Below are 56898 nucleotides of genomic sequence, written 5' to 3'. Positions count from 1 at the left end.
AACCGGGCCAGCCGGTCATGCCAAGCAGCCGGTTGAAGATCGCCTCGCCGTCGTCGGAGATTCCGTCATGGTGGAAATCGGCGGTCTCCCATGCCTGCAAGCCTTTGACGGCGCGGGCAGTTTCCATTGACAGGTCGTGGTCCACGTAGATGTCGTCCTGATAGACGGCAGCAGCGGTGGGCACGGTGTTGCGGGCGAGCTGGGCGGTGTCGTAGAGGCTGCCCCAGTCGGCCTTCGCAGCCAGGAGTTGCGCCACCTCCCGCAACGGGACCAGCGCCGGATCCTGGTCGAAGTACCACCGATATACCATCTCGCCGGTCAGCAGCGGCTCCCCGGCGGTCGGGAGAAATTGCGGGTAGTCGGTCAGGACCCGGTCGGCGGACCAGGCGGACGCCGCCGCCTGGCAGTAGATGGACTCGTGCAGCAGGGCGTAAAGCGGGTTCGATGACCGGTTGACCTGTGCCCAGACGGCATCGAGGAACGCGGCGGAGAGACGCGGTCCATCAACGGTGCTGACAAACGCGTCTTCCAGGAGGTAGTGCAGCGCGTCGATGCGCGTGTTGCCGCCGAGGAAGGAGCCGATCATCTGCAGTCGCTCCACGGTGAGGCGTTCACCGGTGGGAAGCCGCTCGTCAACGGCTTCAACGTGCCGGGCAATGCGGGTCAGCAGGGTTCGGTCTTCGGGATACCTCGCGAAGTATTCGCGGTTTCTCGCTTCCACCCGGCGGTAGGTGGCCGTATAGACGCGGTCTGGGGAGCCACTGAGCGGGGCCAGACCACCGGTGATCAGCGCACGGTCTATCCCCCCGGGTGCGAAGGAGAGGTAGGTCAGCGTGCAGAACCCTCCGAAACTCTGCCCGAACACCGTCCACGGCGCCCCCACCAGGTGGCGGCGAATCAGTTCGGCATCGGCCACAATCGAATCGGCACGGAAGTGGGTGAGGTAGTCGGCCTGCCCGGCGGCGTCGCCGCGCAGGGGGAGTGTTGCGGCATCGGCCGGGGTGGAAAGCCCGGAGCCGCGTTGGTCCAGCATCAGGATCCTGAAATGCCTGGCCGCTGCCTTCATCCAGCCGCCGAGTTGCGTGACCCGGCTGCCACGACCGCCGGGGCCGCCCTGCAGGAACAGGAGCCAGGGCAGGGCGGCCGTGGCGTCGTCGTCGTAATCTGGCGAGCTGTACTCGCGGGCGAAGACGGTGATGGTCTCGCCGCCGGGTTCGGCATGGTTGAGCGGCACCGTGAAATGGTGGCCCGTGGTGCGCGCCCCATGCATCAGGTGGGTTGACTCACGGCGATGGGGGACGACGTCGGCCGCTGGTTGACCGGTCAAGCCGACGGCCCGGCGGCGATGGTGGCGAGAGCGTGGCCGGTGAGGCGGTAGGTGGTCCACCCGTCCTGCGGGAAGGCACCGAGGCTGTCGTAGAAGCTGATTGAGGGAGCGTTCCAGTTCAGGACCGACCATTCGACCCGGGCGTAGCCGCGCTCCGCGGCGATGCGGGCGAGGTTCTGCAGGAGCGCTTTGCCGTGGCCTTCGCCCCGGGCTTCGGGCCGGACGTACAGGTCCTCCAGGTAGATTCCGCTTACGCCCTCCCACGTCGAATAGTTGAGGAACCAGAGGGCGAAGCCCTGGATGGCGCCGTCGGACTCGGCGACGTGGGCGAAGATGCTCGGTGAGGCGCCGAAGAGGGCCTGGTGGAGCTGCTCTGGAGTGTTTCTGACGGCGTCAGGTTCCTTCTCGTAAGTGGCGAGGTCGTGGATGAGCTGGAGGATGGTGGCTACATCGTCCGGGCGTGCGTCGCGGATAGTCATGCACTCAACCCTAGCGACTCCACCCCCGCGGGGCGGGGGCAAGACTTCACGTTAGGGCGCGCCGACGCCGGTCACCGTGACCACGGCCGTGCCGGCCTCGTCGGAGGCGGTCAGGTCGATGACCGCGTTGATGCCCCAGTCGTGGTTGCCGGACGGGTCCTTGAAGATCTGCCGGACCTTCCAGTTGCCGGGCAGCTTGTCGATGATCAGCAGCGCCGGACCGCGGGCCTCGGGCCCGTCGTCGATGTCCTCGTAGTCGCCGAAATAGCCGTCGAGGGCTTCCGTCCAGCGGTCGGCATCCCAGCCGGACGCGCCGTCCAGGGCGCCAAGCGCTACATCGTCCTCGTCGGCGAACAGTTTGACCCGCTGGAACATCTCGTTGCGAACCATCACGCGGAACGCCCGCTCGTTGGAGGTCACCGAGTCGGGTTCTGGGGGCAGCTCAAGGGCGGTCCCGCTGTCGGCGCGGCCCCCCGCGGCCAGCAGCTCCCATTCCTCGAGGAGGCTCGAATCGACCTGGCGGATCAGTTCGCCGAGCCACTCGATGATGTCGGTCAGGTCCTCCCGCAGCGCCTCGGTGGGGACGGTCTGGCGCAACGCCTTGTAACAGTCGGCGAGATAGCGCAGCAGGATGCCCTCGGACCGGGTGAGCGAGTAGTAGGCAACGTACTCGCCGAAGTTCATGGCCCGCTCGTACATGTCCCGGACCACCGACTTGGGGGTCAGCTCGAAGTCGCCCAGCCAGGGGGCGCCGCTGCGGTAGACGTCGAACGCCTGGAACAGCAGTTCCGCCATCGGCTGCGGATAGGTGACTTCCTCGAGGAGGGCCATCCGCTGGTCGTACTCGACGCCGTCGGCCTTCATCGCGCCGATCGCCTCGCCGCGCGCCTTCTTCTCCTGGGCGTTGAGCACCTGGCGGGGTTTCTCGAGGGTCGCTTCGATCACCGAGACGACGTCGAGCGCGTAGGTGGGGCTTTCCGGGTCCAGCAGTTCGAGGCTGGCCAGCGCGAACGGGGAGAGCGGCTGGTTGAGGGCGAAGTTGGCTTGCAGGTGGACCTTCAGCCGGATGCTTCGGCCGTCGGCGTCGGGTTCGGGGAGCCGCTCGACGATCCCCGCGGTGACCAGCGACCGGTAGATGCCGATGGCCTTGCGGGTCAGTTGCAACTGGGAGGCCCGGGTCTCGTGGTTTTCGTTCAGCAGCCGCTGCGCCGCGGAGAACGGGTTGCCCGGCCGTTCCAGCAGGTTGAGGAGCATCGAGTGGCTGACGGCGAAACTGGAGGTAAGCGGTTCGGGTGTTCCGGCGGCCAGCCGCTCGTACGTTGGCTTACCCCACGACACAAACCCGGTGGGCGGCTTCTTCCTGACCACCTGGCGAAGCTTCTTCTGGTCATCGCCGAACTTCCCCACAGCCTTCGCCATGGCCCTGGTGTTCTCGACCACGTGATCGGGCGCCTGCACGACGACGGTCCCCGCCGTGTCATACCCGGCCCGGCCGGCCCGGCCCGCGATCTGGTGGAATTCCCGGGCGTTGAGCAGCCGGGTGCGGACACCGTCGTACTTGCTGAGCGCAGTCAGGAGTACCGTGCGGATGGGGACGTTGATGCCGACGCCGAGGGTGTCGGTGCCGCAGATGACCTTGAGCAGCCCCGCCTGGGCGAGCTGCTCCACCAGCCGGCGGTACTTGGGGAGCATCCCCGCGTGGTGGACGCCGATCCCGTGTCGCACCAGCCGGTTCAGCGTCTTGCCGAACCCCGACGAGAACCGGAAGGTCGCGATGAGGTCGGCGATCTTATCCTTCTCCTCGCGGGAGCAGACGTTCACGCTCATCAGGTTCTGGGCGCGTTCGATCGCTTCGGCCTGGCTGAAATGCACCACGTACACGGGTGCCTGCCGGGTGCTGAGGAGTTCCTCGAGCGATTCCTGAACCGTGGTTTCCACATAGTAGAAGTGCAACGGGATGGGCCGTTCCGCGCTGCTGATCGTGGTGCTTTGCCGTCCGGTGCGCTCGGTCAGTTCGTCTTCGAAGCGGGTCATGTCGCCGAGGGTTGCTGACATCAGGAGGAATTGGACCTGGGGGAGTTCGAGCAGGGGTACCTGCCACGCCCAGCCGCGCTGCGGGTCGGAGTAAAAGTGGAACTCGTCCATGATGACGGTGCCGACGTCGGCCTGCGCACCCTCACGAAGGGCGATGTTCGCCAGAATTTCGGCCGTGCAGCAGATGATGGGGGCATCCTGGTTGACGCCCGAATCGCCGGTGATCATGCCGACGTTTTCGGCGCCGAACGTCTCGCAGAGTGCGAAAAACTTCTCGGAGACCAGGGCTTTGATGGGTGCCGTGTAATAGCTGCGCTTACCGCGGGCGATTGCGTCGAAGTGGGCCGCCACGGCCACCAGCGATTTTCCCGACCCGGTGGGCGTTGCGAGGATCACGTTGTTGCCCGAGACCAGTTCCAGCACCGCTTCGTCCTGCGCCGGATACAGGTTCATGCCCTCGCTGGTTGTCCACTCGAGGAACGCGCTGTAGACGTCGTCGGGCCGGTCGGTGCCTGCGGGGAGGTATTCCTGAATTCTCATAGGGCTCCAGCCTATCCGTAGCAGCCCCGGCGCCCGATACGCTGGGGTGATGCGATGGGATCCCACACTGTACTCACTGTTCGCCGATCACCGGGGCCGCCCCTTCCTCGACCTGGTCGGCCGGATCAATCACCCAGCGCCGCGCATCGTCGTCGACCTTGGCTGCGGTCCAGGGGACCAGACGCGGCTGCTGGCCGACCGCTGGCCCGATGCCCAGGTGCTGGGCATCGATTCCTCGCCCGCCATGGTGCACAGTGCCAATGAATCGCCGGACCTGCCGCCCAACCTCCGGTTCGAGGTCGGCGATGTCCGGGACTGGGTGCCGGGGTCCGACGTCGACGTCGTCACCACCAACGCCGTCCTGCAGTGGGTGCCGGGTCAGGCCGAACTGGTCGAGTCGTGGGCGCGGGCACTGCGGCCGGGTGCGTGGCTGGCACTGCAGGTGCCAGGAAATTTCGGCTCGCCCGCGCACACCCTGATGCGGGAGCTCGCCGGATCAGGGGCCTGGCGGGACAAACTCCAGGGTGTCCTCCGGCACACCGACGTCGTCTCCGAACCGACCGACTACCTCCGGTCGCTCAGCGGGGCTGGCATGAGCGCCGATGTCTGGGAGACCTCCTACCAGCACGTGCTGTCCGGGCCGGATCCGGTGTTGCAGTGGCTGAAGGGCACAGGTTTACGCCCGGTACTGCATGCCCTTTCCGACGACGACGGCGCCGCCTTCGTCGACCAGTACGCGGCCCTGCTTCGCGGTGCCTACCCGGAGGAGCCATGGGGGACAGTCTTCGGGTTCCGTCGGATCTTCGCCGTCGGCGTCAAGAACCGCGCGGAGTAGGCGCAAGAACCCTTCGCTCGCCCCGGGCTGTGCACAGCCGGTCGAAAGCGGGCCCTTATCTCGTCGGCGGGATTTGCGCAGCTATGGCGGGTCGCGCGAATCATTTGTGCAGTTGTGGCGGGTAACAGCGCCTCTAACCCGCCACAACTGCGCAAAGTTTCGCGACTACGGCCAGCCTCGACACTGCCACCCGCCACACGTGCGCATAAGTTTCCGGAGCGTACATCCCTACGACGGTGTGCCCGCCGGGATGACGTCCGCGCGGCAGGGTTACCAGCCGCGGGCGCGCCACTCCTCAAGATGGGGGCGCTCGGCTCCGAGCGTGGTGCCCCTGCCGTGGCCGGGATGCACCAGGGTGTCGTCCGGAAGATAGTCGAAAATCCGTTCCGACACGTCGTTCAGCAGCGACTCGAACCGGTCCGCATCTCCCTGCGTATTCCCAATGCCCCCCGGAAACAAGGAGTCGCCGGTGAACAGGTGCGCCGGCCCGTGCGGATCGCGGTACAGCAGCGCCACGCTGCCGGGCGTATGCCCGCGGAGCTTGATGGCTTCGAGGTCAAAACCCTCAAAAGTGCTGATGTCCCCGTGGTTGAGCGCCACGTCGGTGGGCACGACAATGTCCTGGACGTCTTCGGTTCCGGCGGCGGTGCGCGCGCTTGTCTGCCCGACGACGTCGGCCAGCGCCCGCACATGGTCCCAGTGCGAGTGGGTGGTGATAATCAGCGCCAGCGTCGGCTCGACAGTGGTGTCAGCTGCGCCCTCCGCGAGTAGCTGCAGGATGGCGGGAGCGTCGTCGGCCGCGTCGATCAGCACCTGAGCGCCGGTGGACCTCGAGGTAAGGAGGTAGACGTTATTGTCCATTTCACTGACGGATAATGAACGGATGGTCAGGTCCTGAAGATTAGGCATGGCCCAAGTCTAGGCACGCCGGGATGTGGCGGGAACTATCGGGCCCCGGGGACGCATGGAACAATGTGAAGCAGTGGTTCGGCCGCGGGATGGCCGGACAGACACGACGGACAGACAACGACCGAAAGGCCACCGTGAATCCTGGCGCGACGGGCAGCACCGATGTCACCAGCTGGTTACACATCGACCAGGCAAGCTCGGTCCCGCCCTACGAACAGCTCCGGGTCCAGATTCTCGACGCCGCCAACAACGGCTCCCTGCCCGTCGGCACCCGTCTGCCGCCGGTGCGCACCTTGGCCAGCCATCTGGGCGTCGCAGTCAACACCGTGGCCCGGGCCTACCGGGAACTCGAACAGGCGAACATTGTGGTCACCCGGTCGCGGGCCGGAACGGTGGTCGCAGCGGCCGGGGACGAAGCCAGGCAAAAAGCCGCGGAAGCCGCCGACGGCTACGCCGATGTGATCAAGGCCAACGGCCTGACCGAGGACGAAGCAGTGGCCTATTTGAGGGCCGCGCTGCGCCGTCGGTGAACATCGGTGCCCAACGCGCCGACGACACGCTGAAAAGACACCTATCGAACATGTATTCGAACAGCGTTTCAATTAGAGTGGATGAGTGTCTATTGCAACTTCGCTCGAATCCGAGTTTTCCGACCCGCACCTGCCGCAGGATCTGTCGCGCCTGATCGTCAAGGGTGCACGCGAGCACAACCTGCGCAACGTCGACCTGGACCTGCCGCGGGACGCCATGATCGTCTTCACCGGGCTCTCCGGGTCGGGCAAATCCTCCCTTGCGTTCGACACCATTTTCGCCGAGGGCCAGCGACGCTACGTGGAGTCACTGTCGGCCTACGCCAGGCAATTCCTTGGCCAGGTGGACAAGCCGGATGTTGATTTCATCGAGGGCCTTTCGCCGGCGGTGTCCATCGACCAGAAGTCGACCAACAAGAATCCCCGGTCGACGGTTGGCACCATCACCGAGATCTATGACTACATGCGCCTCCTGTGGGCTCGTGTCGGCCGCCCGCATTGCCCCACCTGCGGCGAGCCGGTAGCCAAGCAGACGCCCCAACAGATCGTTGACCAGCTGCTGGAGCTGGAGGAGGGCACCCGCTTCCAGATCCTCGCCCCGGTGGTCCGGGGCCGTAAAGGCGAGTTCGTCGACCTGTTTCAGGAGTTGACAGCCAAGGGGTACGCACGCGCCCGGGTCGACGGCGACGTCGTCCAGCTCTCCGATCCGCCCAAACTCGGCAAGCAATATAAGCACACCATCGAAGTGATCGTTGACCGCCTGGTGGTCAAGGACGGTATCAGCCAACGGTTGACCGACTCGGTGGAGACGGCCCTGAAGTTGGCCGATGGTCGGGTGCTCGCGGATTTCGTTGACCTTCCGGAAAAGGATAGCAAGCGGGTCAGAGCGTTCTCCGAACACCTGGCCTGCCCCAACGAGCACCCCCTGGCGATCGACGAGATCGAGCCCCGCTCGTTCTCCTTCAACAATCCCTTCGGCGCGTGCCCGGCATGTACCGGCATCGGCACGAAGCTCGAGGTTGATGAGGAACTGGTGGTCCCCAACCCGGACCTGACCCTCGCCGAGGGGGCCATTGCCCCCTGGTCGCTGGGCACTGCAACCCTCGAATACTGGACCCGACTCCTCGAGGGGCTTTCCAAGGAACTCAACTTCAAGATGGACTTGCCGTGGCGCAAGCTGCCGGACCGTGCCCGCGAGGCTGCCCTGTACGGCAAGGACCACAAAGTGGTGGTGCAGTACAAGAACCGGTTCGGGCGGGAGCGTAAGTACAGTACCGGCTTTGAGGGTGCAGTGCAGTACATCCACCGCAAGCACCTCGAAACCGAATCGGATCACGCCCGCGACCGGTACGAAGAGTACATGCGGCAAATCCCCTGCCCGGAGTGCGGGGGAGCGCGGCTGAATCCAGCCTCACTGTCGGTGCTGATCAACGGCAAATCCATTGCCTCGGTCGCCGCCATGCCGATGCGCGACTGCAGCGACTTCCTCAACAACCTCGTGCTGACCGGCCGCGAGGCCCACATTGCGGCCCAGGTCCTCAAGGAGATTCAGGCCCGCCTCCAGTTCCTGCTCGACGTGGGGCTGGAGTACCTCAACCTCGAACGCGCCTCCGGCACACTGTCCGGCGGCGAGGCACAGCGCATCCGCCTGGCGACCCAGATCGGTTCGGGCCTGGTTGGTGTGCTCTACGTTCTCGATGAGCCGTCGATTGGCCTGCACCAGCGCGACAACCGCCGACTGATAGAAACCCTGGTCCGGTTGCGTAACCTCGGGAACACGCTGATCGTCGTCGAGCATGACGAGGACACCATCCAGGAAGCCGACTGGATCGTCGACATTGGACCCGGCGCTGGCGAGCACGGGGGCGAGGTGGTGCACTCGGGCCTCCTTGAAGACCTGCTCACCAACGAGCGCTCCATCACCGGGGATTACCTATCGGGTCGCCGGAAGATCGAGATTCCAAAGAAGCGTCGGAAGATCGACAAGTCCCGGCAACTGAAGGTGATCGGTGCCCGCGAGCACAACCTGACCTCCTTCGATATTGCCTTCCCGCTCGGCGTCCTGACCGCCGTCACGGGGGTCAGCGGATCAGGCAAGTCGACGCTGGTCAACGAGATCCTGTATAAGGTCCTGGCCAACAAGCTCAACGGAGCCAAGCAGGTGGCCGGGCGGCACAAGCGGATCGACGGCCTTGAGCACCTTGACAAGGTGGTACACGTCGATCAGAGCCCAATTGGCAGGACACCACGGTCCAACCCCGCGACCTACACCGGCGTCTTCGACAACATCAGGAAGCTCTTTGCCGAGACGACGGAGGCGAAGGTCCGCGGGTACCTCCCGGGCCGGTTCTCCTTCAACGTGAAGGGCGGACGCTGCGAGGCGTGTTCCGGCGATGGCACCCTGAAGATCGAAATGAACTTCCTGCCCGATGTTTACGTCCCGTGTGAGGTTTGCCACGGGCAGCGCTACAACCGCGAGACGCTCGAGGTTCATTACAAAGGCAAGACCATCGCCGATGTGTTGAACATGCCGATCGAGGAAGGCGCCGAGTTCTTCGCCGCGTTCAGCCCGATCGCCCGGCATCTCACGACCCTTGTGGATGTTGGTCTTGGCTATGTCCGGCTGGGCCAGCCAGCCACCACTCTCTCGGGCGGTGAAGCGCAACGCGTGAAGCTGGCCAGCGAGCTGCAGAAGCGGTCCAATGGGCGCAGCATCTACGTGCTCGACGAGCCGACCACCGGGCTGCACTTCGAGGACATCCGCAAACTGCTGCTCGTCCTGCAGGGTTTGGTGGACAAGGGCAACACGGTGATCACCATCGAACATAACCTCGACGTGATCAAGAGCGCGGACTGGGTCATTGACCTTGGGCCCGACGGCGGATCCGGCGGCGGGCAGATCATCGCCACCGGCACCCCCGAGCAGGTTGCCAAGTCCACCACCAGCTACACCGGTACGTTCCTCGCCGAGAGTCTCGGCCGATAGGCAGCCTCGAATATATTCCCTTGAGGGAATGCAGTTTTCGACCGGGCACCGGCTGTGGGAAACTTGGCCGGTGATAAATTACCGCCTGCTCGTGCTTTTTGACCTGGATGGAACCCTCGTCGACCCCGCAGGCGCCATCACTGGGGGAATTGTCGGGTCGTTGAGGGCGCACGGGTTGCCGCGCCCCACTGAGGACCAGTTGCGGGCCATGGTCGGGCCGCCGCTGGTGACCTCGTTGCGAAGCATCGGGGGCGTTCCTGAGCACCAGTTGGCCTCGGTTATCGCCCATTATCGGGATGGGTACCGCAGCCAGGGAATGGCCAGCAGCAAACCCTATCCGGGCGTCGTCGGCGTCGTTGAGGCGCTGAGAGCCGAAGGGCACCTGGTAGCCGTTGCCACCCAGAAGCCGCAGGGCCTCGCCCGGGAGCTGCTCCGCGTGCAGCAGATGGACACCCTCTTCGGCTCCATCCACGGCTCGCCCGATCAGGAGCAGACGCCCGGGCCCGAGGGGAAAACCCCAATCATCGGCGCCGCCCTGGCTGAGTATGAGGGCAGGTACGAGGGTGCCGTCATGGTCGGCGACAGGTCGCACGACATTTCCGGTGCGGCGGCGAACGGGTTGGCCTGCATTCCAGTCACCTGGGGATTCGGGTCAGCCGAGGAATTCAGTGAGGCAGGGGCCACCGAACCGGCGGACTCGGCCGAACGGCTGATGCAGCTGATCCTGGCGATGGTGCCGCGTGAGGTGGTCCATGGGAATCTATGATCTCACCCGCAGCAGCACCCGGGGCCTGATTGCGGGACTGTGCCGACCGACCGTTGAGGGCCTCGCCAACGTTCCCGCCGAGGGACCGCTGATCGTTGCGGCCAACCACCTGTCATTCCTTGACAGTGTCTTGATCCAGGCACTCATGCCACGGCCGGTTGCCTTCTTCGCCAAGGCCGAATATTTCACCGGCCGCGGCATTAAGGGAAAGGCCATGCGTTCCTTCTTCGAGGGCGTCGGGTCGATCCCCGTCGAACGGGGGCAGCAGGCAGCGAGCGTCCAGGCTCTCAAAACCCTTCACGAGCTGCTGGAGGGCGGCAACGGCATCGGCATCTACCCCGAGGGCACCCGGTCCCGGGACGGACTGCTCTACCGGGGGCGGACCGGCGTCGGGTGGCTCGCCCTGACCACCGGCGCACCAGTTCTCCCCGTCGGGTTGATCGGCACCGAGAACCTGCAGCCGGCCGGACAAAAACGCATCAAACCCCAGCACTTCACCATGAAGATCGGCGCGCCCCTGCACTTCGAGAAAACCGGGCCGGGGCATTCACTTCCCGCCCGCCGGCACGCCACCGACACCATCATGGACTCCATCGCAGCGTTGAGCGGTCAACAGCGTTCCACCAGCTACAACCAGAGTCCGGTGCTCGAGTAATGGCCGACCCCCGCAATTACCGCCCCAAGACCGGTGAAATTCCACTCGACCCTGGCGTCTACCGGTTCAGGGACGAACACTCGCGTGTGGTCTACGTCGGTAAAGCCAAGAACCTGCGGTCCAGGCTGAATTCCTACTTCGCCAACCCGCAGGGCTTGCTGCCGCGCACCCGGGCGATGGTGTTCACTGCAGCGAGCGTCGAGTGGACGGTGGTGGGGAGCGAGCTTGAGGCCCTGCAGCTTGAATACACCTGGATCAAAGAATTCAACCCCCGGTTCAACGTCATGTTCCGCGACGACAAGTCCTACCCTTACCTGGCCGTCACGATGGGGGAGAAGTACCCCAGGGTCCAGGTGATGCGGGGCGACCGCCGGAAGGACACCCGCTATTTCGGGCCCTTCTACCCGGCCAAGGCAATCCGTGAAACTGTCGACACCCTGCTCCGGGTTTTCCCCGTGCGAACCTGCAGCAGCGGAGTTTTCAAACGGGCCGAGCGCACCGGCCGGCCCTGCCTCCTCGGCTATATCGATAAGTGCTCAGCCCCCTGCGTTGGACGGATCACCCCCGAAGACCACCGTGACCTCGCGGCACAGTTCTGCGATTTCATGGGCGGCCAGGCGACCCGATTCATCGTCGACCTCGAGAAAAAAATGACCGCCGCCGTCGCCGAGCTCGACTATGAGTCGGCAGCGAGAATCCGGGACGATATCGCCGCCCTGAAACGGGTGTTTGAACGCAACACCGTGGTGCTTTCCGAAGACACCGACGCCGACATTTTCGCCCTCAAGGAAGACGACCTTGAGGCCGCGGTCCAGGTGTTCCACGTCCGCGGCGGCCGAATCCGCGGCCAGCGCGGCTGGATGGTGGAGAAGGTCGAGGACATGAGCACCGCCGACCTGGTGGAGCACCTTCTGCAGCAGGTGTACGGCGACGGCAGCAGCAGCAACAACCAGATTCCGCGCGAAGTCCTTGTACCGGAGCTCCCCAGCAACGCGGAGGAGATGTCAATCTGGCTAGCCGGTCTCCGCGGCGCACGGGTAGATCTGCGCGTGCCCCGCCGCGGCGATAAGGCAACCCTGCTGGGAACGGTGGAGCAGAACGCCGCCGATGCCCTCCGGCTCCACAAGAGCCGCCGCGCCGGTGACCTCACCACGCGGTCCGCAGCCCTCCAGGAGCTCCAGGAAGCCCTCGACCTGCCGCAGCCCCTGATGCGCATCGAGTGCTTTGACATCTCCCACGTCCAGGGCACCAACGTGGTGGCCTCCATGGTGGTGGTCGAGGACGGTTTGCCCCGCAAGGCCGACTACCGCAGGTTTTCCATCACGGGGGACGCCGCCCGCGACGACACCGCCTCGATGTACGACGTGATTCAGCGCCGCTTCCGCAACTACCTCGCTGAGAAGACTGGTCCGGTGCCCCGGGAGGCGGCTGAGGGGACCAACGACGACGGCGGCACGGCGGTCCCGCTGGCCGACACCACCACCACAGCGCCCCGCCAAAAGTTCGCCTACCCGCCCAACCTGGTGGTGGTGGACGGCGGCCAGCCGCAGGTGCACGCCGCAGCCCGTGCTCTGAAGGACCTCGGCATCGATGACGTCTTTGTGATCGGGCTCGCCAAGCGGCTCGAGGAAGTGTGGCTACCCGACAGCGACTTCCCGGTCATCCTGCCCCGCGCCTCCGAAGGACTCTTCCTCCTGCAACGGATTAGGGACGAGGCGCACCGGTTCGCCATCGCCTTTCATCGGCAGAAGCGCGGCAAATCGATGACGGCGTCGGCGCTCGACTCGGTTCCCGGTCTCGGTCCGGCCAAGAAGAAAGCAATCCTGAGCCACTTCGGATCGGTGAAAAAGATCCGCGCGGCAACCGTCGAGGAGCTGCAGGCGGTGCCCGGAGTAGGTCCCGCCCTCGCCGCCGCACTGCAGCGCACCCTCGCGATAGCGGGAGCCGACGGGGCGGCGGAAACACCGGCACCAGCGGTGAATATGGCCACCGGCGAAATTCTTGAGACTTAGTTAGGGTAGAGGTGGGGAAGACCCGTTCGAGCCACCACCAACCGCCAGGATGGAACACACACATGACTGAGGGCGACGACAGCCTTACCCCGATCAAGCCTGCCGAATCGGAACTACTGGTGGTGACTGGCATGTCCGGCGCGGGTAGAAGCACAGCCGCCAACGCGTTGGAAGACCACGGCTGGTATGTGGTGGAAAACCTTCCGCCCCAGATGCTGGGAACCCTCACCGAGCTGGTCGCGCGGATGCCTCAGTCCATTCCCAAGCTCGCAGTCGTTGTTGACGTGCGCAGCCAGGAATTGTTCCACGACATCCGGGGATCCCTGCAGGCGCTCCGCACCTCGGGTGTGAACTACCGTGTGCTCTTCCTCGACGCGGCTGATGACACCCTCGTGCGGCGGTTCGAGCAGGGTCGCCGGCCCCACCCGCTCCAGGATGAGGGACGGATCCTCGACGGGATCGCCGCCGAACGGGAGGTGCTCAAGGAACTGAGAGCGGCGTCTGACCTGGTGGTCGACACGTCGGAGCTGAATGTCCACGCCCTCGCAACCACCATCACCGAACTGTTCTCCGAGTCCGGCCCGATCGTCCTGCGCATCAACGTCATGAGCTTCGGCTTCAAATACGGTCTGCCGGTAGACGCCAACTACGTGGCCGATGTGAGGTTCATCCCCAACCCGCACTGGGTGCCAGCGCTCAGGCCGCACACCGGACTCGACCAGCCGGTCCGCGACTACGTGCTGGGTGCCACCGGCGCAGCGGACTTCGTAGACCGGTATGTCCACGCCCTTGAACCTGTGCTTGAAGGGTATCGTCGTGAAAACAAGCATTACGCAACCATCGCCATTGGGTGCACCGGTGGAAAACACCGGTCGGTGGCAGTAACCGAGGAGATTGCCAGACGACTGGCGCAGCAGCCGCGCCTGCAGGTCACCGCGCACCACCGCGACCTGGGCAGGGAATAGTGGCTATTCTCACGGGGTCCCTGCCGATGCTGCCAGCCGCGGCAGCAAACCGGCGCGGGTCCGGCCCCCAGGAAAACGCCCCCTCGGTGGTGGCCCTGGGCGGCGGCCACGGGTTGTCCTCGTCGCTCTCCGCCCTGCGGCTGCTCACCTCCGAGCTGACGGCCGTGGTGACGGTTGCCGACGACGGCGGGTCGTCCGGAAAGCTTCGTAAGGAACTCGGTGTGCTTCCTCCCGGCGACCTACGGATGGCTCTCGCGGCCCTGTGCGATGACACGGACTGGGGCCGTACCTGGCGCGACGTGATGCAGCACCGGTTCACCTCCCGGCACGGGGAGGAAGGGTCGCTGGACAATCATGCACTGGGCAACCTGCTGATCGTCACCTTATGGGAGCTGCTGGGTGACCCCGTCGCCGGTCTGCAGTGGGCCGGGGCACTCTTGGGTGCCCGGGGTCGGGTTCTCCCGATGGCCAGCGTGCCGCTGACTATCGAAGGCGACGTACTCTCGGAGGTGGACGGCACCCTGCGGGTGCGGACCGTCCGGGGACAATCGCAGCTCGCCGTTGCCGGAAGTGCCGGGAACGTCAACAACGTCCGGTTGCTCCCAGCTGGCGCCCCCGCCTGCGTGGACGCCCTCACCGCTGTGGAACTTGCCGACTGGGTGATCCTCGGCCCCGGCTCCTGGTACACGTCGGTACTCCCGCACCTGCTCCTCCCGGAGCTGCGGGACGCCCTGTGCAGCACGACCGCCAAGCGGTGCCTGACCATGAATCTCAGCAACGAGACCAAGGAAACCGTCGGGATGTCCGCGGTGGACCACCTCGAGGTGATCAGGCGGTACGCCCCGGAATTCACGGTGGACGTGGTGATCGCCGACCCCGCAGTGATTGGCGACCGTGCCGAGTTCGTCGCCGTCGTCGCCGAGATGGGGGGCCGTGCCGTGTTGGGTAAAGTAGGCTCTTCAACGGGCAAACCTGTTCATGATCCGCTGCGCCTCGCAACCGCGTTTCATGACATGTTTGGTGAAGACTAATCGATCTGAGGGTGTATTTGTGGCGCTGACCGCGGACGTAAAAGAGGAGCTGTCGCACCTCTCTGTCAAGAAGTCATCGGTTCGCAAAGCCGAAGTCTCCGCCCTGCTGCGATTCGCGGGCGGACTGCACATCATCTCCGGCCGGATTGTCATCGAAGCCGAGGTTGACCTCGCTTCAACCGCCCGACGGCTGCGCACCACCATCGCCGAGGTCTACGGGCACAATAGCGAGATCATCGTCGTCTCCGGCGGCGGGCTGCGCCGCGGCAACCGGTACGTGGTGCGGGTGGTGCGCGACGGCGAATCCCTCGCCCGCCAGACGGGGCTGCTCGACAACCGGGGCCGTCCGGTACGCGGTCTACCCTCCGCCGTTGTCAACGGATCGACTGCTGACGCCGAAGCGGTGTGGCGTGGTGCGTTCCTCGCGCACGGTTCACTAACCGAACCGGGCCGGTCCTCCTCCCTTGAGGTCACCTGCCCGGGACCGGAGTCAGCGCTGGCCCTGGTCGGCGCGGCACGCCGCCTGGGCATCGCCGCCAAAGCCCGCGAGGTGAGGGGAGTGGACCGGGTGGTGATCCGCGACGGCGACACCATCGCCGCCCTGCTCACCCGGATGGGTGCCCATGATGCACTCATGGTCTGGGAGGAACGCCGGATGCGCAAAGAGGTGCGGGCCACGGCTAACCGACTGGCCAATTTCGATGATGCCAACCTGCGGCGGTCGGCTCAGGCTGCGGTCGCCGCCGGCGCCCGGGTGGAACGTGCCCTGGAGATCCTGGGTGAGGGCGTCCCCGATCACCTCAAGTACGCCGGCGAGCTCAGGGTGGCGCACAAGCAGGCGAGCCTCGACGAGCTGGGCGGGCTGGCCAACCCTCCCATGACCAAGGACGCCATCGCAGGGCGCATTCGCCGCCTGCTCGCCATGGCCGACAAGCGGGCCATCGAGATTGGCATCCCCGGAACCGAAGCCAATGTGACTGCCGACATGTTGGACGAGTGAATCTCTGCATAGGATGGAAGAGGTATGACAACACCACCGACACCGGTGGTGACCCATGCGGTATTGAACCAACTACGGTGTCTGACCGAGTGCGGTGCCAAATCACCCACGGTGGCGGACCAACCTGGAGGAATTCGTGAGCGAGTACGTACTGCCCGAACTGAACTACGATTACGCTGCCCTGGAGCCGCACATCTCCGCGCGCATCATGGAGCTCCACCACAGCAAGCACCACGCTGCCTACGTCAAGGGCGCCAACGACGCCATGGCCCAGCTTGCCGAGGCGCGTGAAAAGGGCGACTTCGGTAACATTTCAAAGCTCTCCAAGGACCTCGCCTTCCACACCGGTGGCCACATCAACCACTCAGTCTTCTGGAACAACCTGTCACCGGACGGCGGCGACTCTCCCGAGGGCGAACTCGCTGCAGCCATCGACGACGCTTTTGGTTCGTTCGACAAGTTCCGCGCCCAGTTCAGCGCGGCCGCCCTCGCCCTGCAGGGATCCGGCTGGGCCTTCCTCGCTTACGAGCCCATCGGCGGCAACCTCGTCATTGAACAGCTCTACGATCAGCAGGGCAACGTCGCAGTAGGCACCACCCCGCTGCTGATGCTGGACATGTGGGAGCACGCCTTCTACCTGGACTACGTCAACGTCAAGGCCGACTACGTCAAGGCTTTCTGGAACATCGTGAACTGGGCCGACGTTGCCAAGCGTTTCGCTGCGGCCCGCACCTCGGCCACGTCCCTGATCGTCGTCGGCTAGAACAACAGGCACAGCGCCCTCAGGGGCGCACCCGGGACGCCGCCCCACGGCGGCGTCCCGGCCCATAACCTCACTACAGTTCAAGGAGATAAGACACGTGACTACTCGTGTAGGAATCAACGGCTTCGGTCGAATCGGGCGTAATTACTTCCGCGCCGCACTGGAACGGGGTGCGGACCTGGAGATTGTTGCAGTCAACGATCTCACCAGCCCCGAGGCGCTGGCCCACCTGCTGAAGTACGACTCCGTCACCGGTCGGCTTGGCGCATCAGTGGAAGTCAAGGACGGAAACATCGTGGTGGACGGCAAGTCCATCCGCGTGCTCGCCGAGCGCGACCCCGCAAACCTGCCCTGGAAGGAACTGGGAGTGGACATCGTCATTGAGTCCACTGGGTTCTTCACCAAGGCAGCCGCTGCGCAGAAACACATCGATGCCGGCGCGAAGAAGGTCATTATCTCGGCACCCGCCACCGATGAGGACTTCACCGTTGTGCTGGGCGTTAACGACGACTTGTATGATCCCGAGAACCACCACATCATTTCCAACGCCTCGTGCACCACTAACTGCCTTGGACCGTTGGCGAAGGTGCTCAACGACAACTTCGGTATCGAGCGTGGCCTGATGACCACCATCCACGCCTACACAGCCGACCAGAACCTGCAGGACGGCCCCCACAACGACCTTCGTCGTGCCCGCGCCGCAGCCATCAACATGGTTCCCACTTCAACTGGTGCAGCAAAGGCCATTGGCCTGGTCCTCCCCGAGTTGAAGGGAAAGCTGGACGGCTACGCCATCCGCGTACCGGTACCCACCGGTTCGGCCACCGACCTGACCGTGACCGTGTCGCGCGAAGTGACCGTCGACGAGGTCAACGCCGCCTTCAAGGCTGCCGCAGCCGAAGGGAAGCTCAAGGGTTACCTCGTCTACACCGAAGCGCCCCTGGTGTCCTCGGACATTGTTGGAGACCCCGCCTCGTCGATTTACGACTCAGGGCTGACGAAGGTGCTTGGCAACCAGGTGAAGGTGGTTGGCTGGTACGACAACGAGTGGGGCTACTCCAGCCGCCTCGTTGACCTGACCGCAATCGTCGCGTCCAAGCTCTCCTAGCACCGAAGGATCGACGTGGCCTCCTCCCTTGATGACCTCCTGAGCACCGGAGTCCGTGGCCGCACCATACTGGTGCGGTCAGACCTGAATGTCCCGCTCGACACCTCGGGCGTGGCGCCCCGGGTGAGCGACGACGGCCGACTTCGGGCCTCCCTGCCAGTCCTGCGGAAGTTGACCGGGGAGGGGGCCTCAGTGATTGTGCTGGCTCACCTCGGGCGCCCGAAAGGCGCCCCTGAGGAGCGGTATTCGCTGAAGCCCGCCGTCGACCGGCTCGCCGAACTGGCGGACTTCCCGATCACGCTGGCAGCGGACACCACGGGGGAGGATGCCAAAGCGGGTGCCGCCGCGCTGGCTGGCGGTAATGTGCTCGTGTTGGAGAATGTGCGCTTCGACGGGCGGGAAACCAGCAAGGACGACGGCGAACGTCAGGCCTTCGCCGCCGAGCTGGCAGCGCTGACGGGCGACAACGGCGCCTACGTGGACGATGCCTTCGGCGCCGTCCACCGGAAACACGCGAGCGTCTATGACATCGCATCGCTCCTGCCGTCCTACCAGGGCGATCTGGTGAAGGCCGAGGTCGAGGTGTTGCAACGCCTCACGGGGGAGCCAGTCGCCCCGTTCGTGGTGGTCCTCGGCGGTTCCAAGGTCTCCGACAAGCTCGCCGTGATCGAGAACCTGCTCGGGACGGCAGACCGGATCCTCGTCGGCGGCGGCATGGTCTTCACCTTCCTCGCGGCTCAGGGCCATGCGGTCGGCGCGAGCCTGCTAGAGAACGACCAGCTCGACGTCGTCAAGGGGTACCTGAAGCGCGCAGAGCAGGCAGGTACCGAGTTCGTCTTGCCTACCGACATTGTGGTGGCTGAACGCTTCGCGGCCGACGCCGCCCACGAGACGGTGGCGGCCGACGCCATCGAGGGAAGCTCCTTCGGTGCCGCCGGTCTGGGCCTGGACATTGGACCGGCGTCGGGAACTGCGTTTGCCGAGTCGATTGCCACTGCCGGAACGGTTTTCTGGAACGGCCCGATGGGCGTTTTCGAGTTCGACGCCTTCGCGGGTGGCACCAAAGCTGTGGCGCAAGCGCTGACCGACGCCACAGCGCGCGGAGCGCTGACCGTGGTGGGAGGCGGCGACTCGGCAGCAGCTGTGCGGTCCCTCGGCTTCACCGATGACCAGTTTGGCCACATCTCGACCGGCGGAGGTGCCAGCCTCGAGTACCTCGAAGGCAAGGAACTCCCCGGACTGACAGCCCTCGGGCAGTAGGAGCACCACATGACTTCCTCAACCAACGGCGCGTACGACCGCCGACCACTGATTGCCGGCAACTGGAAGATGAACCTGGACCATGTGCAGGGCATCACCCTGCTGCAGAAGCTTGCCTGGACCCTCGACGACGCCGGTCACGATTACCAGCGCGTCGAGGTAGCGGTATTCCCGCCGTTCACCGACCTGCGCGGAGTGCAGACCCTGGTCCGCGGCGACGACCTGAAGACCGTGTACGGGGGCCAGGACCTTTCACCCCATGATTCCGGCGCCTACACCGGCGACATCTCGGGTCAGTTCCTCAGGAAACTTGACTGCAGCTACGTTCTGGTCGGCCACTCCGAGCGCCGCGCCATCCATCAGGAGAGCGACGAGCTCCTGAACAGTAAAGTGCAGGCTGCGTTCAGGCACGCCCTGATCCCCATCCTTTGTGTCGGGGAAGGCCTGGATGTTCGTCAGGCCAACGACCATGTTGAGCACACCCTGCGCCAGTTGCGCGGTGGTATCGCCGGCTTGAGTGCCGAGCAGGTCGCAGACCTGGTGATCGCCTACGAGCCGGTCTGGGCCATTGGCACCGGTGAGGTCGCCGGGCCGGGGGATGCCCAGGAGATGTGCGCAGCCCTGCGCGCCGAGCTCACCTCACTGTATGACTCGGAGACGGCAGGCAAGGTCAGGATGCTCTACGGCGGATCGGTCAAGGCCGCCAACGCTGGCTCTATCCTGAAGGGCCGCGACGTCGACGGCTTGCTGGTCGGCGGTGCCAGCCTGGACGCTGCCGAGTTTGCTAGTATTGTCAGGTTCGAACATCTCCTGGTCACCGACTAAGCTCTGATCCGACTCCGGTCGATCACGCACGCCGGTTACCCCTGAAAGGCCACTGTGGACATTCTCCGAATCATCTTGCTGGTGCTCCTTGGCGTCACCAGCTTGCTGCTTACCCTTCTTATCCTGCTGCATAAGGGCCGCGGCGGTGGCATGTCCGACATGTTCGGCGGCGGCATGACCACCAGCATGGGTTCATCGGGCGTTGCTGAACGGAACCTCAACCGGTTCACCGTTGCCCTCGGCCTCGCCTGGGGCGTCGTTATCGTGTCGTTGGGCTTGATCCAGCGGTTCGCCGAGTAACCTTCCCGCAAAATTTCCCGCGTTGACCACCATGTTCTGGGTACTGCATTGGGCGTAGACTGACCCTGTTGTCGGAGCCTAGTCCAGGAGCAATCCATGGTTAACGCGGGAAACGCATTTAAGGGCACACGGGTTGGAACTGATTCCTACGGGGGGATGGCCGGTTGGCAGGCCGAGTCCGGGCGAAGACCCGCTGTAGTGGACCGAACCGTAGTGAGCTACTGGTGCATCGAAAACCACGAAACAAAACCGACGTTCGCCAAGCTCCACGATGACGAAATCCCCGAGGTGTGGGAATGCGGGCGGTGCGGACGTGCGGCCGGAAGGCTACCCGGGGTGGAACCGCTGGTGGACGGCGTCGAACCGTTTAAAAGCCATCTTCAGTACGCCAAGGAACGGCGCACCGAGGAAGAAGCAGCCAAGGTGCTGGAGCAGGCACTCCGCAACCTGCGGGAGCGGCGGTCCGGGCTCAGGGGCGGGCTAGCCTCCTAAGCCGTTCGGCCATCGTCCCCGTCATTGTCCCCGCCGTTATAGTCACTGCCGTTATAGTCACTGCCGTCATCGTCCCTGTCATCGCTGGCGATGAGGCGTCCGGGCAGCTGGGCTGCTGCCTCCTGGTCGATCAGCCACAGGGTCTTGAGGCGGCCGCGTGCTCCTGCGGCGGGCACTTGGACGGGGCCGGCGCCGGCCAGGGCAAGACCGACGGCTCCAGCCTTATCCTGGCCGCCGGCGGCGATCCAGATTTCTGCTGCCGAGTTCAGTGCTTCGAGGGTGAGCGAGATCCTGAGAGCGGGCGGCTTCGGGGCGCCTGATACGCCCACCACTGTCTGGTCCCTGGTCCGGATTCCTTGCATCTCGGGAAACAGGGAGGCAATGTGGGCGTCCGGGCCAACGCCCAGCAACAACACATCGAACCGGGGGAGACGGGGGTCCTGGCCGTCGTCGTCGTCCAACTGCGCCCGCTCCGCCACGGCGGCATCCTGGAGCCGTGCCGCGTAGTCGGCTGCGGCCGCGTCCTGATCGGGGAAGTCGTCGCTGGAACCAAACTCATGGATCTGGGCGTCGGCCAGGCCGAGCTTGCCAAGGAGGGCTTCCCGCGCCTGGACAGCGTTCCGTCCGGGGTCGTTCGAGCTGAGGAAGCGTTCGTCGCCCCACCAAAAATCTACCCGGCTCCAATCCACCGCCGAGCGGGCCGGGGAATCAGCGACGGCAGCGAGGGCGGCGGTGCCAAGTAACCCGCCGGTGAGGACCACGGTGGCTGACCCGCGTTCGTTCTGGATATCAACCAGCTGGGTGATCAACCGTGCAGCGACTGTTGCTGCGAGCAAGGCTGAATCGGGGTGGATGCTAACTTTGGGGTCAGCGTTCACTGGGGCGCACACTCCTTAGGTTGGTCCGGGCGAGCCCCTCCAGCATGACCTCGCCAAATACCTCATCCGGGTCGAGACGGCGGAGCTCTTCTGCGAGACAGTCTTGCAGGCTGCGCCGCGGCAAGGAAATCCGCTGCACGGGTTGCCCAGGCTGGTACAGCTCGGCGACGGCCAGCTGGGGCCGGTTCAGTTCCACATCGCCGGCCGGACGGGACAGCCGCACCCGGCGCAGGCCGGTTCCGGCCGGTCCCGCCGCGATAGTGACCGGGGCGTCGAGGGCCAGGGTGAGCCACGCGGCGAGCAGCACAGTGCTGGGCGAATCCTCGGCACCCTCGACGGTGACGGATGTAATGGGGGAGTCGTCGATCTGATCGAGGATCGCCGCCAACTGGATCCGCCAGTTCGTCAGGCGGGTCCAGGCCAGGTCGGTGTCGCCGGCGGCGTATGTGTCCCTGATAGTGAAGAGCGCAGCCACCGGGTCGGGTTCGTTGGCAGTGTCGGTGATCCGGCGGTGCGCAATGCTTCCGATGGAGGTTCTGGCCGCATTCGCCGGTGCGCCGTGTGGCCACCAGGCCACAATGGGCGCGTCGGGGAGCAGGAGCGCCGAAACGAGAGACTCATTCTCCTCGGCGAGCTGGCCAAACCCTTTGAGGACAATCACTTCCGAGGCGCCCGCGTCACCGCCGACGCGGATCTGGGCGTCCAGCCGGGTGTCCTCGTCCTCCGAGCAGAGGGCGAGGACGATGATCCGGCAGGGGTGTTCCCGGCTCGCCAAGTTGGCCGCGAGGATGGCTTCCTCCTCGTTGCCCGAGCTAGTCACCACCACGAGGGTGAGGACGCGGCCGAGCGCGACGACGCCGCCCTTGTCCCGCAGCGTCATGATTTCCTTGGACACCTTCGACGTGGTGGTGTCGGGCAGTTCAACGATCATGGCCTGCGCCACGTCCTTCCATCACGGGCGAGGAGCTCATCAGCTGAGGCGGGGCCCCAACTTCCCGGCACATACTTGTCCGGCTGGTCGCCGAGGCTGGCCCAGTACTCCTCAAACGGGTCGAGAATCTTCCAGGACAGCTCGACCTCCTCGTGCCGGGGGAACAGCGGCGGTTCACCGAGGAGCACATCGAGAATCAACCGCTCGTAGGCCTCGGGGCTGGATTCGGTGAACGAATGCCCATAACCGAAGTCCATGGTCACGTCCCTGACTTCCATCTGGGTGCCGGGGACCTTGGATCCGAACCGGATGGTGGCCCCCTCATCGGGCTGCACCCTGATGACCACGGCGTTCTGGCCGAAGTCGTCTTCGCCGTGGTCCCGGAACAGCAGGTTAGGGGCGCGCTTGAAGACGACGGCGATCTCGGTCACCCGCCGTCCCAACCGCTTTCCCGCCCGCAGGTAGAACGGCACTCCGCTCCACCGGCGGGTATGGATGTCGAGGCGAAGGGCGGCGAAGCTTTCCGAGGTGGAGTGGGCGGGGATGCCCTCCTCCTCCAGGAAACCCTTCACCAGCTCGCCGCCCTGCCAGCCGGCGTCGTACTGACCGCGGGCCGAGGAACGCGACAGGTCATCGGGTAGCTTCACCGCGGCGAGGACCTTCTCCTTTTCCGCCCGCAGGTCATTGGCGTTGAAGGAGATCGGTTCCTCCATGGCCGTCAGCGCCAGGAGTTGCAGGAGGTGGTTCTGGATCACGTCCCGGGCAGCGCCGACGCCGTCGTAATAACCGGCCCGGCTCCCAATGCCAATGTCCTCGGCCATGGTGATCTGGACGTGGTCAACGTAGTTGGCGTTCCACAGGGGCTCGAAGAGTTGATTCGCGAAACGGAGGGCCAGGATGTTCTGGACGGTTTCCTTGCCGAGGTAGTGGTCAATCCTGAAAACCGCGTCCGGCGGGAAGACCTGTTCGACGATGGCGTTGAGCTCCCGGGCCGATTGCAGGTTGTGGCCAAACGGCTTCTCAATGACCACTCGGCGCCACTGGCCCTCGCCGGGTTGGGCCAGGGAATGCTCGGAGAGCTTCTGGCAGACCAGTTCGAAGTCCTTCGGCGGAATGGACAGGTAAAACGCATGGTTGCCGCGGGTCCCCCGGCTGGAATCAAGCTCTTCCAGAGTGCCACCGAGCCGGGCGAAGGCATCGTCGTCGTCGAAATTACCCTGGACGAACCGGATCCCGGCGGAAAACTGTTCCCACACCGTCTCGTCGAAGGGGGTGCGCGAGTATTGGGTGACAGAGTCGCGCACCTCCTTGACGAACCGGTCGTCATCCCACTCGCGGCGGCCGAACCCGATCAGCGCGAAGCTGGGAGGCAGCAGTCCCCGGTTGGCAAGGTCGTAGATCGCCGGCATGAGTTTCTTGCGGGCGAGGTCCCCGGTGACACCGAAGAGCACCAGGGAGGACGGTCCGGCGATCCGGCTGAGTCGCCGGTCGCGGGGGTCCCTCAGCGGATTGGGTGACCGTCCCGGTGCGGAATCCTGCACTATGCGGTACCGCTTTCATCGATTGCCCGCTGGCCGGCTGCCCCGCCCAGCAGGTGGGCGACCACCTGGGTGAGCTGCGCGATCCCGGCGGCGCGGTCGGCGAGGTGCAGGCGCAGGACCGGACGTCCCTTGCCTGCCAGGACCTGGGCATCACCGGCTGCTTGGGCCGTGATGAGCTCGCCGAAGGTGAATGGCCGCTCAGGAATGGCCAGGTCGTCGGATGCTGCCCCGGTGATCGACAGGAACACTCCCTGGGCTGGCCCGCCCTTGTGGAACTGGCCGGTGGAGTGGAGGAAGCGTGGTCCCCAGCCAAAGGTGACGGGCCGGCCGGTGAGGGAGGCGAGCGGCGACCGGATGTCTTCAAGCGACGCCTGCACCGACCGGTCCAGGTAGGCCTGGACCGAGAGGTAGCCGTTCGGGTCGAGGGTTGCGAAGAGGTTCCGCAGGGCATCGCCGAGCGTGCTGGCGTCGCTGAGGAGATTACTGTCGCCTCGGATCTCCACCGCTCCATCAACGAAGTTCGCCGGAGCGGTTTCTGGCTGTGCGTCGAGCAGTCCCCGCGCTGCAACCTTGGCTGCCTCGACGTCGGGCTGGTCAAAGGGGTTGATGCCCAGCAGGCGTCCGGCTACCGCGGTGGCAAACTCCCACACCAGAAGCTGGCTGCCGAGGCTACCGCTGACGGTGACCTGGTTTCCGGCGGGTTCGATGTCGGCGTCCTGTGCGGTGAGGCGGACGGCGAGGACGTCGTCGGCGGCGGTAAGGATTTCCGGTGCGCCCTCTTCGGCGACTACCGGGAGGACCCCGGTGCCCAGCTTGCCCGTGGACTCGGCGATGAGCTGCTCAGCCCAGTCGGCGAGCCCGGGAATCCCCGACGCTTCGTCGGCGAACACGATTTTGTCCCGCAGGGGAGCGGTGGCGCCCAGCACAGCGCCGAGCCGCAGCCCGATGTTGGTGGGGTCGTCCTCCCCGAGGAATTCTGCTGTCTCCTCGGCGTCGTCAAGCAGGGCATCAAGGTCGACCCCGGCAAGCCCCGAGGGGACCAGGCCGAAGGCGGTGAGCGCCGAGTACCTGCCGCCAACGTTGGGGTCGGCGTTGAACACGGCACGGTAGCCTGCCTCGCGAGCCGAGGTGTCCAGTGGTGAACCGGGATCGGTGACGATGATCACGCGGGTGAGAGGGTCGATGCCCGCGGCGGTGAACGCTGCCTCGAAGATCCGTCGCTGCGAGTCGGTCTCCACCGTCGAGCCCGACTTCGATGACACCACAACGGCCGTCTCGGCCAGCCGGTCCTCAACCGTCCGGCGCACCTGGTCAGGATCGGTTGAGTCGAGCACCGTCAGGTCGACGCCGGCTGTCCGGGTGATCACCTCGGGTGCCAGGGAGGAGCCGCCCATCCCGCACAGGACAATCCGGCTGACGCCGTCGGCCTGCAGGACGTCCCGCAGGTCCATAATCCTCGGGACGAGGCTACGTGAGACATCGATGAGGTCAACCCAGCCCAGGCGGACCGCCGCTTCCGCCTCGGCATCGTGACCCCACAGGGTGGGATCCTTGGCCATCAGACGGGAGGCCACCTGGTCCTCGACGAGGGCGCCGGTCACGCGGTCGATGGCTTCCAGGGCGGCGCCGGCCGCCGCGAGCGTCATTGAACTCATGGGCTAGCCCTTTGCCGTATCCAGTGCGGTCTGAACTGTTTCGAGGAGCTCTTCCCAGCTCACCACGAACTTGTCCAGGCCTTCCACCTCCAACTGCTCGACCACCTCGACGTAGGAGACGCCAATGTTCTCGAGGTTGTTGAGCACCGTGTTGGCGTCGTCGTAGGATCCAGAGATCGTGTCGCCGGCGATGACTCCGTGGTCCGCGGTGGCTTCGAGGGTCTTCTCGGGCATGGTGTTGACCACACCGGGCGCCACCAGTTCGGTGACGTACAGGGTGTCCGGCAGGTTGGGATCCTTGACGCCGGTCGAGGCCCAGAGCGGTCGTTGACGCCGGGCGCCGGCGGCGGCGAGGACTTCCCACCGTTCGGTGTCGAAGAGCTCCTCATACACCTGGTAAGCGAGCCGGGCGTTGGCGAGCCCGGCCTTGCCCTTCAGCGCGGCGGCCTCGTCGGTGCCGATCGCGTCCAGGCGCTTGTCGATTTCGCTGTCCACCCGGGACACGAAGAAGGAGGCCACCGAGTGGATGGTGGAGAGGTCGAACCCGTTCTCCTTCGCCTGCTCGATGCCCAGCATGAAGGCGTTGATGACGGCCCGGTAGCGTTCCAGCGAGAAGATCAGCGTGACGTTGACGCTGATTCCCGCGGCGATGGTCGCGGCGATTGCCTCGAGCCCCTCAACTGTCGCAGGGATCTTGATCAGGACGTTGGACCGCTGCACCTTGGCGTGGAGCCGCTTCGCTTCGGCGATGGTGCCCTCGGTGTCCTTCGACAGGCGCGGATCAACCTCGATCGAGACGCGGCCGTCGACGCCGCCGGTACTTTTCGCTGCGGCGGCGAAAATGTCGCAGGCCTGGGCCACATCGTGGGTGGTGATATCAAAAACCGCATCGTTGACCGGGACATTGGCGGCAGCCAACGCCTCGACCTGCGTGGCGTAGGACTCGCCCTGCTGCAGGGCGGCGGCGAAGATGCTCGGGTTGGTGGTGACACCCACCACGTTGCGCTCTTCGATCAGGTGCTTGAAAGCCCCCGAATTGATGCGCTCCCGTGAGAGGTCGTCGAGCCAGATCGATACGCCTGCGGCTGAGAGGTCTGCCGTGGGGGTGGAAGTCATAACTAGTCTCCTTGAATTGTCGACGATTACTGCTGGTCGCCGGTTTCTGCTGATGAGGGACCGGACCAGGCCGGTGTGCCGTTCGGTGCGCGGTGGTTTCCTGCAACGGCGAGGGAGTCCCGGGCTGCCTGAACCACGGCGTCGGCGGTGATACCGAACTCGGTGAACAGCCGCTTGTAGTCGGCTGAGGCTCCGAAGTGTTCCAGGGAGACTGACCTGCCGGCATCGCCAAGAAGTTCGCGCCAGCCCAACGCCACACCGGCCTCCACTGAGACCCTCGCCTTGACGTCCCCGGGGAGGACAGATTCGCGGTACGCCTCGTCCTGCCGGTTGAACCACTCTAGGCTGGGCATGGAGACCACGCGGGCGTTGATGCCCTCGGCCTGAAGGGTGGCGCGAGCCTCGACGGCCAGCTGAACCTCGGACCCGGTGCCGATCAGGATGACATCGGGGTTTCCGCCCTGGGCTTCGGCCAGCACATAGGCGCCCCTGGCGGTACCCTCGGCTGAGCCGAAGGTGTCGCCATCGGCGGCTCCCGTTCCACGCTCATAGGTAGGGATGTTCTGCCGGGTGAGCACAATTCCTGCTGGGTTCCCGGTGTTCTCCAGGATGGTGCGCCAGGCGATTGCCACCTCGTTCGCGTCGCCGGGGCGGACGACGTCGAGCCCCGGGATCGCGCGCAGTGCCGCCAACTGCTCGACCGGCTGGTGGGTGGGCCCGTCTTCGCCGAGACCGATGGAGTCGTGGGTCCAGACGTAGATGGAGGGGACGCCCATCAGGGCACCGAGCCGGACGGCTGGCCGCTGGTAGTCGCTGAAGATCAGGAAGGTGCCGGAGAACGCCCGGGTGCTGCTGTGCATGACGATGCCGTTGACGATTGCCGCCGCCGCGTGCTCGCGGATACCGAAGTGCAGGACTCGGCCGTAAGGGTTGCCCTGCCAGGCGTCGGTCTGCTTGCCTGACGGAATGAACGACGGCGACCCTTCGATCGTCGTGTTGTTGGATTCCGCCAGGTCAGCGGAGCCGCCCCACAGTTCGGGGAGAACCGGGCCGATGGCCGCAAGTACCTTGCCCGATGCCGCCCGGGTGGACATGTCCTTACCTGCCTCGAACGTGGGTAGGGCGTCATCCCAGTTGTCAGGGAGGGTCCGCGACGCGATCCGGTCCAGGAGTGTGGCGTTGCCAGGGTGTGCCTGCTGCCAGGCACCGAAGGACTCTTCCCATTCGGCGCGGAGGGCCTGCCCGCGGTCGGTGACCTGCCGGGCGTGCTCGAGCACCTCGGGGGCGACGTCGAAATGCTTGGCCGGATCGAGGCTGAGCGCCTCCTTCAGGGCGGCCACCTCGTCGGCGCCCAACGCCGAACCGTGAATCTTCCCGGTGTTCTGCTTGGTCGGTGCCGGCCAGCCAATGATGGTCCGCAAGGACACGATGGAGGGCTTGCCGGTCTCATCCCGCGCGGCAGTCAGAGCCCGGTAGAGTTCCTCAATGTCTTCGACGTAGTCACCGGTTTTGGTCCAGTCGACACGCTGGACGTGCCAGCCGTACGCCTCGTAACGGCCCAGCACGTTCTCGGTGAACGCGATATCAGTGTCGTCTTCGATGGAAATGTGGTTTTCGTCGTAGAGCACCACGAGGTTGCCGAGTTCCTGATGCCCGGCCAGGGACGAAGCCTCAGCCGTAACGCCCTCCTGAAGGTCGCCGTCGGACGCGATGACCCAGACGGTGTGGTCAAACGGGCTTTCGCCGGGTGCCGTGTCGGGGTCCATCATGCCGCGCATGCGGCGCTGGGCGAAGGCGAAGCCAACCGCCGAGGCCAGGCCCTGGCCGAGGGGGCCGGTGGTGATTTCCACGCCCGGGGTGTGGCGGTACTCCGGGTGCCCGGGAGTCTTTGAGCCCCAGGTGCGCAAGGACTTCAGGTCCTCAAGTTCAAGCCCATACCCGGAGAGGAAGAGCTGGATGTAAAGGGTCAGCGAGGTGTGGCCCGGTGACAGAACAAAGCGGTCGCGTCCCGTCCATTCAGGCTGGGAGGGGTCATGCCTGATCAGTTTCTGGAACAGGAGGTAGGCCGCGGGGGCCAGACTCATCGCCGTCCCGGGGTGACCGTTACCCACCTTCTCCACAGCGTCGGCGGCCAGCACCCGGACAGTGTCCACCGCACGGTCATCCAGATCGGTCCAGGTCAGTTCTTGCGTATCAAGCTGCGGCACGAAACCTCAGCCCCTCTCTGTGCTCCACGACCAGCGCCGCGGCGCCCTGTAGGACTGGCGATTGCCGTCTTTGCGCACCGGACCAGCTGGCCGTTCACCGTTGGAAATTCTGCATTCTGGCTACCCACGCCCCGCTGCCGCCGGCATTGACCGGAGGATACGGGTTGGGCATTAACATCACCCTATCGCTTTGGGCTGTTTTTCAAATTCAGAATCCACATCGTGACGCGGGGAGTCGACCGCCGCGCGGGGTGGCCGGAACTTCTACACGCCGTAAAACCCTGAGGGGAGGGGACGGTATGATGAGAGAGGACTTTCCCCCCAGCAGAAACGGCAGTGTTACCTCGTGAAGACCGAGCAGGATCCGCGCCTTGCCAGCACTACGGGCACCAGTACGGGCTTGAAACGCAAGGCCAAGGCCTATCTCGCTCTGACCAAGCCTCGAGTCATCGAGCTGCTGCTGGTCACCACCCTGCCCACGATGATCTTCGCCCAGGGCGGATTGCCAGGGGTATGGCTGATCATCGCCACCATGGTTGGCGGAGCCCTGGCTGCCGGGAGTGCCGGTTCGTTCAACTGTTACATCGACCGGGACATCGACAAGGTGATGCACCGGACCGAAAAGCGGCCATTGGTTACCGGTGAGGTGACCCCGCGTGAGGCGTTGATTTTCTCCTGGATCCTCGGGATCGCTGCCATCATCGTCCTCTGGTTTGGCGCCAATCCGTTAGCTGCCGGTCTCGGGGTTGCTGCAATTTTCTTCTACGTGGTGGTGTACTCGCTGATCCTCAAGCGTCGTACCCCACAGAACATCGTCTGGGGTGGCGTCGCAGGGTGCATGCCCGTGCTGATTGCCTGGGCGGCGGTAACCAACACGGTCGAGTGGCCCGCCGTCGTCCTCTTCCTCATCATTTTCCTGTGGACGCCGCCACACTACTGGCCGCTGTCCATGAAATACAGCGATGACTACAACGCGGCGAAGGTCCCCATGCTGGGAGCGATCGCCGGAGCCCGCGTCGTCTCCGTCCAGGTGGTCCTCTACGCCTACGCCACCGTCGCCTGCTCGCTGCTTCTGATCCCGGTGGGTGGAGCGGGTTGGGTATTCACCGTGGCAGCGGTGGCGGCTGGGATCTGGTTCCTGGCCGAAACGCACAAGCTCCATAACTCGGCAGTCCGTGGCACCGTTACCGACAAGGGTTCCATGAAGGTCTTCCACGGTTCGATCAGCTACCTCACCGTCATATTTCTGGCGCTGGCCATCGACCCGTTCATCGGCGGGCCGGTCGTCTAACCGGCGAGTAGGGCTAGCATGAGCACATGGTGTTCAACGGTCTTATCGCGTACCCGGTCACTCCCTTTCATGAGAACGGTGACATCAACTTTCCCGAACTGACCTCGCTGGTGTCCTCCCTGGCGTCTTCGGGGGTGGACACCATTGCAGTCCTGGGCTCGTCAGGCAGTTTCGCCTATTTGAGCGCTGCTGAACGTTCGAAGGTCGCGGCAACAGCCGTCGACGCCGCCCGGCAGGCCGGCACGGGAGTCCCCGTGGTGGTGGGCATCAGTTCGGTTGGCACCCGGGAGGTGCTCGACGCCGCCCGCGACGCTGAACGTGCGGGCGCGGCCGGCGTGGTGCTGTCGCCCGTCTCCTACGTGCCGTTGAACAACGATGAGGTCGCCGCGCAGACGGCTGCCGTGTGCGACGTGACTTCTCTCCCCATTTGCCTTTACAACAACCCCGGCACCACCCAGTTCCACTACGACCTCGAACTGGTTGCCGAACTTCTAGCCCTCCCCAATGTGCAGGCCTTCAAGGACACCGCTACGGACGTCGCCGGGTTCCAACAACGCTACGCCCGGCTGCGGTCACTGACCGACCAGCCCGTTAGCCACGGGCTAAGTGGTGACCTGCTGATTGCTTCGGGAGAACTGGCAGCCGACGCCTGGCATACTGGCGCCGCCGCGCTGCTCCCGCTGGCCTACTCGGAGTTCCGGACGGCAGTGCTCCACGCGGATGGGGCCCGGATCGACGAGTCGCGGCGACTCCTGCTACCGCTGGTGCAGGCAGTTCTGCGCCTCCGGAAGCTCAGCGGGCTCCACTCCCTGGCGAAGGCCTGCGGTGTAGATGCCGGCGAGCCACGGTTGCCGGTACTGCCCGTCTCCGGCAGCGAACAACGAGACCTCGGCCGCCTGGTTGACGCGCTTGAGGTTACCGGCCGTCTTTGAGGTAAGCCTGCTCAGCGGTGGTCCCACGCTCGTCCAGGTCCGGTGACACCCGGTCCTGGCGGTTGGATGCCAGGTACAGGGCGTTCGCCATCGCCGCGGTCAACGCCGAGGCGCCGAGCATGTGCAGCGCCACCAAGGCGACCGGCAGGTGCAGGAAGTGCTGGAGGTAACCAACGGCGCCCTGGGCCAGGACCACTGCGGCGAGGAGGAGAATCGATTTTTTCAGCCGGGGCGCGACCGACCCACGGTGCGCCAGTACCAGCGCGACGACGACGGTCAGGACCAGCAGGTAGACGGGCGCCGCATGGATCCGGGTCATCAGGTCCGGGTCGAGGTTGTTCCGGGCAGCACCGGCGTCGCCTGCGTGCGGGCCCGAACCGGTGACGATGACGCCCAGCAGGACGGCGACGGCGGTCAACACCGCAGCGGCCGTCAGGATCTGGCGCAGCAGCCGGGACCCTGACGGGGCAGCGGAACCCGCCGCCTGCGCGGTGGTGAGCCTGACCCGGTTGACCAGTACGGTGGCCAGCACAATCAGGACCATCGACACGACGAAGTGCCAGCCAACCACCCACGGATTGAGCTGGGTGAGGACGGTGATGCCGCCAAGGATGGCCTGGGCCGGAATTCCCGCGGCGAGGGCGATGGCGAGCCGGAACAGATCCTTGCGTTCCTTACGCAGGTTCCAGAGGGAAACCACCATGGCAATGGCAATGGCCGTCAGCACGAAGGTCAACAATCGGTTGCCGAACTCGATCACCCCGTGAATGCCCATTTCCGGGGTGTTGACGATCGAGGTGGAAGTGCACCGCGGCCATTCCGGGCAGCCCAGTCCGGAAGCCGTCAGCCGCACGGCTCCACCGGTCACCACAATCATGATCTGGGAAACCAGCGATGCGACCGCCAGCCCGCGGACCAGCCGGGAGGTGGTGTGCGGCAAATTCGCCGTGAAGCGGCGCCAGCCGGTGGGTGCAGTCTGTGTCATGTGTGCTAACTCCATTTGAACCAGCGAATGGCGGCGAGGCTGGACAGGACAGCCCACCCCGCCAAAATGAGGATTGCCGGTAGGTTGAATGCTCCGTCGATGAGCGCCGACCGCAAGCCGTCGCCCAGCGCCGATGACGGCAGGATGCCGACGAACGGACGAATCGACTCGGGCAGCAGGGTTCCCGGCAGGACAATCCCGCCGGCGACCGCCAGCAGAATCCACACCAGGTTGGTCACAGCCAGGGTGGCCTCTGGCCGCAGCGTCCCGGCCACGAGAAGGCCGAGGCTGGTAAACGCGGCGGCACCGATGACGAGCTGCGCGAGCCCCAGAAGGATCCCGGTGGGGTCAGGACGCCAGCCCAACAGGGCGGCCGCGGTTCCGATCACCACCAGCTGGACCGCGAGGACGACGACGACGCCGAGCGCCTTGCCGAAGATCAGGCCGGGTTTACCCAGGGGAGTGGTGGACAGGAAACGCAGCACCCCGTAGCGGCGGTCGAAGCCGGTGGCAATGCCCTGGCCGGTGAACGCAGTGGACATGGCGCAGAGCGCGATGATCCCGGGGGTGGCCGCATCGATCCGGCTTCCCGCCATCCCGTCGAGGAACGGCGTCAGGACCAGCACCACCAAACCCAGCAGCGGCAGGGCGATCGCCAGCACAAGCTGCTCGCCGTTGCGCAGCATGGATAGCGCCTCGTACCGGCCCTGCAGCAGGATCCGTTTGGCCAAAGGGGCAGGAGTACTCACCGGATCTCCCGACCGGAGATGTCGAGGAACACGTCTTCGAGGGACCGCGGTTCCATGGTGATCGAGACCGGAAGGATTCCTGCCTCCTCCCACCAACGTGCCACTGCTGACAGATCGCCCGGGGTGAAGCAGCCTGCCACCGAGTAGCGCCCCGGTTCGGTCTCGCGGAAGGTCAGGCCGGGAAACGTTTCGGGCGGCAAGGTAAGGCTGGGGACGGCCTGGAAACGCAGGTCGCGGTAGGTGTCACCGGCGTCGTTTGCTGTCAGGTCGGCAACCGTGCCGTGCGTCACCGTGCGTCCGCCGTCGAGAATGTAGACGTAGTCGGCAAGTTTTTGGGCGTCGTCGAGCAGGTGGGTGGTGAGAATGATCGCCAGCCCCTCGGCACGCAACTCACGGATCAGTTCGAAGACGATGGTTCGCGACTGGGGATCCAGTCCGGCGCTGGGTTCGTCAAGGAAGAGGACTTCAGGGTTGCCGATCAGGGCGCAGGCCAGGGCGAGCCGCTGCTTCTGACCACCCGACAGCCGCCGGATGCCAGTCGTGGCGAAGGAGTTGATTCCCAGCCGGACGGCGAGTTCGGCAACCGGTCGTGGTGAGCCATACATCGCTGCAACATGGTTGAGGAGTGCCAGCGGCCGGGCCGACGGCGGTAGCCCGCCTTCCTGCAACATCACGCCCACCCTGCTGCGCAGCGCAGCGCCCGCGTTGAAGGGGTCCTCCCCGAGCAGGCGGACGGTCCCGCTATTGGGACGTTGCAGCCCCTGGGCGCACTCAAGAGTAGTTGTCTTGCCCGCACCGTTGGCGCCGAGGAGTGCCGTCACCTGCCCGGGGTAGGCTCGAAGGTGGACGCCGTCGAGCGCCCTGACCATCTTGCCGTCGCGCGAAAATACGGGTCCAAAGTCCTTGACGAGCGCAGTGACTTCCAGCGCGGGAGAGGGGTTTGGCACCCAATTACTCTACGGCATGTAGTAGCCGGGGCCGCCTGCTGGATAGCCTCACCTTACTGGCAGAGGGGAACAGATTACGACATGATTGTGTTGTCTATTGTGTGGGCGCAGAATGCCTGTGGGCTCACAACTATGGCGCGGAAGCCGGAGGAGGCGACATGAGCCAGTCATACCCAATCAGCACGGTTCCGGCTGTTGCACGGCCCGCCGACGCCGTCCGCCCCCACGAAGCCGAGGACCGGACCCGCAGCAAGGTGCTCGCCGCTGTCCTGGAGCATGGCCCCGTCAGCGCGGCCGAGCTCGGCGAACGGCTGGGATTCACCCCCGCAGCCGTCCGGCGGCACCTCGACGCTCTGTCCCGCAAGCAGCTCATTGAGGTCAAACTGGTCGGCAACCCGTCATCGGGTGCTGGCCGGCCCGCACGTCGTTATGTACTCAGCCAGCGGGGGCAGACCGAGCTGGGAACCGACTACCTCTCCATCGCCAAAGCCGCGCTGGCCCAGCTCCAGGAAGTGGCGGGCCCGGACGCGGTCGAGCAGTTTGCCCGTACCCGGTTCGCAGAAATGGAAAACCGGTACCGCCCCCTGGTGGAAGCCGCCGGCCCGGATCTTGAAGACCGCGCCCGGGCACTGGCCGGTGCCCTGACCGCTGACGGCTTCGTGGGCTCCACCACAGTGGTGGGCCGAAACGCCCCCAACGCCGCCATGTTGGCCGTCCAGCTCTGCCAGGGCCACTGCCCCGTCCAGGAGTTGGCCGCCGAATTTCCCTCCTTCTGCGACCAGGAGACCGAAGTGTTCTCCCGGCTGCTCGGCGTCGACGTGCGGCGGCTCTCAACGCTCGCCCGCGGCGGCCACGTCTGCACCACCCATATTCCTGTGGGCCGGGTTACTCCGGCCCCCGCCGGGGCAGACACCCCCGGAACCGAACCGACCGTATCCACCCATCAGCAAGAAAGGCCGTGATGACGGATCAAGTAGACCAGAAGATAATGGCTGAGCCAGCCGTTCCTGAGGCAGTTATCAGCGACATCCTGGAGCGCAACCCCGAGCTCGAAGGGATCGGTAACTACGCCTTCGGCTGGTCCGACAAGAACGACGCCGGCGCCAACGCCAAGCGGGGTCTCAGCGAAGAGGTGGTCCGTGACATCTCGTCGAAGAAGGACGAGCCCGAATGGATGCTCGACCTGCGCCTGAAGGGGTTGAAGTACTTCGACCGGAAGCCGATGCCCGCGTGGGGTGCCGACCTTTCCGGCATTGACTTCGACAACATCAAGTACTTCGTGCGGTCCACCGAGAAGCAGGCCGGCAGCTGGGAGGAACTTCCCGAGGACATCAAGAACACCTACGAGAAGCTCGGCATCCCCGAGGCTGAGCGTAACCGTCTGGTTTCCGGCGTCGCAGCCCAGTACGAGTCCGAGGTGGTTTACCACCAGATCAACGAGGAACTCGAGCGCCAGGGCGTCATCTTCATGGACACCGACACCGCGCTGAAGGAACACCCCGAGTTCTTCGAGGAATACTTCGGGTCGATCATCCCGGTGGGCGACAACAAGTTCGCGTCGTTGAACACCGCCGTCTGGTCCGGTGGTTCCTTCGTCTACGTGCCGCCCGGCGTCCACGTGGAAATCCCCCTGCAGGCCTACTTCCGCATCAACACCGAGAACATGGGCCAGTTCGAGCGGACGCTTATCATCGCTGATGAGGGCTCCTATGTGCATTACATCGAGGGCTGCACCGCGCCGATCTACACGTCCGATTCGCTGCACTCCGCCGTCGTCGAGATCGTGGTGAAGAAGGACGCCCGCGTTCGCTACACCACCATCCAGAACTGGTCGAACAACGTGTATAACCTGGTCACCAAGCGGGCCATTGCGCACGAGGGCGCCACCATGGAGTGGGTCGACGGCAATATCGGCTCGAAGGTCACCATGAAGTACCCGGCCGTGTATCTGGTGGGGGAGCATGCCAAGGGTGAGACGCTGTCCATCGCTTTCGCCGGCGAGGGCCAGCACCAGGACACCGGCTCAAAGATGGTGCACATCGCTCCCAACACGAAGTCGTCGATCATCTCGAAGTCGGTGGCCCGTGGCGGTGGCCGTGCCGCCTACCGCGGCCTGGTACAGGTCCGCGAGGGCGCTACGCATTCGGCCAACACGGTGCGTTGCGACGCGCTGCTGGTCGACACCATTTCCCGGTCCGACACGTACCCGTACGTCGACATCCGTGAGGATGACGTCACCATGGGCCACGAGGCAACCGTCTCGCGCGTCAGCGAGGAACAGCTCTTCTACCTGATGTCCCGCGGCATGCCCGAGGACGAGGCGATGGCAATGATCGTGCGCGGGTTCATTGAACCCATCGCGCGTGAACTCCCGATGGAGTACGCGCTCGAACTGAACCGGCTGATCGAACTCCAGATGGAAGGGGCAGTAGGCTGACAATGGCTGAAGCTACCCAATTAGACGCGCCAGCGTCCGCAGAAAAGATTGCCATTGATGGTTTCACCGAGGAAGGTGAAAACCTTTCCCCATTCAACGAGGGCACGGTCCAGCACGGCGCCAGGAAGCACAGCCACGGCGACGCCCCGGTCATCCCCGAAGCGTCCCGCGGTGAGCGACTCAAGTCCTACCGGCTGGCCGACTTCGCGCCGCTGAACGGCCGGGAGGAGGACTGGCGGTTCACGCCGCTCAACCGCCTTCGCGGTCTACACAACCAGCCGCTGACCGGTTCGGGGCCAACCGTCGTCGTCACCGGTGCCGGCAACGTCACCGTCGAGACGGTGGGCCGTGACGATGCGCGGATCGGTTCCGCCTCCATCCCCGACGACCGGGTGTCGGCTGCCGCCTGGGAAGCCTTCACCGAGGCGACAGTGGTCACTATTCCGGTTGAAACCATCGCCGACGGCGACATCCACATCGCGATCAATGGCGTGGATGAGAGCCCTGCCGCGCAGCACCTGATCATCACCGCCGAACGGTTCTCGAAGGCCGTTGTGGTCCTCGACCACCATGGCAAAACCACCCTCGCGCAGAACGTAGAGATTGTGGTCGGCGACGGCGCCGAACTGACGGTCGTTAGCGTGCAGGAGTGGGACGACGACGCTGTCCACACCTCAACGCAGCAGGCCAAGATCGGCCGCAACGCGAAGTTCAAGCACGTCGTCGTGAGCCTTGGCGGGGATCTGGTACGGATGACGCCGTCATCGCTGTTCACCGGACCGGGGTCCGAGGTGGAGATGTACGGCCTCTACTTCGCCGACGCCGGCCAGCACCTCGAGCAGCGGCTCCTGGTGGACCACGCGGTCCCCAACTGCAAGTCCCGCGTCACCTACAAGGGTGCGCTGCAGGGTCAGGATGCACACACCGTCTGGGTGGGGGACGTGCTGATCCGCAAGGAAGCCGAGGGTACCGACACCTACGAAACCAACCGGAACCTGCTGCTCACCGACGGCACCCGCTCCGACTCGGTGCCGAACCTCGAGATCGAGACCGGTCTGATCGAGGGCGCCGGCCACGCCAGCGCCACCGGACGGTTCGATGACGAGCACCTGTTCTACCTGATGGCCCGGGGCATCGACGAGAAAACTGCCCGCCGGCTGGTGGTCCGCGGTTTCCTCAACGAGGTCATCCAGCAGATCAAGGTGCCAGCGCTCGAGGAGCGGCTGACCGACGCCGTCGAGCGTGAACTCGCGGCAGGAAACATCTGATGGCAGACGCGCCGAAAGGCGAGCTGGTCTGCAATGTCAACGACATTGAGGTCCGTCAGGCTCTACGCATCCTGATCGATGACTACCCGGTAGCCGTGGTGAAGGATTCCGAAGGCGCCATCCATGCCCTGGGGGACACCTGCTCCCACGCCGATATCTCCCTCTCCGAGGGCGACGTCGAGGGGTGCGTCATCGAATGCTGGGGCCACGGATCACAGTTTGATCTGCGCAGCGGTGCCCCGCTGCAGTTGCCAGCCTACGAACCGGTCCCGGTATTTGCCCTGGAAATTCACGGCGACGAGGTTTACGTGGACATCACCACCGTCACCAACGGTGCAGCCGTCCCGAACCTCGGCTAGCGCCACCCAACGTTTCGATTATTCAGCTCGACCATAGACTGCACACCCTGCATCAGGCAGGGCGCGAAGGAGAACCACAGATGTCCACCCTTAAAATCACTGACCTCCACGTCAGCATTGAAACGGAGCAGGGGGTCAGGAAGCAGATCCTCAAAGGGGTCAGCCTGACCATCAACACCGGCGAGTCGCACGCCATCATGGGACCAAACGGTTCCGGCAAGTCGACCCTCGCCTCAACGATCGCCGGCCACCCCCGGTACCTCGTGGACAGCGGCTCCATCACCCTCGACGGCGAAGACGTCCTGGACATGAGCGTCGACGAGCGTGCTCGCGCTGGCCTTTTCCTGGCCATGCAGTACCCGGTTGAAATACCAGGTGTCACCATGACCAACTTCCTCCGCACCGCGAAGACGGCTCTCGATGGCAAGGCCCCTAGCCTGCGTCACTGGACCAAGGACGTTAAGGAAGCGATGTCGCAACTGCGCATCGACGCCGACTTCGCCCAGCGCAACGTCAACGAAGGCTTCTCCGGTGGCGAAAAGAAGCGGGTCGAGATTCTTCAGCTTGAGCTGTTCAAGCCCCGGTTCGCCATCCTCGACGAGACCGATTCGGGGCTCGACGTCGACGCGCTGAAGGTGGTCTCCGAGGGTGTGAACCGCGAGCACTCGAAGGGCGACATGGGTACTTTGTTGATTACGCACTACACGCGGATCCTGCGCTACATCAAGCCTGACTTCGTTCATGTGTTCGTTGACGGTGCGATCGCCGAGCAGGGCGGCCCGGAGCTGGCCGACCGCCTCGAGGAAGAGGGCTACGACCGCTTCCTCGTCCCCGCGTCGGCTTCAGTTGACGCTCCGGCCGGTGCCTAGGCTCGTCGGCCTTTGAGCCCGGTACGACTTCGAGAAGGTAGAGAACAATGAGTGAAGTGAATGCGGGACAGACCGCAATTGACGACGTCGAGGAAGCCCTCAAGGACGTGATTGACCCCGAGCTGGGGGTCAACATTGTGGACCTTGGACTGTTGTACGGCCTCAGGTACGCCGACGACGGAGCCCTGCTGATCGACATGACACTGACCACGGCGGCCTGCCCGTTGACCGACGTCATCGAGGAACAGGTCGGTCAGTCGCTGGACGGCGTCGTCGACGACTGGCGCCTGAACTGGGTGTGGATGCCGCCGTGGGGTCCGGAGAAGATCACCGAGGACGGTCGCGACCAGATGCGGGCCCTCGGGTTCAATATCTAGGCCGGTCCACTAGCTAGGACGCCGCACCAGAAAGCGGCACGCGCAGCAGAAAACGGCACGCGCAGCAGAAAACGGCACGCGCAGCAGGTATACCTGGGGCGGCTGCCGTTTTCTGCTGCGTTCGCCCTTTCCTGAGGCGTTAGCCGTTATCGGGACTCGACTCACCCAGCCCGCGGGCAGCCAAAGCCTCCCCGGTCTGGTGGGCGTAGGCGACGGCCCCGACGACGACGGGGATCACCAGGGCACGCGGGTTGCGTTCAAGCCCCCGGGCCCTCGCTGCGTCCCGGACGTCGGCCACCGAACCGACCAGGTAGGGCAGGCTCCTGACCATCAGGGCCAGGGTCAGCCCAAACCGTTCGGGGTCGGCCCCCACCCGTCGAAACGGAACGGCGAGGGACACGAGGCCGTCGAGCAGCCGCTGCCCTTCGGTGGTCAGGGTAAGCAGGCGCGCAGCCAGCAGACACACGGTGATGTTCCCGACGACCTGCAGCGCCGGCTGCATCCCGTTGACGATCAGCTGATACCCGCCGAGGATGACGAGCATGGGCCAGACCGGGGCCAGCGGCCGCCACAGGTGAATCGGCGGCAGCCGGGCGCCGAGCAGATAGCCAGCCACCACCACGAGCAGTGCCGCGCCAGTGAGCACTGGAGTGTTCACCAGCAGCACGCCGGTCGACAGCAGCAGGACGGCGAGGCCCTTCGTCCACAGCGGGAGCCGGTGGAGCGGGGAACTGCCGTCCACGTAGGTACCCAGCAGGCTCGCATGACCCCTCATGGACTGGTGTCCGGCAGCGGCGTCCCGAGGTGAAGGCTGCGGTACCTGTCGACCGCCTCAAGAGGGCCGCCGTCGAACACCAGCCGCCCCGCGTCAATCACCAGCACCCGGTCGCTGTCTCCGGCGAAGTCGAGGTCATGGGTGGTGAAGACTATTTGCTGGTCCAGCGAGCGGAACAAACTGCGGACCCGGTGCTCGTTGCGGAGGTCGAGGAGGGTGGTCGGCTCGTCGGCGACGAGAATGTCGGGGTCGACGGCGAGCACGGTGGCAAGCGCCATCAGCTGCCGTTCCCCGCCCGAGAGGTCATAGATGCTTTGGTCGGCCAGCGGGGCCAGCCCGAAACGGTCAAGGACAGCCAGGGCAGCGGTCCGCCGCTCGGCGCTGTTGCGGATCCTCGCGCGGAGGGACAGCTCAACATCCTCGCGGCCCGTGGGCATCACCAGTTGCGACAGGGGATCAGTGAAGACGAACCCGACGCGCTGCCTGACCGCCCGGCCGGCCTTGACCGTGTTGAGCCCACCGACGAGGACGCGTCCGGCGGTCGGTGTGATCAGACCGTTGATGAGCTTGAGGAGCGTCGATTTTCCCGACCCGTTGGCGCCGATCACGGCAATCCTGCGCTCCGAAAGCGTCAGGGTGAGCGGCTCTAGGATCTGGCGGGAGTTTCCTGGTCCGTCGACGCTGACGGCCGCGCCGTCGAAGGCGATCATCGTTGGGTTCGGTTTGCCGGACTCAGCGGGTGGATTCGGGGGCCGGAGCGGCTGGCCGCCGGCGTCCGCCGATCAACCGCGGGAACGCACGGTGCACGCTGAGCCCGATCGCTGCCGCCACCAGATTCTTGAGCGCGTCGCCGGGCAGGTAAATCGCGTCCGCCAGGACCGCCGTCGCGAAATCAAGCTTGCCATTGATCATCAGACCGGCGATCCCGAGGGGGTGGATCACCAGGAGACTGGCGACCATGCAGGCCGCGAACAGGGCCGCGTACCGGAACCGCCGCACCCGGGTCAGGACCAGGCGGGCCAGGAACCCGGCGACGACTGCAGCAAGCGGGAAGGCAATCAGGTATCCGGCGGACGGGCCAGCGAGAACCCCGACACCGCCGCTAAACCCGCTGAAGATCGGCAACCCAGCCAACCCGACCAGCACATACAGTGCGACGGCGGCCCCGCCGCGGGTGGGACCGAGCACAATACCGGTCACCATCACCGCGAGTGTCTGGAGGGTCACAGGCACCCCGAGCGGCCCGGCGGGGATAGCAGGTAGGATTGCTAGAGCGGCCACCATGGCCGCGAAGACCGCGATCAGCGAAAGATCCGTGGCATTCCAGCGGTGCCTGGCGTGGGTGGCATCATCCGCAGCGGCCGCCGCAGGAACCTGATTCTTCAGACGCATGGTGGCTCTTCCTGTTAGTTATCGACAACAGTGTGCCGTCACTTATTGAGGTTAGTGCCCCCGGTTTCTATTTCGCTTGTAGGTTTCCTACAAATTTAGGCAGCCAGCAACCATCCGATGTTGCGGACCCGTTCCATTGAAAGGCCACGTAATTGATTACCGTCTCGAACTTAGAGCTGCGCGCGGGAGCGCGTCTGCTTATGGATGCGGTGTCATTCCGTGTTGACCGCGGGGACAAGATTGGGCTGGTGGGCCGTAACGGCGCCGGCAAGACCACGCTGACCCGCGTCCTGGCGGGGGAGGGGCTGCCTGCCGGCGGAGCCGTCACCCGCAAGGGAGAGATCGGGTATCTGCCCCAGGACCCGCGGACGCCCAACATGGAACAGCTTGCCCGGGACCGCATCCTGTCCGCACGCAACCTCGACGTCGTCGTTACCAAGCTTCGCGCCGCCCAGGAAGACATGGCCAGCGAGAACAACTCGGTGCGGGACAAAGCCATGGCACGCTATGACCGGATCGAAGCCGAGTTCCTCGCCCACGGCGGATACGCGGCCGAAGCGGAGGCAGCTGCGATCTCCTCGAACCTCGCGCTTCCGGACCGCATCCTGAACCAACCTCTGTCTACCCTGTCCGGTGGCCAGCGGCGGCGCGTCGAGCTGGCGCGTATCCTGTACTCAGGCGCGGAGACGATGCTCCTCGATGAGCCCACTAACCACCTCGACGCCGACTCCATCACCTGGCTGCGCGAGTTCCTGAAAAACCACCAGGGCGGTCTGATCGTGATCAGCCACGATGTGGACCTGCTCGAGGCGACGGTGAACAAGGTGTTCCACCTGGACGCCAACCGCGCCACCATCGACATCTACAACATTGGCTGGAAGCGTTACCTGCAGCAGCGGGAGACTGACGAACGCGCCAGGAAGCGGGAGCGCGCCAACACTGAGAAGAAGGCCCAGGTCCTGATGGATCAGGCCAACAAGATGCGTGCCAAAGCCACCAAGGCGGTCGCCGCCCAGAACATGGCGAAGCGTGCTGAACGGCTGCTTGGCGGTCTTGAGGCGGTCCGTGCACAGGACCGCGTCGCCGCCCTGCGGTTCCCCGAACCGTCACCGTGTGGAAAGACTCCGATGACCGCCGAAGGGCTCAGCAAGTCCTACGGGTCACTGGAAATCTTCACCGACGTTGACCTTGCCATCGACCGCGGATCGAAGGTAGTGATCCTTGGACTGAACGGTGCGGGGAAGACCACCCTGTTGCGGATGCTCGCCGGCGTCGACAAGCCCGATACGGGCGAGGTCATCCCCGGGCATGGCCTGAAGGTGGGCTACTACGCGCAGGAGCACGAAACCCTCGACACTGAGCGGACCGTGTTGGAGAACATGCGCTCTTCCGCACCGGATATGAAGGACGCCGAAGTGCGCGGCGTCCTCGGTTCCTTCCTGTTCACGGGGGACGACGTCGACAAGCGCGCCGGGGTCCTCTCCGGTGGCGAGAAGACCCGACTGGCCCTTGCAACGATCGTCGCGTCCTCAGCCAATGTGCTGCTGCTCGACGAACCGACCAACAACCTCGACCCTGCCAGCCGGGCCGAGATCCTCGGGGCGCTGCGCAACTACAGCGGCGCCGTCGTCCTCGTGAGCCACGATGAGGGGGCCGTTGAGGCGCTCAACCCTGAACGGGTGGTGCTCCTGCCGGACGGCGTCGAGGACCTGTGGAGCGACGATTACCTTGATTTGGTGACGATGGCCTAGAAGCCGCGCGCGTCGAGGTAGGCGTCTTCCTCTTCCTCGGCGGTGGGGCGCCGCTGCCTGCGGCCTGGCGCCGTTAAAACAATTCCGTTGGCTTCTGCAGCTTCTTCTTCGTCGGCGCGCTGCTGCTGCCGGGCCGCGTAGCCGAAGCCGACGAACAGCAGCGCGCCGAAGGCGAACCATTGCATCGAGTAGGACAGGTGCGGTCCGGCGTCCAGCGACGGCCGGGGGAAGATCCGCGGCGAGGTGGCGGGGGCAGGGCTTTCGGCTGACATCAGGCCATAGGCACCGGTCTGCACCTCATAGTCGACAACTTCTGTGTACCGGGCGAGATTGATGGAGGCGATCTGCCCCTCCGGCGCCCCGCGGTCCAGCTGTGGCTCGCCGGGTTTGATCCGTGCGGTCACCGTGACTTCGCCGTTCGGCGGCTGGGGGAACGCGTCAGGGCGCCCGGCCTCGTCATTACCAATGGGCAGCCACCCCCGGTTGATGATCACCGCCGACCCGTCCGCCAGTCGGAACGGCACCAGCACCTCATAGCCGGGTCGCCCGCTGAAAGGCCGGTTACGCACCACCAACTGGTTGGCCGTGTCATACGTACCGGTCAGCGTGATGGGCAACCATTCCTCGGCGGGGTCAAACGCCCTGAAATCTGCTATGCCAGGCTCGTACGGTACTGCTGGCTGATCGTAGTTGGCTTCGATTCGTTCGATCGTGTCTGCCAGCTGGTCGCGGCGGTCCAGCTGCCACAGTCCCAGCGCGCCGCACGCCAGAGCCAGGAGGACGACCAGTGCCAGCCAGCCCACCCAGCGGGGCGAAACGAGAAAACGGTACATCTAGGCGGTATTCCCTGCTGCGTCATCCTGGAGGGGAAGGGTTTCCTTCCACAGTCCTCGGGTCTGGAGATAGTCTTCCAACCAGTCGCGGTGCTCCCCGCAGGCCACCCACACCTTCCGCCGGTCGGGTGCGTGGATCTTGGGGTTGTTCCAGAGCAGCTGCCAGCTGGCGGGTAACCTGCAGGCTTTGCGGGAGCAGACCGCGTCAGCCGGCCGGCCGGCCGGCTCCGGTGAGGCAGGGTTGAGCTGCTGCAACTGGTCGAGAAGGTTCATGCGGTGGGGAGGCCCCTGTCGTGGTGAATGTCGTCGTCGTCGATAATTTCCCCCTGCAGCACATCGTCAGCGGCCGCAGGCGATTCCGCCGGTTTCGGTGACTCCAGTGCGGTGAGTGGAACATTGTCGATCAGGGATTGGCTATGCGGCAGATCGCTGGTGTCGGACCCGCCATTGGCTAGGATGACCGCGAAGTAGGGGAGCAGCACAGCTCCAGCGATCATGACCCATTGCAGCCAGCCCTCCACGAAAAACACCAGAATGATGCACACGAGCCTGATGCCCATCGAAATTGAATACTTGATCATCCGCCCGCGAATCTCATCGCTGTGCGGATTTCGTGCATCGGTAATGCTGTGTACGTCTGCGTTGTGCCGGATCTGCTTGCTCATCACACTCCAAGGGACCTCTCCATTGTCTCACCCAGTGCCTTGGTTGTTAAAAGCCTGAGAGGCTCCGAAGGTTCCCTGCCGCATTCTTGCAGTTGAGCGGGTGCCAGCTAGGATCGGCAGGGATAGTTGAAGCAATGATTCTGGAGGAATCCGTGACAGAGGCCCAGCAGGGACGCAGTGTTTTGGTAACCGGAGGCAACCGCGGCATTGGCCTTGCCATTGCGCGGGCGTTCGTTGAGAACGGCGATCGGGTGGCCATTACCTACCGCAGCGGCGAGGTCCCTGAGGGTCTTCTGGGGGTGAAGGCCGACGTGACGAGCGACGAGCAGGTCGACGCCGCATTCACCGCCGTCGAGGAAACACATGGGCCCGTCGAGGTGCTGGTAGCCAACGCTGGCATGACCCGCGACACGCTGCTGCTCAGAATGAGCGAATCGGACTTCACCGACGTCATCGACACCAACCTGACCGGTGCGTTCCGCGTGATCAAGCGGGCATCGAAGGGGATGATCCGGCTCCGCAAGGGCCGCGTCGTCCTGATTTCCTCGGTGACCGGGCTGTACGGGGCGCCCGGCCAGATCAACTACTCGGCGTCCAAGGCGGGCCTGATCGGTATCGCCAGATCGCTCACCCGCGAGCTCGGCTCCCGGGGGATCACTGCCAACGTGGTGGCTCCGGGCTTCATCAACACGGACATGACTGCCGAACTGCCCGAGGACATGCGCAAGAACTATCTCGCCACGATCCCCGCCCGACGCTTCGCTGAGCCCACCGAGGTGGCCAACGTGGTGCGGTGGATTGCCAGCGACGACGCCGCCTACATCTCCGGGGCGATTATCCCCGTTGATGGCGGTCTCGGCATGGGTCACTAGCCACACGACCGAATTATTACTAGCTTTCATCACGAAGAGTTCACCGACTAATGAGGAGTACCCCATGGCTGCGCTGGATGGCACAACCGCAATCGTCACCGGATCATCACGCGGAATCGGGGCTGACGTCGCGAAACTTCTCGCCGACCAGGGTGCCGCCGTCGTCGTCAATTACCGCCAGAAGGCTCCCCGTGCCGCGAAGGTGGTGGCGGGAATTGAGGCTGCAGGAGGGAAGGCAGTCGCCGTCGGCGCCGACCTGACCACCGCCGAGGGATCGGCAGCGCTAATCAAGGCCGCAGCGGACTCCTTCGGTGGGTTGGGGCTGCTGGTCCTGAACGCTTCGGGTGGCATGGAGTCGGGTGTCGAAGAGGATTACGCGCTGAAGTTGAACCGCGATGCGCAGGTCAACATGCTCAAGGCGGCGATGGAGGTGATGCCTGCGGGTTCCCGCGTGGTGTTCATCACGAGCCACCAGGCACACTTCATCAACACCGTTCCCACCATGGAGGCCTACGAGGCGGTGGCCCGCAGCAAGCGCGCGGGCGAGGACGCCCTCCGTGAACTCCTTCCGGAGCTCGAAGCCAAGGGCATCACACTCGTGGTGGTGTCGGGGGACATGATCGAGGGAACCGTGACCGCGACGCTGCTGGACCGGGCCACCCCCGGCGCCATCGAAGCGCGTCGGCAGCAGGCGGGACGCCTGTATTCGGTCGCCGAGTTCGCCGCCGAGATCGCGAAGATGGCCACCGCCGACGTCCCGAGCGGCCACACCGAGTATGTCGGCGGCTACGAGTACTTCACGAAGTAGCCCGCCCCGCCACTAGCCCACCAACCCCACCAGCGGGGGGATTCGTGGGCTAGTGGCGGACGAAATGCTTGACCACGTCCAGGAAGGGCAGGTCGACCGCGACGTCGGCGGCCTCCCGCACCGCCGGCTTGGCGTTGAACGCCACCCCGAGCCCAGCGGCACCGAGCATGTCGAGGTCGTTCGCGCCGTCGCCGACGGCGATGGTCCGCCCCATTGGCACTCCCGCCTCCGCAGCCCAGCGGCGGAGCGAGCGTTCCTTCGCCGCACGGTCCACGACCGGACCGACCACCTCCCCGGTCAGGTGCCCGTTGCTCACTCCCAGCAGGTTCGCCTCGGCATAGGTCAGGCCCAGCTGCGCGGCGAGTGGGTCCAACAGTTGGGCGAACCCGCCCGAAACCGCCGCGACCGCATGGCCAGCAGCCAAAAATGCACTGACTAGGTCTTCGGCTCCGTCGCTGAGCTCAATTGCTGCCCCCACCTCCGCGAGGACGCCGACCGGCAGGCCTTCGAGCACTGCGACCCGGGATTTGAGACTCTGGGCGAAATCGATTTCCCCGCGCATCGCGGCGCCGGTGACAGCCGCCACCTCAGCCTCCTTGCCAGCGTGGGCTGCCAGCAGTTCGATGACCTCCTGGCGGATCAGCGTGGAATCCACATCCATGATCAGCAACTTCCGTCCCTCGCCCACCAGCTCGGGAGGAACGACGGCGCAGCCCAGGCCCCGCGTCAGGTGGGGCTGCACTGCGCTCCGCAAGTCGGCAGCGCTGCCGTCGAAGGAGACGAACACCGTGGAGGTCTGGAACCGGGAGGTCCCTGAATTTTCCAGTTCGATGATCCGGGCGCCGGTGTGCTGGACGGCACCCTGCACAGCAACCAGGAAGTCATCCGGGAGTTGCACACCGTAACTGACGACACCGAATTCCCTGGGCATATTCCTCCGCTTTCATCGTTCGTCCCCATCCGCAGCGCGGTCAGCGCCTCCTAGCCATTATTGCCGGGCACCGGTCGGGCCCCGAAATTGCTTCCCCCGGGCAGCGCCGAACGCGCATGCCGCCCACCCGCCCCGTCCGCGCGCCGGACCGCCGCCGTTTCGCGTTTGGCACGCTGATTGGCCTAATGTCTAGTGCTATGAGTGATGTTCTTGAGTTAGCTGGGGTGAGCCTCGTCCGGGGCGGCAAAACGCTATTGGACAGTGTGGACTGGCAGGTCAAGGACGGCGAACGCTGGGTGATCATGGGCCCCAACGGCGCCGGTAAAACCACTCTGCTGCAGGTCGCCGGAGCCCGCATCCACCCCACCCGGGGAGTAGCTGGCATCCTCGACGAAGTGCTCGGCGCTGTTGATGTGTTCGAGTTGCGGCCCCGCATCGGGCTCGCCTCAGCCGCCCTCGCTTCCCAGATTCCCGAGCACGAGACTGTGCTCAACGTGGTCATCACCGCTTCCTACGGCGTGACCGGCCGGTGGCGTGAACAGTACGAGAAGCAGGACGCCCGGCGGGCACTGTCCCTGCTTGACGCCTGGGGCATGTCGACCTTCATGAACCGGCCGTTCTCCTCCCTGAGTGAGGGAGAACGCAAGCGGGTCCAAATCGCCCGCGCCCTGATGACGGATCCCGAGTTGCTGCTCCTCGACGAGCCCGGCGCCGGGCTCGACCTGGCAGGTCGGGAAGACCTGATCACCCGACTCGCTGCCCTGGCCCAGGACGAGGAAGCCCCGGTCATGATCCTGGTCACCCACCACCTCGAAGAGGTGCCGCCCGGATTCACCCACGCCATGTTGTTGCGCGACGGTGGGGTGGTCGCCTCCGGGCCGATCGACACGGTGTTCACCGAGGAATATCTCAGCGCGGCTTTTGATGTCCCCCTCGACGTTCGCCAGCAGGACGGCCGCTACACGGCGGTCGCCCGGTCCCGCGCGTAGCGGCCGGTAGACCTAATCATGGATCTGCTGCAAGACGCCCTGATCTTTGTTGCTGGCCTGTGGGCCGGTGCCATCAACTCGATAGTCGGTTCGGGCACCCTTGTCACTTTTCCGGTCCTCCTGGCGCTGGGGTTCGCCCCGATCACGGCGACGATCAGCAACGCGATGGGTCTGATCGCCGGCGGTATCTCGGGAACCTGGGGGTACCGTCGAGAACTCGCCGGTCTCCGTTCAACCATTCTCCGGCTGCTTCCGGCATCGATTCTGGGTGGCATCACTGGTGCAGCCCTGCTCCTTAACCTGCCCGAGCAGGTCTTCGAATTCGCGGCACCAATCCTGATCGTCATTGCCCTGGGGTTTGTGATCTTCCAGCCGGCGCTACAACGCAGGGTCCTGCTTCGGGCTGAGCGGAAAGAGTCCAGCCGGGCACACCCGGTGGGGCTCACCATCCTCGTATACCTGGCGGGAGTGTACGGCGGCTACTTTGTGGCGGCGCAAGGCATCCTGCTGGTAGGCATCCTCGGCATCTTCCTGCACGGCACCATCCAAAACGCCACCGCGGTAAAGAACCTGCTGGTGCTCGCGGTGAACGTGGTGGCGGGCATTTCCTACATGCTCTTCGCCTTCGACCGGATCAACTGGTGGGTGGTCCTGATCATCGCCGTCAGTTCGCTCATCGGTGGTTTCCTGGGTGCCATCATCGGGCGCCGGCTCCGGCCGGTGGTGCTGCGGTCCGTCATCGTGACGCTGGGTCTGGTCGCCCTCTACATTATGGTTGCGCGACTGGTCACCGGATGAGCCGCCACCGCCTGACCGATCCCACCGATCCCCGGGTGTCGGACTACACCTCCCTCACCGACACCCAGCTGCGCCAGCGAAAGGAGCCCGCCGAGGGGCTCTACATCGCCGAGAGCACCAAAGTGCTCCGCCGGGCGGTCGACGCAGGCCACACGCCACGATCCTTTTTCTTAACCGACAAGTGGCTACCGGACCTGCAGGACCTCCTGGACCGATTCCCCGACGTCCCGGCTTTCATCGGCACCGAGCAGATCCTCGAACAGATCACCGGGTTCCATCTGCACCGTGGGGCACTGGCCGCAATGGATCGCCCACAGCCCCTGACTCTCGACGATGTGCTCGCCGGTGCCCACCGAATCGCCGTCCTCGAGGACATCGTCGACCACACCAACCTGGGCGCGATCTTCCGCTCGGCTGCAGCGCTGGGAGTCGACGCCGTGATGGTCAGCCCCCGCTGCGCCGACCCGCTCTACCGGCGGGCTATCCGCGTCAGCATGGGAGCCGTCTTCCAGGTGCCCTGGGTCAGAATGACTGAATGGCCCGCCCAGCTGGGCGACCTGCAACAAGCCGGGTTTCTGGTTGCTGGCCTGGCCCTGGGGGAGCAGACCATCGATCTTGACGAACTCAGCGCCGCACGCCACGACCGGCTTGCCCTGGTCCTCGGAACAGAGGGCGACGGTCTCAGCCGGGCGACCCTCGACCTCGCCGACCTTAGCGTGCAGATCCCCATGCGGGCCGGCGTCGATTCGCTCAATGTGGCGGCCGCCAGCGCCGTCGCCTTCTGGGAATGTCGGCCGCGGTAGGCGAGCTGGCCACGCCGGCGGCCCTTTGGCCCCGACGGCACCTGGTGCGGTAGAGTAAATAGCTGGTCCTTGGACCAACCAACTTTTCCAACCCCCTTGTGCCTGGCCAAATCCAGGCAACTAACGAAGGTAACACTGTGAAGTCTGACATCCACCCCAAGTACTCAACGGTTGTCTTCCGCGACCTCGCGTCCGAGAAGTCTTTCCTGACCCGGTCCACCGTGACCTCCAAAAAGACCATTGAATGGGAAGACGGCAACACCTACCCACTGGTCGAGGTCGAAATCTCCTCCGAGTCGCACCCTTTCTACACCGGCAAGCAGCGGATCATGGACTCCGCGGGCCGCGTGGAGCGCTTCAACGCCCGCTTCAAGGGCTTCGGCAAGAAGTAACTGCCGACAGCAGACCAGTCTGCCGGATGGGTCCGGACCGCTTCGGTGGTCCGGACCCATTTCTTGTTTAGCACAGTGTCCAGCGGGCCAGGGAGCGCCCCCATGACCAGCCAGCCACCCGGTGGACCCCCGCATGGTGCCTTCAGGGGACCTGCCGGGCTGATTGTTTCTGCGCCCGCAAGGACCGCAGCAGGTGATCGCGTTCCTCGACCACAATCCGGCGCAGGGCCGACGGCGAGGAACGGTTGGCTGCGAGCCAGTCATCGACGGCCAGCACCACCCGGTGCTCCTGCGCCGGTACGCCCGGCGTCAGATCCTGCGACCCGGGGAACAGGCCACGCACAATCCGGCTGGCCATTTCAATGCCCATCGCGTCCCACACCCGTCGAATCTCAGCGAAGTACGGCTCCACAAAGGGGTCCCGCAGGTCGCCGGGGCCTTCAGCGAAACCAGCGATCGTCGCTGACAGCAGCTCGTTGGACAACCGGGTGCCGAACACGGCCTCCCGCCACGCTTTCTCCTTGATGACCGGGTCCGGCACCGAGGCGGACGCCCTGGTGAATCCCGCCTTGCCGGCGGCGGTGCGGTCGCGCCCCAGTTCCTCCGCGAGTTCGCCGCCCGAGGCCTGGCCCTGCGCGGCCAGGGCCTGCCAGAAGAGCCACCGCAGCTCGGCATCCACAGCGAGCCCTGGGACAGTCGTCTCGTGGCCGTCAAGCAGCCCGCGGAACAGTCCAGCGTAGGTGTCGCTGTGCAGGCCCAGGGCGGCTGCCGCCCGCGCCCAAACCAACTGCAGATCGGAGGCAGGTTCGGCCGCGCGGAGCCCGTCCACCACGAAACCGAACAGCTGCTCCCGTAGCCCAGAACGCTCGCCCACCGCTGCGTAGTGTTCGACGGCGTAGTGCGCGTTCCGCAGCATCACCTGCAGGGCCCCGACCCCGGTTTCCCGAGGCGCCGCGAGTCGCATCGCTCCCACATAGTCCGCGGCGGACAGGGCCGCGTCACGGGTGGTTGACCACAGCGCGGCCTGGCAGACGGCGCGCGCCAACGGCTCTTCGAGGTGCCCTACGCTGGTCAGCAGGGTGGTCAGGGACCGGTCGTCGAAGCTGATCTTCGCGTAGGTCAGGTCGTCGTCGTTGATCAAGAGCAGATCAGGCTGGGTGGTGCCAACCAACTCCGGGACGGCTGTTACCTCACCGTCCACCCGTACCTCGACCATCCCGGTCCGCATCAGCCCGCCACCGCTGAGGCTGTACAGGCCCAGGCACAGCTGGTGCGGGCGGAGCGCTGACTCGCCCGTGACTGGATCGATAGCGTCCTGGCGGATGAGCACCGAGCGATAGGCACCGTCGTCGTCGACCTCCACCTCGGCGCTCAACAGCGGGACGCCCGAGGTCTGGAGCCATTGCCTGGCCCAGCCGGTCATGTCCTGGCCGGTCGCGTCGGTGAGCGCCGACAGGAAATCGGACAACCTGGTGTTGCCGAAGGCATGGGTTTTGAAGTAGGTGCGGGCCGCGGCGAAGAACGCCTCGCTGCCGGCGTAGGCTACGAGCTGCTTGAGGACCGAGGCTCCCTTGGCGTAGGTGATGCCATCGAAGTTCTGTTTGGCGGCCTCAAGGTCGACGATGTCAGCGGTGATGGGGTGGGTGGAGGGCAGCTGGTCCTGCAGATAGGCCCAGGCCTTCCGGCGGTTGGCGAAACTCACCCAGGAGGTGGCCGAGCCGGTGGCGTCGGCGACGGCCAGCGCACCCATGTAGTCGGCGAAGGACTCCTTCAGCCACAGGTCGTCCCACCAGAACATGGTGACCAGATCGCCGAACCACATGTGGGCCATCTCGTGGAGGATGGTGTTGGCGCGGGCTTCGTATTGGTCGTGGGTGGCCTTGGACCGGAAAATGTAGGCTTCGGTGAAGGTCACCAACCCGGGGTTTTCCATGGCACCGAGATTGTATTCAGGAACGAAGGCCTGCTCATATTTACCGAACGGGTACGGGTAGTCGAACCGTGAATGAAAGTAGTCGAGGCCGCGTTTGGTGACGTCGAAGATGGTGTCCGTGTCGAACGAGCCGGCGAGGGATGCCCTGCAATAGAGCCCGAGCGGAACCTCAAGAGTTGAACCGTCAGACATGATCCCGGTCCAGTGGCCGGTGGCAGCGAAGTACGGGCCCGCGAGGATTGTGGTGATGTAGGTGGAGATCCGCTCGGTCGGTGCGAAGTGCCACACCGCGGTGCTGTCCCCGGCGTTGTCCCGCGCGGTCTCGGCACCGTTGGAGGCGACGGTCCAATCGGCTGGCGCGCTCACCGAGAAGGTGAAGGCCGCCTTGAGGTCAGGCTGCTCAAAGTTCGCGAACACCCGGCGGGCGTCAGCGGGTTCGTACTGTGTGTAGAGGTAGGTCTCGCCATCAGCGGGATCAGTAAACCGGTGCAGGCCCTCGCCACTGCGGCTGTAGAGCGCGGTACCCGTGACTGTCACCGTGTTGTCCCCGGCCAGCCCCGGGAGGGTAATCCTTGCGCCGTCGACGACGACGTTGGGGTCCAGGACACTGCCGTTGAGGGTGACCGAGTGGACCGATCCGGCGACGAAGTCCATGAAGGTCCCGCTACCCGGTTCGGCGCAGGTGAACCTGACCGTTGATCGGGACAGGAATCCGGCGACGTCAGGATCGGCCGCACCCCTGAGGTCCAGATAAACCTCGTAGCTGTCGACGCTGAGGAGGGTGGACCGGCGGGCTGCTTCATCGCGGCCAAGATTTTCGTTCATCACCCGGTCATTCAATCACGGCTCATCGACGATGCCTCTGCCGGGAAAGGGGCTCAGTCAGAGAACAGTGCTCCCCAGGATGGGGACTTGGCGAGTGACCCACTGCACAGTATGTAATGGGAGAAATTCGTGAGAATGTTGAGCCCATGTCCGACCTTTTCGAAGATTATGCAGCAGCTGCCAGCCGAACCCCAGCGTTCGACGAAATGTTTACCCCCGGCCAACTGGCCCGCGGCGAATACAGCCAGGTCGCCGCCGCCCTGAGTGAACTGAACCTTGCCGATGTCACTGCCCGGGCCGATTCCATGGCCCGGACGTTCCTCGACCGCGGTGTCACGTTCGACTACGCGGGGGAGGAGCGACCGTTCCCTTTGGACATTGTGCCGCGCGTCATTTCCGGCACCGACTGGCAGGTCCTTGAGCAGGGGGTCACCCAGCGGGTCCGTGCTCTCGAAGCCTTCCTCAACGATGTCTACGACAAGATGTCCGTGGTGGCCGACGGCGTCATTCCCCGCCGCCTCATCACCTCCAGCGCCCACTTCCATCGGCAGGTGTCGGGCTTCGACCCTGCCGGCGGGGTGCGGGTCCACATCTCAGGCATCGACGTCGTCCGTGACCAGGAGGGCACCTTCCGGGTCCTCGAAGACAACGTCCGCGTCCCCAGCGGGGTGAGCTACGTGCTGGAAAACCGGCGGGCCATGGCCAAGGGGCTGCCGGAGGCTTTTGGGCAGCAACATATCCGGCCGGTCGAGGAGTATCCGCGGCGGCTCCTTGCAGCGCTCCGCAAGACCGCGCCGTCGTCGGCTGAAGACCCGACCGTTGTGGTCCTGACCCCCGGGGTGTTCAACTCCGCCTACTTCGAACACACCCTACTCGCGGGGCTGATGGGCGTTGAGTTGGTGGAGGGCCGCGACCTGATTTGCCGCGGGAACCGCGTTTACATGCGCACCACCGCCGGAGAACAGCGCGTCGACGTCATTTACAAGCGGATCGACGACGAATTCCTTGACCCCCTGCACTTCCGCGCCGATTCAATGCTCGGCTGTCCCGGGCTGGTCAACGCGGCCCGTGCGGGTACTGTCACCATCGCCAACGCTCTGGGCAATGGGGTGGCCGATGACAAACTGGTCTATACCTATGTCCCCGACCTGATCCGGTATTACCTTTCCGAAGAACCCATTATTGCCAACGTTGACACCTACCGGCTGGAGGATCCGGCGGCCCGGGAGGAGGTGCTGGACCGGCTGGATGAACTGGTGGTGAAGCCGGTGGACGGCTCCGGCGGCAAGGGCCTGGTCATCGGCCCGGACGCGTCGAAGGTCGAGCTCGACGCGCTGCGCGACCGGATCATCGCTGATCCCCGTGGCTGGATTGCCCAGCCGGTCCTGCAGCTGTCAACGGTGCCAACCATGTCCGGCGGGCAGTTCAGCCCTCGCCACGTTGACCTACGTCCCTTCGCAGTGAATGACGGCGACGACGTCTGGGTACTCCCCGGTGGTCTGACCCGGGTGGCCATGAAGGAAGGGTCGCTGATTGTGAACTCAAGCCAGGGCGGCGGATCCAAAGACACCTGGGTGGTCGACGAACAGAACCAGGCACCGGTGCGTCCGGCTATCGACATCGTCCGGCGGCCGGCCCAGGAACGCGTCTGGCCGATCGAGTCCGGGTGGCAGGACAGGCAACCCGAGCAGCAACAGCAACAATTGGGGTCTGCTGACCTCCTGAACCTCGGAGAGGACACAGCCAATGCTTAGCCGAATCGCCGAGTCCTTGTTCTGGATTGGCCGCTACGTTGAGCGGGCAGACGGGACCGCCCGTATTCTCGACGTCCACCTTGAGCGTCTGAACCAGATGCCGAAGAGTGAACAGCGCGACGTGTCCCGTCAACTGCTCGGGGTGATGGGCAGGCGGGCGGATGGCGAGGAGCTCGAGCTGTCCGACCTGTTGCAGTCGCTGGCCTATGACAGGACCAGCACCACTTCGATCGCCGGCGCCCTGGGCGCTGCACGGGAGAACGCACGACGGGCGCGGGAGACTGTGTCCGGCAGCGTGTGGGAGAGTCTCAATACAACGTGGTACGGCCTCACCCAGCACCGGAAGGATGTGGTGGGCACCTACCGGTTCTGTCATTGGGTGGTCGAACGCACCGCAATGATTCGTGGGCTGTCGGACACCACAATGAGCCACGACGAAAGCTGGCAATTCCTGGTGCTGGGGCGCAGCCTTGAACGGGCCGATATGACCGCTCGCATGCTCTCCACCCACGATGTCCACGCGGCAGGCATGTCCTGGGTCAACATGCTGCGCTGCGCCGGCGCCTACGAGTCATTCCTGCGTACCCGCAAGGCGTCCTTCGGCGACCAGCAGGCGGCAGAATTCCTGCTGCTGGACCGGCTGTTTCCGCGCTCGATTGTGTATGCGCTGAGCGACGCAGAAAAGTGTCTGACCAACCTTAACCCTGCCTACCGGAGGGTCGGGTTCATCAACGATGCGAGCCGCATTGTGGGGCAGGCCAGGACGTTCCTCGAGTTCCACCAGACCGACGATCTGATGTCCGAGTTGCCCGAGCATATGGAACGCGTCCAGAAGGCCTGTGCGCAAGCTTCCGATGCGATCTCACGCACCTACTTTTCCCAGGCCGACGAACTGGCCTGGGTGGGAGAACTCTCATGACCCGCATGCTCATAACCCACCGCACTGGCTACAACTACGCGCGCAAGGTGACCCTGTCCTACAACGAAGCGCGTATGACTCCGCTGACCGATCCCCAGCAGGTGGTACTCGAATCGACGCTGAAGGTGTCGCCGTCGAGCGCTGCCGTCTCGACGTACCGCGACTACTGGGGGACCCGGGTTACGGCTTTCGACATGCAAAGCGCCCACGAGGCACTAGAGGTCACTGCGGTCACCACCGTTGAGGTGAGCCGGATGGAACGCGTTCCGGCAGAGGGCGATGTAGTGACCTGGGATCAGCTTGGGTCCGATGACATCATCAACGAGTACGGGGACTGGCTCCCGCAGACCGGCCTGACCGAGCCCGACCCGGAGGTCAGCGCCAAGGCGATGCAGGTGGCCGCTGATCGCAACCCGCATCAGGCGGTGCACGCGATTTTCGAGTGGATTAGAGAAGAAATGTCCTATGTGCAGGGGGTCACCGGGGTGCAAACCAATGCACGGGACGCCTGGGATGAGCGCAAAGGGGTCTGCCAGGACCTTGCGCATCTCGCTATCGGCGCGTTTCGAAGTATCGGCATCCCCGCCCGCTACATCTCGGGGTACCTGCATCCACGCCGTAGCGCTGGTATTGGGGAGGCTGTCGCTGGGCAGTCGCACGCCTGGGTGGAGTGGTGGGACGGCGAATGGCGCGGCTGGGACCCCACCAACAGCGGCCCGGTCAGCGACTTTCATGTTTCGGTGGCCCGCGGTCGCGATTACAGGGACGTTTCACCGTTGAAAGGAATACTCTCCGGGGGCGGCGGGTCGACGCTGAACGTCAAAGTGGAGATCACCCGCGTCGCCTAAGGTTCTCCGGCTGACGGTTCCGCAGCGGGTGTAGCCTCGTCCCCGGCAGTGCTTGGACCTACCTGCGCCTGGGTCACGACGTTCCAGCACATGAAACGAACTGTTCGCTCTAGGCGTAATTTGGCCCCGTTGCGGCAGGTCTTTCGGGCCTAAAAATGTCGGTGGCGGGTGATGTCATGGAGGTATGAAGGAGCAGGAAAAGGCAGGTGGAGGCCGTAGCATCGCTGAGGTTTTTTCGGCCGGTCTTGGTG

The 56898-nt window shown here is 64.9% G+C and carries 54 protein-coding genes (1 of these 54 only partly in view); 33 read left to right on the top strand and 21 right to left on the bottom strand.

All coding sequences use genetic code 11. The annotated features are described in order from the left end of the window. The 3 genes in view from ACX80A_RS10795 to ACX80A_RS10785 are tightly spaced (at most 51 nt apart) and all read right to left on the bottom strand, a layout consistent with a single transcriptional unit that may run on beyond the window. A protein-coding gene (locus tag ACX80A_RS10795; RefSeq protein WP_459259703.1) for an alpha/beta fold hydrolase crosses the window boundary here: on the bottom strand, positions 1-1327 show its 5' portion. 2 nt of this gene lie to the left of the window's left edge; 1327 of the gene's 1329 nt are visible here — the first part of the coding sequence; its start codon is at positions 1325-1327; its stop codon straddles the left edge of the window (only 1 of its three bases is visible, at position 1). Then, complete coding sequence (locus ACX80A_RS10790; RefSeq protein WP_459259702.1) at positions 1324-1806, bottom strand: GNAT family N-acetyltransferase; 483 nt, start codon at positions 1804-1806, stop codon at positions 1324-1326. The genes ACX80A_RS10795 and ACX80A_RS10790 overlap by 4 nt, the downstream gene beginning before the upstream one ends. 51 nt (positions 1807-1857) lie before the next feature. Next, positions 1858-4380, bottom strand: coding sequence for a DEAD/DEAH box helicase (locus ACX80A_RS10785; protein ID WP_459259701.1), 2523 nt, complete (start codon positions 4378-4380; stop codon positions 1858-1860). 49 nt (positions 4381-4429) lie between these two features. On the opposite strand from ACX80A_RS10785, the gene ACX80A_RS10780 reads away from it, so the two are divergent. Next, a complete protein-coding gene (locus ACX80A_RS10780; protein ID WP_459259700.1) occupies positions 4430-5215 on the top strand; it encodes a trans-aconitate 2-methyltransferase in 786 nt (261 codons plus the stop codon). Between the two features lie 270 nt (positions 5216-5485). On the opposite strand, the gene ACX80A_RS10775 is transcribed toward ACX80A_RS10780, so the two are convergent. After that, positions 5486-6124: an MBL fold metallo-hydrolase gene (locus ACX80A_RS10775; RefSeq protein ID WP_459259699.1), complete on the bottom strand. Its 639-nt coding sequence runs from the start codon at positions 6122-6124 to the stop codon at positions 5486-5488. A gap of 65 nt (positions 6125-6189) precedes the next feature. Here ACX80A_RS10775 and ACX80A_RS10770 point away from each other — a divergent pair, with 65 nt between their 5' ends. The 14 genes from ACX80A_RS10770 (at position 6190) to ACX80A_RS10705 (ending at position 20817) form a co-directional block, all read left to right on the top strand. Beyond that, a complete protein-coding gene (locus ACX80A_RS10770) occupies positions 6190-6654 on the top strand; it encodes a GntR family transcriptional regulator (protein ID WP_459259698.1) in 465 nt (154 codons plus the stop codon). An 85-nt stretch (positions 6655-6739) separates the two neighbouring features. After that, a complete protein-coding gene (gene uvrA / locus ACX80A_RS10765) occupies positions 6740-9640 on the top strand; it encodes an excinuclease ABC subunit UvrA (protein WP_459259697.1) in 2901 nt (966 codons plus the stop codon). Positions 9641-9710: 70 nt separating this feature from the next. Further along, the gene (locus ACX80A_RS10760) at positions 9711-10406 is read left to right on the top strand and encodes an HAD hydrolase-like protein (protein WP_459259696.1); all 696 of its coding nucleotides are present in this window, start codon (positions 9711-9713) and stop codon (positions 10404-10406) included. Further along, positions 10393-11061: a lysophospholipid acyltransferase family protein gene (locus tag ACX80A_RS10755; protein WP_459259695.1), complete on the top strand. Its 669-nt coding sequence runs from the start codon at positions 10393-10395 to the stop codon at positions 11059-11061. The genes ACX80A_RS10760 and ACX80A_RS10755 overlap by 14 nt, the downstream gene beginning before the upstream one ends. Further along, positions 11061-13073: an excinuclease ABC subunit UvrC gene (gene uvrC / locus ACX80A_RS10750; RefSeq protein WP_459259694.1), complete on the top strand. Its 2013-nt coding sequence runs from the start codon at positions 11061-11063 to the stop codon at positions 13071-13073. The genes ACX80A_RS10755 and uvrC overlap by 1 nt, the downstream gene beginning before the upstream one ends. A gap of 62 nt (positions 13074-13135) precedes the next feature. Beyond that, a complete protein-coding gene (gene rapZ / locus ACX80A_RS10745; protein WP_459259693.1) occupies positions 13136-14038 on the top strand; it encodes an RNase adapter RapZ in 903 nt (300 codons plus the stop codon). Continuing rightward, complete coding sequence (locus ACX80A_RS10740; protein WP_459259692.1) at positions 14038-15069, top strand: gluconeogenesis factor YvcK family protein; 1032 nt, start codon at positions 14038-14040, stop codon at positions 15067-15069. Before rapZ ends, ACX80A_RS10740 begins: the two co-directional genes overlap by 1 nt. Before the next feature lie 19 nt (positions 15070-15088). Beyond that, complete coding sequence (gene whiA / locus ACX80A_RS10735; RefSeq protein WP_019483789.1) at positions 15089-16069, top strand: DNA-binding protein WhiA; 981 nt, start codon at positions 15089-15091, stop codon at positions 16067-16069. Between the two features lie 136 nt (positions 16070-16205). After that, on the top strand, positions 16206-16832 hold the full coding sequence (locus ACX80A_RS10730; RefSeq protein WP_171585115.1) for a superoxide dismutase: 627 nt from the start codon (positions 16206-16208) through the stop codon (positions 16830-16832). A gap of 97 nt (positions 16833-16929) precedes the next feature. Continuing rightward, positions 16930-17940: a type I glyceraldehyde-3-phosphate dehydrogenase gene (gene gap, locus ACX80A_RS10725; protein ID WP_459259691.1), complete on the top strand. Its 1011-nt coding sequence runs from the start codon at positions 16930-16932 to the stop codon at positions 17938-17940. 15 nt (positions 17941-17955) lie between these two features. Further along, positions 17956-19200: a phosphoglycerate kinase gene (locus ACX80A_RS10720; RefSeq protein ID WP_459259690.1), complete on the top strand. Its 1245-nt coding sequence runs from the start codon at positions 17956-17958 to the stop codon at positions 19198-19200. A 9-nt stretch (positions 19201-19209) separates the two neighbouring features. Further along, positions 19210-20025 carry a triose-phosphate isomerase gene (tpiA, locus tag ACX80A_RS10715; protein WP_459259689.1) on the top strand — a complete coding sequence of 272 codons (816 nt, stop codon included), beginning with the start codon at positions 19210-19212 and terminating at the stop codon, positions 20023-20025. 54 nt (positions 20026-20079) lie between these two features. Continuing rightward, positions 20080-20325, top strand: a complete 246-nt coding sequence (gene secG / locus ACX80A_RS10710; RefSeq protein WP_196841439.1) for a preprotein translocase subunit SecG — start codon at positions 20080-20082, stop codon at positions 20323-20325. A 96-nt stretch (positions 20326-20421) separates the two neighbouring features. Then, positions 20422-20817, top strand: coding sequence for an RNA polymerase-binding protein RbpA (locus ACX80A_RS10705; protein WP_459259688.1), 396 nt, complete (start codon positions 20422-20424; stop codon positions 20815-20817). Here ACX80A_RS10705 and pgl read toward each other — a convergent pair. The 6 genes from pgl to tkt are packed head-to-tail and all read right to left on the bottom strand — an operon-like array spanning position 20814 to position 29145. Next, positions 20814-21695 carry a 6-phosphogluconolactonase gene (gene pgl, locus ACX80A_RS10700; RefSeq protein WP_459259687.1) on the bottom strand — a complete coding sequence of 294 codons (882 nt, stop codon included), beginning with the start codon at positions 21693-21695 and terminating at the stop codon, positions 20814-20816. The genes ACX80A_RS10705 and pgl overlap by 4 nt on opposite strands. Next, entirely contained in the window at positions 21685-22626 is a 942-nt protein-coding gene (locus ACX80A_RS10695; protein WP_459259771.1) for a glucose-6-phosphate dehydrogenase assembly protein OpcA, read from the bottom strand. The genes pgl and ACX80A_RS10695 overlap by 11 nt, the downstream gene beginning before the upstream one ends. Continuing rightward, positions 22623-24167: a glucose-6-phosphate dehydrogenase gene (zwf, locus tag ACX80A_RS10690; RefSeq protein ID WP_459259686.1), complete on the bottom strand. Its 1545-nt coding sequence runs from the start codon at positions 24165-24167 to the stop codon at positions 22623-22625. Before zwf ends, ACX80A_RS10695 begins: the two co-directional genes overlap by 4 nt. After that, positions 24167-25822, bottom strand: coding sequence for a glucose-6-phosphate isomerase (locus tag ACX80A_RS10685; protein WP_459259685.1), 1656 nt, complete (start codon positions 25820-25822; stop codon positions 24167-24169). The genes zwf and ACX80A_RS10685 overlap by 1 nt, the downstream gene beginning before the upstream one ends. 3 nt (positions 25823-25825) lie before the next feature. Beyond that, positions 25826-26938, bottom strand: coding sequence for a transaldolase (tal, locus tag ACX80A_RS10680; protein WP_459259684.1), 1113 nt, complete (start codon positions 26936-26938; stop codon positions 25826-25828). A 26-nt stretch (positions 26939-26964) separates the two neighbouring features. Next, positions 26965-29145, bottom strand: coding sequence for a transketolase (gene tkt / locus ACX80A_RS10675; protein WP_459259683.1), 2181 nt, complete (start codon positions 29143-29145; stop codon positions 26965-26967). Positions 29146-29491: 346 nt separating this feature from the next. On the opposite strand from tkt, the gene ACX80A_RS10670 reads away from it, so the two are divergent. Together ACX80A_RS10670 and ACX80A_RS10665 are read left to right on the top strand one after the other, a co-directional pair. After that, the gene (locus ACX80A_RS10670) at positions 29492-30436 is read left to right on the top strand and encodes a heme o synthase (protein ID WP_459259682.1); all 945 of its coding nucleotides are present in this window, start codon (positions 29492-29494) and stop codon (positions 30434-30436) included. A 26-nt stretch (positions 30437-30462) separates the two neighbouring features. Further along, the gene (locus ACX80A_RS10665) at positions 30463-31368 is read left to right on the top strand and encodes a dihydrodipicolinate synthase family protein (RefSeq protein ID WP_459259681.1); all 906 of its coding nucleotides are present in this window, start codon (positions 30463-30465) and stop codon (positions 31366-31368) included. On the opposite strand, the gene ACX80A_RS10660 is transcribed toward ACX80A_RS10665, so the two are convergent. The 3 genes from ACX80A_RS10660 to ACX80A_RS10650 are packed head-to-tail and all read right to left on the bottom strand — an operon-like array spanning position 31352 to position 34049. Next, complete coding sequence (locus ACX80A_RS10660) at positions 31352-32353, bottom strand: COX15/CtaA family protein (protein ID WP_459259680.1); 1002 nt, start codon at positions 32351-32353, stop codon at positions 31352-31354. The two genes, ACX80A_RS10665 and ACX80A_RS10660, sit on opposite strands and share 17 nt — an antisense overlap. Before the next feature lie 5 nt (positions 32354-32358). Beyond that, positions 32359-33102 carry an ABC transporter permease gene (locus tag ACX80A_RS10655; protein ID WP_459259679.1) on the bottom strand — a complete coding sequence of 248 codons (744 nt, stop codon included), beginning with the start codon at positions 33100-33102 and terminating at the stop codon, positions 32359-32361. Further along, on the bottom strand, positions 33099-34049 hold the full coding sequence (locus ACX80A_RS10650) for an ABC transporter ATP-binding protein (protein ID WP_459259678.1): 951 nt from the start codon (positions 34047-34049) through the stop codon (positions 33099-33101). The genes ACX80A_RS10655 and ACX80A_RS10650 overlap by 4 nt, the downstream gene beginning before the upstream one ends. Before the next feature lie 158 nt (positions 34050-34207). Between ACX80A_RS10650 and ACX80A_RS10645 the strand changes: the two genes are divergently transcribed. From ACX80A_RS10645 to ACX80A_RS10620, 6 genes are all read left to right on the top strand, one after another. Further along, entirely contained in the window at positions 34208-35011 is an 804-nt protein-coding gene (locus ACX80A_RS10645; RefSeq protein WP_459259677.1) for a helix-turn-helix transcriptional regulator, read from the top strand. Then, the gene (gene sufB / locus ACX80A_RS10640) at positions 35011-36486 is read left to right on the top strand and encodes a Fe-S cluster assembly protein SufB (protein WP_459259676.1); all 1476 of its coding nucleotides are present in this window, start codon (positions 35011-35013) and stop codon (positions 36484-36486) included. Before ACX80A_RS10645 ends, sufB begins: the two co-directional genes overlap by 1 nt. 2 nt (positions 36487-36488) lie before the next feature. Beyond that, the gene (sufD, locus tag ACX80A_RS10635; RefSeq protein WP_459259675.1) at positions 36489-37754 is read left to right on the top strand and encodes a Fe-S cluster assembly protein SufD; all 1266 of its coding nucleotides are present in this window, start codon (positions 36489-36491) and stop codon (positions 37752-37754) included. Next, complete coding sequence (locus tag ACX80A_RS10630) at positions 37754-38113, top strand: non-heme iron oxygenase ferredoxin subunit (protein ID WP_459259674.1); 360 nt, start codon at positions 37754-37756, stop codon at positions 38111-38113. The genes sufD and ACX80A_RS10630 overlap by 1 nt, the downstream gene beginning before the upstream one ends. 80 nt (positions 38114-38193) lie before the next feature. After that, a complete protein-coding gene (gene sufC / locus ACX80A_RS10625) occupies positions 38194-38982 on the top strand; it encodes a Fe-S cluster assembly ATPase SufC (RefSeq protein WP_459259673.1) in 789 nt (262 codons plus the stop codon). A 47-nt stretch (positions 38983-39029) separates the two neighbouring features. Next, positions 39030-39359, top strand: a complete 330-nt coding sequence (locus ACX80A_RS10620; protein ID WP_459259672.1) for a metal-sulfur cluster assembly factor — start codon at positions 39030-39032, stop codon at positions 39357-39359. Between the two features lie 139 nt (positions 39360-39498). Here ACX80A_RS10620 and ACX80A_RS10615 read toward each other — a convergent pair whose 3' ends face one another. The 3 genes from ACX80A_RS10615 to ACX80A_RS10605 are packed head-to-tail and all read right to left on the bottom strand — an operon-like array spanning position 39499 to position 41526. Beyond that, a complete protein-coding gene (locus tag ACX80A_RS10615) occupies positions 39499-40134 on the bottom strand; it encodes an energy-coupling factor transporter transmembrane component T family protein (RefSeq protein ID WP_459259671.1) in 636 nt (211 codons plus the stop codon). Further along, on the bottom strand, positions 40131-40844 hold the full coding sequence (locus ACX80A_RS10610; protein ID WP_459259670.1) for an energy-coupling factor ABC transporter ATP-binding protein: 714 nt from the start codon (positions 40842-40844) through the stop codon (positions 40131-40133). The genes ACX80A_RS10615 and ACX80A_RS10610 overlap by 4 nt, the downstream gene beginning before the upstream one ends. 22 nt (positions 40845-40866) lie before the next feature. After that, a complete protein-coding gene (locus ACX80A_RS10605) occupies positions 40867-41526 on the bottom strand; it encodes a biotin transporter BioY (protein WP_459259669.1) in 660 nt (219 codons plus the stop codon). A gap of 152 nt (positions 41527-41678) precedes the next feature. On the opposite strand from ACX80A_RS10605, the gene ACX80A_RS10600 reads away from it, so the two are divergent. After that, a complete protein-coding gene (locus ACX80A_RS10600; protein WP_459259668.1) occupies positions 41679-43277 on the top strand; it encodes an ABC-F family ATP-binding cassette domain-containing protein in 1599 nt (532 codons plus the stop codon). On the opposite strand, the gene ACX80A_RS10595 is transcribed toward ACX80A_RS10600, so the two are convergent. The 3 genes from ACX80A_RS10595 to ACX80A_RS10585 are packed head-to-tail and all read right to left on the bottom strand — an operon-like array spanning position 43274 to position 44775. Then, positions 43274-44110 (bottom strand): SURF1 family cytochrome oxidase biogenesis protein, encoded by an 837-nt coding sequence (locus ACX80A_RS10595; RefSeq protein ID WP_459259667.1) that lies wholly within the window; start codon positions 44108-44110, stop codon positions 43274-43276. The two genes, ACX80A_RS10600 and ACX80A_RS10595, sit on opposite strands and share 4 nt — an antisense overlap. After that, complete coding sequence (locus tag ACX80A_RS10590) at positions 44111-44383, bottom strand: hypothetical protein (protein ID WP_459259666.1); 273 nt, start codon at positions 44381-44383, stop codon at positions 44111-44113. After that, complete coding sequence (locus ACX80A_RS10585; protein ID WP_459259665.1) at positions 44380-44775, bottom strand: DUF3099 domain-containing protein; 396 nt, start codon at positions 44773-44775, stop codon at positions 44380-44382. The genes ACX80A_RS10590 and ACX80A_RS10585 overlap by 4 nt, the downstream gene beginning before the upstream one ends. Positions 44776-44927: 152 nt before the next feature. Here ACX80A_RS10585 and fabG point away from each other — a divergent pair, with 152 nt between their 5' ends. Continuing rightward, on the top strand, positions 44928-45647 hold the full coding sequence (gene fabG, locus ACX80A_RS10580) for a 3-oxoacyl-ACP reductase FabG (protein WP_459259664.1): 720 nt from the start codon (positions 44928-44930) through the stop codon (positions 45645-45647). Positions 45648-45711: 64 nt separating this feature from the next. Further along, positions 45712-46455 carry an SDR family oxidoreductase gene (locus ACX80A_RS10575; RefSeq protein WP_459259663.1) on the top strand — a complete coding sequence of 248 codons (744 nt, stop codon included), beginning with the start codon at positions 45712-45714 and terminating at the stop codon, positions 46453-46455. A gap of 49 nt (positions 46456-46504) precedes the next feature. On the opposite strand, the gene serB is transcribed toward ACX80A_RS10575, so the two are convergent. Further along, positions 46505-47386, bottom strand: a complete 882-nt coding sequence (gene serB, locus ACX80A_RS10570; protein WP_459259662.1) for a phosphoserine phosphatase SerB — start codon at positions 47384-47386, stop codon at positions 46505-46507. Between the two features lie 197 nt (positions 47387-47583). On the opposite strand from serB, the gene ACX80A_RS10565 reads away from it, so the two are divergent. The 4 genes from ACX80A_RS10565 to ACX80A_RS10550 all read left to right on the top strand — a co-directional run bounded on the left by ACX80A_RS10565 (position 47584) and on the right by ACX80A_RS10550 (position 50368). After that, a complete protein-coding gene (locus ACX80A_RS10565) occupies positions 47584-48375 on the top strand; it encodes an ABC transporter ATP-binding protein (RefSeq protein WP_459259661.1) in 792 nt (263 codons plus the stop codon). An 18-nt stretch (positions 48376-48393) separates the two neighbouring features. Continuing rightward, entirely contained in the window at positions 48394-49173 is a 780-nt protein-coding gene (locus ACX80A_RS10560; protein ID WP_459259660.1) for a sulfite exporter TauE/SafE family protein, read from the top strand. Further along, on the top strand, positions 49170-49976 hold the full coding sequence (locus ACX80A_RS10555) for a TrmH family RNA methyltransferase (RefSeq protein WP_459259659.1): 807 nt from the start codon (positions 49170-49172) through the stop codon (positions 49974-49976). The genes ACX80A_RS10560 and ACX80A_RS10555 overlap by 4 nt, the downstream gene beginning before the upstream one ends. A gap of 137 nt (positions 49977-50113) precedes the next feature. Beyond that, positions 50114-50368 carry a type B 50S ribosomal protein L31 gene (locus tag ACX80A_RS10550; RefSeq protein WP_171585149.1) on the top strand — a complete coding sequence of 85 codons (255 nt, stop codon included), beginning with the start codon at positions 50114-50116 and terminating at the stop codon, positions 50366-50368. Positions 50369-50510: 142 nt separating this feature from the next. Here the strand turns inward: ACX80A_RS10550 and pepN are convergent, their stop codons facing one another. Next, a complete protein-coding gene (gene pepN / locus ACX80A_RS10545) occupies positions 50511-53126 on the bottom strand; it encodes an aminopeptidase N (protein WP_459259658.1) in 2616 nt (871 codons plus the stop codon). Positions 53127-53272: 146 nt separating this feature from the next. On the opposite strand from pepN, the gene ACX80A_RS10540 reads away from it, so the two are divergent. From ACX80A_RS10540 to ACX80A_RS10530, 3 genes are read left to right on the top strand one after another with little or no spacing between them, the layout of a single operon-like run. After that, positions 53273-54880 (top strand): circularly permuted type 2 ATP-grasp protein, encoded by a 1608-nt coding sequence (locus tag ACX80A_RS10540; protein WP_459259657.1) that lies wholly within the window; start codon positions 53273-53275, stop codon positions 54878-54880. Next, positions 54873-55799 carry an alpha-E domain-containing protein gene (locus ACX80A_RS10535; protein WP_459259656.1) on the top strand — a complete coding sequence of 309 codons (927 nt, stop codon included), beginning with the start codon at positions 54873-54875 and terminating at the stop codon, positions 55797-55799. The genes ACX80A_RS10540 and ACX80A_RS10535 overlap by 8 nt, the downstream gene beginning before the upstream one ends. After that, positions 55796-56647, top strand: a complete 852-nt coding sequence (locus tag ACX80A_RS10530) for a transglutaminase family protein (protein WP_459259655.1) — start codon at positions 55796-55798, stop codon at positions 56645-56647. The genes ACX80A_RS10535 and ACX80A_RS10530 overlap by 4 nt, the downstream gene beginning before the upstream one ends. Positions 56648-56898: the final 251 nt, after the last annotated feature.

This window comes from Arthrobacter sp. TMN-50, from assembly GCF_054511125.1.
Note: the sequence above shows the minus strand (reverse complement) of the source record. Positions and strands in the feature narration are given on the sequence as shown.

What these genes read in the sequence shown, in the direction of transcription:
- ACX80A_RS10605 (WP_459259669.1), bottom strand. Translation starts at nt 41,526, where the DNA reads ATGCGTCTGAAGAATCAGGTTCCTGCGGCGGCCGCTGCGGATGATGCC.
- ACX80A_RS10565 (WP_459259661.1), top strand. Translation starts at nt 47,584, where the DNA reads ATGAGTGATGTTCTTGAGTTAGCTGGGGTGAGCCTCGTCCGGGGCGGC.
- ACX80A_RS10620 (WP_459259672.1), top strand. Translation starts at nt 39,030, where the DNA reads ATGAGTGAAGTGAATGCGGGACAGACCGCAATTGACGACGTCGAGGAA.
- ACX80A_RS10685 (WP_459259685.1), bottom strand. Translation starts at nt 25,822, where the DNA reads ATGAGTTCAATGACGCTCGCGGCGGCCGGCGCCGCCCTGGAAGCCATC.
- ACX80A_RS10535 (WP_459259656.1), top strand. Translation starts at nt 54,873, where the DNA reads ATGCTTAGCCGAATCGCCGAGTCCTTGTTCTGGATTGGCCGCTACGTT.
- ACX80A_RS10530 (WP_459259655.1), top strand. Translation starts at nt 55,796, where the DNA reads ATGACCCGCATGCTCATAACCCACCGCACTGGCTACAACTACGCGCGC.
- ACX80A_RS10560 (WP_459259660.1), top strand. Translation starts at nt 48,394, where the DNA reads ATGGATCTGCTGCAAGACGCCCTGATCTTTGTTGCTGGCCTGTGGGCC.
- ACX80A_RS10540 (WP_459259657.1), top strand. Translation starts at nt 53,273, where the DNA reads ATGTCCGACCTTTTCGAAGATTATGCAGCAGCTGCCAGCCGAACCCCA.
- ACX80A_RS10645 (WP_459259677.1), top strand. Translation starts at nt 34,208, where the DNA reads ATGAGCCAGTCATACCCAATCAGCACGGTTCCGGCTGTTGCACGGCCC.
- uvrC (WP_459259694.1), top strand. Translation starts at nt 11,061, where the DNA reads ATGGCCGACCCCCGCAATTACCGCCCCAAGACCGGTGAAATTCCACTC.
- ACX80A_RS10780 (WP_459259700.1), top strand. Translation starts at nt 4,430, where the DNA reads ATGCGATGGGATCCCACACTGTACTCACTGTTCGCCGATCACCGGGGC.
- tal (WP_459259684.1), bottom strand. Translation starts at nt 26,938, where the DNA reads ATGACTTCCACCCCCACGGCAGACCTCTCAGCCGCAGGCGTATCGATC.
- sufD (WP_459259675.1), top strand. Translation starts at nt 36,489, where the DNA reads ATGGCTGAAGCTACCCAATTAGACGCGCCAGCGTCCGCAGAAAAGATT.
- ACX80A_RS10695 (WP_459259771.1), bottom strand. Translation starts at nt 22,626, where the DNA reads ATGATCGTTGAACTGCCCGACACCACCACGTCGAAGGTGTCCAAGGAA.
- ACX80A_RS10705 (WP_459259688.1), top strand. Translation starts at nt 20,422, where the DNA reads ATGGTTAACGCGGGAAACGCATTTAAGGGCACACGGGTTGGAACTGAT.
- ACX80A_RS10630 (WP_459259674.1), top strand. Translation starts at nt 37,754, where the DNA reads ATGGCAGACGCGCCGAAAGGCGAGCTGGTCTGCAATGTCAACGACATT.
- ACX80A_RS10590 (WP_459259666.1), bottom strand. Translation starts at nt 44,383, where the DNA reads ATGAACCTTCTCGACCAGTTGCAGCAGCTCAACCCTGCCTCACCGGAG.
- ACX80A_RS10660 (WP_459259680.1), bottom strand. Translation starts at nt 32,353, where the DNA reads ATGACACAGACTGCACCCACCGGCTGGCGCCGCTTCACGGCGAATTTG.
- ACX80A_RS10775 (WP_459259699.1), bottom strand. Translation starts at nt 6,124, where the DNA reads ATGCCTAATCTTCAGGACCTGACCATCCGTTCATTATCCGTCAGTGAA.
- sufC (WP_459259673.1), top strand. Translation starts at nt 38,194, where the DNA reads ATGTCCACCCTTAAAATCACTGACCTCCACGTCAGCATTGAAACGGAG.
- ACX80A_RS10555 (WP_459259659.1), top strand. Translation starts at nt 49,170, where the DNA reads ATGAGCCGCCACCGCCTGACCGATCCCACCGATCCCCGGGTGTCGGAC.
- ACX80A_RS10595 (WP_459259667.1), bottom strand. Translation starts at nt 44,110, where the DNA reads ATGTACCGTTTTCTCGTTTCGCCCCGCTGGGTGGGCTGGCTGGCACTG.
- ACX80A_RS10585 (WP_459259665.1), bottom strand. Translation starts at nt 44,775, where the DNA reads ATGAGCAAGCAGATCCGGCACAACGCAGACGTACACAGCATTACCGAT.
- tpiA (WP_459259689.1), top strand. Translation starts at nt 19,210, where the DNA reads ATGACTTCCTCAACCAACGGCGCGTACGACCGCCGACCACTGATTGCC.
- pepN (WP_459259658.1), bottom strand. Translation starts at nt 53,126, where the DNA reads ATGAACGAAAATCTTGGCCGCGATGAAGCAGCCCGCCGGTCCACCCTC.
- sufB (WP_459259676.1), top strand. Translation starts at nt 35,011, where the DNA reads ATGACGGATCAAGTAGACCAGAAGATAATGGCTGAGCCAGCCGTTCCT.
- rapZ (WP_459259693.1), top strand. Translation starts at nt 13,136, where the DNA reads ATGACTGAGGGCGACGACAGCCTTACCCCGATCAAGCCTGCCGAATCG.
- ACX80A_RS10615 (WP_459259671.1), bottom strand. Translation starts at nt 40,134, where the DNA reads ATGAGGGGTCATGCGAGCCTGCTGGGTACCTACGTGGACGGCAGTTCC.
- ACX80A_RS10575 (WP_459259663.1), top strand. Translation starts at nt 45,712, where the DNA reads ATGGCTGCGCTGGATGGCACAACCGCAATCGTCACCGGATCATCACGC.
- ACX80A_RS10610 (WP_459259670.1), bottom strand. Translation starts at nt 40,844, where the DNA reads ATGATCGCCTTCGACGGCGCGGCCGTCAGCGTCGACGGACCAGGAAAC.
- ACX80A_RS10755 (WP_459259695.1), top strand. Translation starts at nt 10,393, where the DNA reads ATGGGAATCTATGATCTCACCCGCAGCAGCACCCGGGGCCTGATTGCG.
- serB (WP_459259662.1), bottom strand. Translation starts at nt 47,386, where the DNA reads ATGCCCAGGGAATTCGGTGTCGTCAGTTACGGTGTGCAACTCCCGGAT.
- ACX80A_RS10790 (WP_459259702.1), bottom strand. Translation starts at nt 1,806, where the DNA reads ATGACTATCCGCGACGCACGCCCGGACGATGTAGCCACCATCCTCCAG.
- ACX80A_RS10785 (WP_459259701.1), bottom strand. Translation starts at nt 4,380, where the DNA reads ATGAGAATTCAGGAATACCTCCCCGCAGGCACCGACCGGCCCGACGAC.
- ACX80A_RS10665 (WP_459259681.1), top strand. Translation starts at nt 30,463, where the DNA reads ATGGTGTTCAACGGTCTTATCGCGTACCCGGTCACTCCCTTTCATGAG.